The sequence below is a fragment of the Pandoraea sp. ISTKB genome (genome assembly GCF_001721285.1).
Classification (GTDB): Bacteria; Pseudomonadota; Gammaproteobacteria; order Burkholderiales; family Burkholderiaceae; genus Pandoraea; species Pandoraea capi.
Window position 1 is genome coordinate 115,343 of record NZ_MAOS01000002.1, and the last position, 56,941, is coordinate 172,283.

General features: G+C 64.1%; 47 protein-coding genes, 1 tRNA gene and 1 pseudogene (1 of these 49 only partly in view). 35 read left to right on the plus strand and 14 right to left on the minus strand.

Annotated elements, in window-relative coordinates; translation table 11 throughout:
* Positions 1–130: the end of a Fe2+-dependent dioxygenase gene (locus tag A9762_RS02925; protein ID WP_069340551.1), read on the plus strand. The gene continues 557 nt to the left of window position 1, outside the view; the window shows 130 of its 687 coding nt (coding positions 558–687); the start codon falls outside the window, past its left edge; its stop codon occupies positions 128–130.
* 84 nt (positions 131–214) lie between these two features.
* Here the strand turns inward: A9762_RS02925 and A9762_RS02930 are convergent, their stop codons facing one another.
* Complete coding sequence (locus tag A9762_RS02930) at positions 215–784, minus strand: periplasmic heavy metal sensor (RefSeq protein WP_069340552.1); 570 nt, start codon at positions 782–784, stop codon at positions 215–217.
* A gap of 268 nt (positions 785–1,052) precedes the next feature.
* Positions 1,053–1,460, minus strand: coding sequence for a DoxX family protein (locus A9762_RS02935; RefSeq protein WP_069340553.1), 408 nt, complete (start codon positions 1,458–1,460; stop codon positions 1,053–1,055).
* Between the two features lie 366 nt (positions 1,461–1,826).
* Between A9762_RS02935 and A9762_RS02940 the strand changes: the two genes are divergently transcribed.
* From A9762_RS02940 to A9762_RS02950, 3 genes are all read left to right on the plus strand, one after another.
* Complete coding sequence (locus tag A9762_RS02940; RefSeq protein ID WP_069340554.1) at positions 1,827–2,414, plus strand: hypothetical protein; 588 nt, start codon at positions 1,827–1,829, stop codon at positions 2,412–2,414.
* 198 nt (positions 2,415–2,612) lie between these two features.
* Positions 2,613–3,014 carry a PaaI family thioesterase gene (locus A9762_RS02945; RefSeq protein ID WP_069340555.1) on the plus strand — a complete coding sequence of 134 codons (402 nt, stop codon included), beginning with the start codon at positions 2,613–2,615 and terminating at the stop codon, positions 3,012–3,014.
* Between the two features lie 56 nt (positions 3,015–3,070).
* The gene (locus tag A9762_RS02950; protein WP_069340556.1) at positions 3,071–3,919 is read left to right on the plus strand and encodes a patatin-like phospholipase family protein; all 849 of its coding nucleotides are present in this window, start codon (positions 3,071–3,073) and stop codon (positions 3,917–3,919) included.
* Between the two features lie 154 nt (positions 3,920–4,073).
* Here the strand turns inward: A9762_RS02950 and A9762_RS02955 are convergent, their stop codons facing one another.
* Complete coding sequence (locus A9762_RS02955; protein WP_069340557.1) at positions 4,074–5,084, minus strand: D-2-hydroxyacid dehydrogenase family protein; 1,011 nt, start codon at positions 5,082–5,084, stop codon at positions 4,074–4,076.
* Between the two features lie 625 nt (positions 5,085–5,709).
* Between A9762_RS02955 and A9762_RS02960 the strand changes: the two genes are divergently transcribed.
* The 3 genes from A9762_RS02960 to A9762_RS02970 all read left to right on the plus strand — a co-directional run bounded on the left by A9762_RS02960 (position 5,710) and on the right by A9762_RS02970 (position 8,481).
* Positions 5,710–7,596: a phosphoenolpyruvate carboxykinase (GTP) gene (locus tag A9762_RS02960; RefSeq protein WP_240493427.1), complete on the plus strand. Its 1,887-nt coding sequence runs from the start codon at positions 5,710–5,712 to the stop codon at positions 7,594–7,596.
* A gap of 234 nt (positions 7,597–7,830) precedes the next feature.
* Positions 7,831–8,037, plus strand: coding sequence for a hypothetical protein (locus tag A9762_RS02965; RefSeq protein WP_069340558.1), 207 nt, complete (start codon positions 7,831–7,833; stop codon positions 8,035–8,037).
* A 24-nt stretch (positions 8,038–8,061) separates the two neighbouring features.
* Positions 8,062–8,481, plus strand: a complete 420-nt coding sequence (locus A9762_RS02970) for a type II toxin-antitoxin system VapC family toxin (protein ID WP_069340559.1) — start codon at positions 8,062–8,064, stop codon at positions 8,479–8,481.
* A gap of 17 nt (positions 8,482–8,498) precedes the next feature.
* Here the strand turns inward: A9762_RS02970 and A9762_RS02975 are convergent, their stop codons facing one another.
* Both A9762_RS02975 and A9762_RS02980 read right to left on the minus strand, forming a co-directional pair.
* Entirely contained in the window at positions 8,499–9,131 is a 633-nt protein-coding gene (locus A9762_RS02975; protein ID WP_069340560.1) for a response regulator transcription factor, read from the minus strand.
* Positions 9,128–10,513, minus strand: coding sequence for a cache domain-containing protein (locus A9762_RS02980; protein ID WP_069340561.1), 1,386 nt, complete (start codon positions 10,511–10,513; stop codon positions 9,128–9,130). Before A9762_RS02980 ends, A9762_RS02975 begins: the two co-directional genes overlap by 4 nt.
* 342 nt (positions 10,514–10,855) lie before the next feature.
* Between A9762_RS02980 and A9762_RS02985 the strand changes: the two genes are divergently transcribed.
* Together A9762_RS02985 and A9762_RS02990 are read left to right on the plus strand one after the other, a co-directional pair.
* Positions 10,856–12,922 (plus strand): carbon starvation CstA family protein, encoded by a 2,067-nt coding sequence (locus tag A9762_RS02985; RefSeq protein WP_069340562.1) that lies wholly within the window; start codon positions 10,856–10,858, stop codon positions 12,920–12,922.
* Between the two features lie 27 nt (positions 12,923–12,949).
* Complete coding sequence (locus tag A9762_RS02990) at positions 12,950–13,147, plus strand: YbdD/YjiX family protein (RefSeq protein ID WP_069340563.1); 198 nt, start codon at positions 12,950–12,952, stop codon at positions 13,145–13,147.
* A 225-nt stretch (positions 13,148–13,372) separates the two neighbouring features.
* On the opposite strand, the gene hemN is transcribed toward A9762_RS02990, so the two are convergent.
* Complete coding sequence (gene hemN / locus A9762_RS02995; protein WP_083253579.1) at positions 13,373–14,899, minus strand: oxygen-independent coproporphyrinogen III oxidase; 1,527 nt, start codon at positions 14,897–14,899, stop codon at positions 13,373–13,375.
* A 445-nt stretch (positions 14,900–15,344) separates the two neighbouring features.
* Between hemN and A9762_RS03000 the strand changes: the two genes are divergently transcribed.
* Complete coding sequence (locus A9762_RS03000) at positions 15,345–16,319, plus strand: LysR family transcriptional regulator (RefSeq protein WP_069340564.1); 975 nt, start codon at positions 15,345–15,347, stop codon at positions 16,317–16,319.
* Between the two features lie 126 nt (positions 16,320–16,445).
* Here the strand turns inward: A9762_RS03000 and A9762_RS03005 are convergent, their stop codons facing one another.
* The 3 genes from A9762_RS03005 to dprA all read right to left on the minus strand — a co-directional run bounded on the left by A9762_RS03005 (position 16,446) and on the right by dprA (position 21,194).
* Entirely contained in the window at positions 16,446–19,151 is a 2,706-nt protein-coding gene (locus tag A9762_RS03005) for a DNA topoisomerase III (protein ID WP_069340565.1), read from the minus strand.
* 282 nt (positions 19,152–19,433) lie between these two features.
* A complete protein-coding gene (locus A9762_RS03010) occupies positions 19,434–19,823 on the minus strand; it encodes a thioredoxin family protein (protein ID WP_069340566.1) in 390 nt (129 codons plus the stop codon).
* 45 nt (positions 19,824–19,868) lie between these two features.
* Positions 19,869–21,194 (minus strand): DNA-processing protein DprA, encoded by a 1,326-nt coding sequence (gene dprA / locus A9762_RS03015; protein ID WP_083253590.1) that lies wholly within the window; start codon positions 21,192–21,194, stop codon positions 19,869–19,871.
* Positions 21,195–21,326: 132 nt separating this feature from the next.
* On the opposite strand from dprA, the gene def reads away from it, so the two are divergent.
* The 15 genes and pseudogenes from def to A9762_RS03090 all read left to right on the plus strand — a co-directional run bounded on the left by def (position 21,327) and on the right by A9762_RS03090 (position 37,167).
* Complete coding sequence (def, locus tag A9762_RS03020; RefSeq protein ID WP_069340613.1) at positions 21,327–21,830, plus strand: peptide deformylase; 504 nt, start codon at positions 21,327–21,329, stop codon at positions 21,828–21,830.
* Positions 21,831–21,995: 165 nt separating this feature from the next.
* The gene (locus A9762_RS03025) at positions 21,996–23,744 is read left to right on the plus strand and encodes a glycosyltransferase family 39 protein (protein WP_083253580.1); all 1,749 of its coding nucleotides are present in this window, start codon (positions 21,996–21,998) and stop codon (positions 23,742–23,744) included.
* 65 nt (positions 23,745–23,809) lie between these two features.
* Positions 23,810–24,787, plus strand: coding sequence for a methionyl-tRNA formyltransferase (fmt, locus tag A9762_RS03030; protein ID WP_069340567.1), 978 nt, complete (start codon positions 23,810–23,812; stop codon positions 24,785–24,787).
* Between the two features lie 214 nt (positions 24,788–25,001).
* Positions 25,002–25,862, plus strand: coding sequence for a zinc metalloprotease HtpX (gene htpX, locus A9762_RS03035; RefSeq protein WP_069340568.1), 861 nt, complete (start codon positions 25,002–25,004; stop codon positions 25,860–25,862).
* Positions 25,863–25,937: 75 nt separating this feature from the next.
* Positions 25,938–27,251 carry a 16S rRNA (cytosine(967)-C(5))-methyltransferase RsmB gene (gene rsmB / locus A9762_RS03040; protein WP_069340615.1) on the plus strand — a complete coding sequence of 438 codons (1,314 nt, stop codon included), beginning with the start codon at positions 25,938–25,940 and terminating at the stop codon, positions 27,249–27,251.
* Positions 27,248–27,850: pseudogene (locus A9762_RS29135) on the plus strand (DUF4390 domain-containing protein); the annotation flags it as partial. The gene rsmB and the pseudogene A9762_RS29135, both read left to right, overlap by 4 nt.
* Positions 27,851–28,043: 193 nt before the next feature.
* A complete protein-coding gene (locus A9762_RS03050) occupies positions 28,044–30,422 on the plus strand; it encodes a PAS domain-containing sensor histidine kinase (RefSeq protein ID WP_305778314.1) in 2,379 nt (792 codons plus the stop codon).
* A complete protein-coding gene (locus tag A9762_RS03055) occupies positions 30,423–31,163 on the plus strand; it encodes a response regulator (RefSeq protein ID WP_069340571.1) in 741 nt (246 codons plus the stop codon). It begins immediately after the preceding gene.
* Between the two features lie 121 nt (positions 31,164–31,284).
* A tRNA-Phe gene (locus A9762_RS03060) sits at positions 31,285–31,360 on the plus strand.
* A gap of 283 nt (positions 31,361–31,643) precedes the next feature.
* Positions 31,644–32,366: a 7-cyano-7-deazaguanine synthase QueC gene (gene queC, locus A9762_RS03065; protein ID WP_069340572.1), complete on the plus strand. Its 723-nt coding sequence runs from the start codon at positions 31,644–31,646 to the stop codon at positions 32,364–32,366.
* A gap of 51 nt (positions 32,367–32,417) precedes the next feature.
* Positions 32,418–33,053 carry a 7-carboxy-7-deazaguanine synthase gene (gene queE, locus A9762_RS03070; protein ID WP_069340573.1) on the plus strand — a complete coding sequence of 212 codons (636 nt, stop codon included), beginning with the start codon at positions 32,418–32,420 and terminating at the stop codon, positions 33,051–33,053.
* Positions 33,054–33,062: 9 nt separating this feature from the next.
* On the plus strand, positions 33,063–33,506 hold the full coding sequence (gene queD / locus A9762_RS03075; RefSeq protein ID WP_039394613.1) for a 6-carboxytetrahydropterin synthase QueD: 444 nt from the start codon (positions 33,063–33,065) through the stop codon (positions 33,504–33,506).
* 533 nt (positions 33,507–34,039) lie between these two features.
* The gene (locus A9762_RS03080) at positions 34,040–34,873 is read left to right on the plus strand and encodes an HlyD family efflux transporter periplasmic adaptor subunit (protein WP_371442387.1); all 834 of its coding nucleotides are present in this window, start codon (positions 34,040–34,042) and stop codon (positions 34,871–34,873) included.
* Complete coding sequence (locus A9762_RS03085) at positions 34,870–36,399, plus strand: DHA2 family efflux MFS transporter permease subunit (RefSeq protein ID WP_069340575.1); 1,530 nt, start codon at positions 34,870–34,872, stop codon at positions 36,397–36,399. Before A9762_RS03080 ends, A9762_RS03085 begins: the two co-directional genes overlap by 4 nt.
* Before the next feature lie 21 nt (positions 36,400–36,420).
* Entirely contained in the window at positions 36,421–37,167 is a 747-nt protein-coding gene (locus A9762_RS03090; protein WP_069340576.1) for a siderophore-interacting protein, read from the plus strand.
* A 68-nt stretch (positions 37,168–37,235) separates the two neighbouring features.
* Here the strand turns inward: A9762_RS03090 and A9762_RS03095 are convergent, their stop codons facing one another.
* On the minus strand, positions 37,236–37,493 hold the full coding sequence (locus tag A9762_RS03095; protein WP_069340577.1) for a hypothetical protein: 258 nt from the start codon (positions 37,491–37,493) through the stop codon (positions 37,236–37,238).
* A gap of 413 nt (positions 37,494–37,906) precedes the next feature.
* Here A9762_RS03095 and A9762_RS03100 point away from each other — a divergent pair, with 413 nt between their 5' ends.
* Both A9762_RS03100 and A9762_RS03105 read left to right on the plus strand, forming a co-directional pair.
* Complete coding sequence (locus A9762_RS03100; protein WP_069340578.1) at positions 37,907–39,061, plus strand: mandelate racemase/muconate lactonizing enzyme family protein; 1,155 nt, start codon at positions 37,907–37,909, stop codon at positions 39,059–39,061.
* A gap of 96 nt (positions 39,062–39,157) precedes the next feature.
* A complete protein-coding gene (locus tag A9762_RS03105) occupies positions 39,158–40,453 on the plus strand; it encodes an MFS transporter (protein WP_069340579.1) in 1,296 nt (431 codons plus the stop codon).
* 122 nt (positions 40,454–40,575) lie between these two features.
* Here the strand turns inward: A9762_RS03105 and A9762_RS03110 are convergent, their stop codons facing one another.
* Together A9762_RS03110 and A9762_RS03115 are read right to left on the minus strand one after the other, a co-directional pair.
* On the minus strand, positions 40,576–41,520 hold the full coding sequence (locus tag A9762_RS03110; protein ID WP_069340580.1) for a LysR family transcriptional regulator: 945 nt from the start codon (positions 41,518–41,520) through the stop codon (positions 40,576–40,578).
* 45 nt (positions 41,521–41,565) lie between these two features.
* Positions 41,566–42,633 (minus strand): LacI family DNA-binding transcriptional regulator, encoded by a 1,068-nt coding sequence (locus A9762_RS03115; RefSeq protein ID WP_069340581.1) that lies wholly within the window; start codon positions 42,631–42,633, stop codon positions 41,566–41,568.
* A 198-nt stretch (positions 42,634–42,831) separates the two neighbouring features.
* On the opposite strand from A9762_RS03115, the gene A9762_RS03120 reads away from it, so the two are divergent.
* On the plus strand, positions 42,832–44,205 hold the full coding sequence (locus A9762_RS03120) for an MFS transporter (protein ID WP_206093544.1): 1,374 nt from the start codon (positions 42,832–42,834) through the stop codon (positions 44,203–44,205).
* A gap of 79 nt (positions 44,206–44,284) precedes the next feature.
* Entirely contained in the window at positions 44,285–45,448 is a 1,164-nt protein-coding gene (locus tag A9762_RS03125; protein WP_069340583.1) for a mandelate racemase/muconate lactonizing enzyme family protein, read from the plus strand.
* A 34-nt stretch (positions 45,449–45,482) separates the two neighbouring features.
* Here the strand turns inward: A9762_RS03125 and A9762_RS03130 are convergent, their stop codons facing one another.
* Positions 45,483–46,385: a LysR substrate-binding domain-containing protein gene (locus A9762_RS03130; protein WP_069340584.1), complete on the minus strand. Its 903-nt coding sequence runs from the start codon at positions 46,383–46,385 to the stop codon at positions 45,483–45,485.
* A 238-nt stretch (positions 46,386–46,623) separates the two neighbouring features.
* Between A9762_RS03130 and A9762_RS03135 the strand changes: the two genes are divergently transcribed.
* From A9762_RS03135 to A9762_RS03160, 6 genes are all read left to right on the plus strand, one after another.
* Positions 46,624–47,496: a transporter substrate-binding domain-containing protein gene (locus A9762_RS03135; RefSeq protein WP_083253584.1), complete on the plus strand. Its 873-nt coding sequence runs from the start codon at positions 46,624–46,626 to the stop codon at positions 47,494–47,496.
* Positions 47,497–47,508: 12 nt separating this feature from the next.
* Complete coding sequence (locus A9762_RS03140) at positions 47,509–48,174, plus strand: amino acid ABC transporter permease (RefSeq protein WP_069340585.1); 666 nt, start codon at positions 47,509–47,511, stop codon at positions 48,172–48,174.
* A 14-nt stretch (positions 48,175–48,188) separates the two neighbouring features.
* Positions 48,189–48,875 carry an amino acid ABC transporter permease gene (locus A9762_RS03145; RefSeq protein ID WP_069340586.1) on the plus strand — a complete coding sequence of 229 codons (687 nt, stop codon included), beginning with the start codon at positions 48,189–48,191 and terminating at the stop codon, positions 48,873–48,875.
* A 2-nt stretch (positions 48,876–48,877) separates the two neighbouring features.
* Entirely contained in the window at positions 48,878–50,383 is a 1,506-nt protein-coding gene (gene argH, locus A9762_RS03150; protein ID WP_069340587.1) for an argininosuccinate lyase, read from the plus strand.
* Positions 50,380–51,117, plus strand: coding sequence for an amino acid ABC transporter ATP-binding protein (locus A9762_RS03155; RefSeq protein ID WP_069340588.1), 738 nt, complete (start codon positions 50,380–50,382; stop codon positions 51,115–51,117). Before argH ends, A9762_RS03155 begins: the two co-directional genes overlap by 4 nt.
* Before the next feature lie 187 nt (positions 51,118–51,304).
* Positions 51,305–52,330 carry a serine hydrolase gene (locus tag A9762_RS03160; protein WP_069340589.1) on the plus strand — a complete coding sequence of 342 codons (1,026 nt, stop codon included), beginning with the start codon at positions 51,305–51,307 and terminating at the stop codon, positions 52,328–52,330.
* Positions 52,331–52,396: 66 nt separating this feature from the next.
* On the opposite strand, the gene A9762_RS03165 is transcribed toward A9762_RS03160, so the two are convergent.
* Positions 52,397–56,905: an autotransporter outer membrane beta-barrel domain-containing protein gene (locus A9762_RS03165; protein WP_069340590.1), complete on the minus strand. Its 4,509-nt coding sequence runs from the start codon at positions 56,903–56,905 to the stop codon at positions 52,397–52,399.
* Positions 56,906–56,941: the final 36 nt, after the last annotated feature.

Below are 56,941 nucleotides of genomic sequence, written 5' to 3' on the forward strand. Positions count from 1 at the left end.
GCAGCGCACGCTGCTCTTCGACATGGACAATGCGATCCAGCGGTTGAATTCGACCGGTGCGGACGAGATGGCGCGTCGCACGCTCGTTGGCTGTTATCACAACCTGCTGCGGGTCTGGAGCGAGACCTGAACGAAAAAACGCCCGCCCCCGGTGAAGGGGACGGGCGTTCCACAACATGCCGGGCAGGCGTGCCCGGCGGCGCTGGCCTCGCGCTTATTGTGCCTGGCCGGCAGGGGCCGGTGCCGGGGTCGGCGCCGGTGCACCCTTGTGCATCTGGCCACGATGCTGCATTGCCTTGTCGTGCCACGCCTTCATCTTGGCCCAGCGCGCTTTGATGGCATTGCTGACGATCGTCTTCTGATCGTTGTTCAGGCCGTTATAGACATTCAGCCATGCATCTTCGGTCTGGCTGCGAAGCTGGCGGTTCTGATCGAATACCTTCTCGCGCGCGGCACGCATGCCGGCCAGATCCAGCACCTGCTGATCCTTCGTCTGCGCGATCATCTGACGGAATTGCTCGCCGTTCTTACGCATGGCGTCGCGATTCTGCTTCGAGGTCGCAACGGCCTGTTGCCACGCCTGTTCCTGCTGGGCGTTGAGCTTCAGTTGATCGTGCAGTTTGCTGATGTTACCCAGCCCCCAGGGGCCGTGGTCGCCGCGCATGTGGTGCATGGCAGCGTGCGGTCCGGTGGCCGGCGCAGGGGCGTCTGCGGCATGGGCGACGCCGAACATCGCGGTGGCGGCAACGATGGCCGACGCGGCGGCGATCTTCAGTTTGCGCATGGTGTTCACTCCTTTTGATACTGCCGGAATTGGCAGTTTCAGAGTAAGTCATCAGCCAGCCTAACAAGTTGCAAAGTGCAACGGCTGTATTACCCCACGTTACCAGCGCCCGCGTTCGCAACATTCGGAAACGACTCGGCCCGCCTTGCGTCCATTTCCGACGCGTAGCGGGCCGCATGACAATCGCACGACACGGCGTACGACGATCAGTTCCCCCGGTTCCTCTCAGTGCCTTTCAGGGCAGAGAAGGCGGGCAGGGCGGGGTGGATCAGTCCCACGCGCCGCGTCCGCCCGACACGCTGTAGCGACCCGCGCCGAACAGGATCACGCACAGGCCCATGAACAGATAGAAGCCCTGCAATTCCAGCGCCCAGCCGCCGGTCTTCGACAGATCGCCCAGTTGGCTCAGGTGAACCAGCGAGAAGGCGACGAGCATGTTGCCCACGACGAGCAGGCCGCCCAGACGGGTGAGCACGCCGAGAATCAGCAGAACCGGTGCGAGCACTTCACCCAGATAGGCACCGTAGGCGAGAAACGACGGCAGACCGTGCGACGTGATCATGCCCTCGATAAAGCCCACACCGTTGATGACTTTGCTGACGCCGTGAAACAGCAGCAGGATACCGAGGGTAAGACGCAGGATCAGTTTGCCGAGATCGTCTCTGGTGCTCTGCATGGTGAAGGCTCCTTCTTGACTCGCGTGTTCGCGTAAGGGGGCTGACAGGTTCTAAAGTGGCGCGCTTATCCGTCCAGACGGACAGGGCGTGCCGGCCAAATGGGCACCACTGTATCAAATCGTTACGGCGCTGTCTGCGGGTGCCCCAATGATTTCATGGACATAGCGCCGGAGGCCCATCCCGGCCCGATTACAAGCCGTTACTTTTCGGACTGCCGCGTTACACGACGGCTGTCGGCGGACGGCTCGCCGGCTTCGTTAATCCGCATAAGGACGCAGCAAATTCGCCGGCAATCCCGCCAGCAGGCCCAGTCCCCGTCGAATTTCCGACACCGCTTAAACGCCAAAAGATATAAGGATTCCATCATGAACGTCCGTAAAACTCTGATCCTGAGCGCTGTGACCCTGGCCTTCGGTGGTGTGTTCGCTTCGCAGGCGTTCGCACAGAGCACTGCGACCGAAACGTCGCGCGACATCAATCAGCAGCAGCGCATCGAGAACGGTCTGAAGAGCGGTCAGTTGACTACCAAGGAAGCGTCGAGCCTGGAGAAGGGCGAAGCGAAGATTGACAAGATGCAGGCGCACGCCGACAAGACCGGCGACACCGCGGCGCAGAAGGCCCGCATCGCCAACGCGCAGAACAAGGAAAGCGCGAAGATCGAACAGCTCAAGCACAACGATCGCGTGGCGAACCCGACGTCGAAGTCGTCCGAGCGTTTGCAGTCCGATGTACAGCGCAACGTGAATCAGGAAAAGCGTATCGCGCAAGGTCAGGCCGCCGGCACGTTGAACAACAAGCAGGTCGGCAGTCTCGAGAAAGGGCAAGCCCATGTCGACGCAGCCGAGGCTAACGCAGCGAAGAACGGACACGTGGGCGCGGGCGAGCAGGCCGGGGTTCAGCATCGTGAGAACAAGCAGAGCCAGCGCATTCATCAGGACAAGACCAACGGCTAAGCGTTCGGTATTGACCATCCCTTCGTAGTCCCCAGCGCCACCCGCCGAGCGGGTGGCGCTGTTGTTTTGCGGCTATCATCGGCGTCACGACGCGGCGCGTTCGAAGTACCGCAGACATGTCCCGCAAAACATGTGCGGGTGTTCGGCGCTTGCTGCAACGGGCAACGATAACGTCAGGACGATGGAGGATGGATCAGGATGGAGCTGGTGCAAGCACAGAAGATGCTCGAAGAACTCGTCTCGCCATGGGTGCGGCAGTTGAATTTGCAGATCGAGGCGGTCGGGCCGGAGGAAAGTGAGTTGCGGCTGCCGTTCGACGCGGCATTCAAGCACGGTGGCGGGGTGATCTGCGGGCAGACGTTCATGGCCGTGGCCGACACCGCGATGGTGGTGGCGTTGTCCGCCGCGCTCGGCGGCTTCCAGCCGATGACGACCGTCACGCTCAACACGCAGTTCATGCGACCCGTGACGGACGGCGATCTGCGCGTGATCGCGCGAATTCTGCGTCGCGGCAAGAATCTGGTGTTCGGCGAGATCGAGATTTTCGATGCGCAGGGCAAGATGGCCGTGCACGCGACCACGACCTACGCGTTGCTCTGAGCACGCATTAGCCATCCATCGCCGGGTGACGCGGCTAGCCAGCATCGGGGGACCAGGTGTTCGATCAGATCGTATTTGCCGGCGGCGGGAATCGCTGCTGGTGGCAGGCAGGATTCTGGGAGCGGGTGGCGCGCGACGTGCCACTGCGTCCCCGTGTCATCACGGGCATTTCAGCCGGCGCGGCCACGGCCTGCATGCTGCACATGCGGGCCTCGGACTGGGTGATGGATTACTACCGTCAGGCGCTCGCGAACAACCGGAAGAATGCTTACTGGGGCAATCTGCTGCGCCGTGAGCGGGTGTTTCCGCATTACCGTATCTACCGGCAGGCGCTGCTCGACATCTACGACGGTCAACTGGACAAACTTGCCGCGGGTCCCGAGATTCGGGTGGGCGTGTCGCACATCCCGCGCTGGCTCGGACCTCGCACGGCGACGGCGGCCGGACTGGTCGCTTACAACATCGATAAACATTGGCGTCGCACGCTGCATCCGACGCTCGCACGCAGTCTCGGGTTTCGTCCCGAATTCGTGCGGGCGCAGGACTGCCGGACGACGGCGGAGCTTGCCGATCTGATGCTGCAATCGTCCTGCACCCCGCCGTTCACCCCGATCTTGCGACGCGAGGGACGCGCGGTGCTCGACGGCGGCATGGTCGACAACGTGCCCGTCGATGCCCTGGATGCGACGCCGGGGCAAGTGTTGGTGCTAGTCACGCGACGCTATCCGCGTCCGCAGATTTTCACGCAGCACCACGGCGGGCAGGACCGGCTGTATGTGCAGCCGTCCGAGCCCGTGCCGATTTCCAGTTGGGATTACACGCGGCCCGAGATGATGGGGCCGGCGTTCGCGTTGGGACGCAAGGATGGCGAGACGTTCCTGCGGCATCTGGAGACGATGCGATAACGTTGTCGCGTCACCGCGTCACCGCGTCATCGTCGGTCGCGTGCCGGGCATTGCACGCAGAGCGCCGGGACGCGGTGGCTGGATCCGGCAGGCCAGACTCGATGAGTCTGACTTAGTGAGCCAAATTCAGTGAGCCAGACTCAGTGCGCCAAACTCAGCGCCCGAAGCCGAGCAGTGCGGCGGGGTTCGCCACGTGTGAGCGGTCGCCGTTCAGGAAGTTGACGATGTTCTCGAACGCCACGCGGAAGTACAGTTCGTAGCTTTCGCGCTCCACATACCCGATGTGCGGCGTGCAGACACAGTTCTCCAGACGCAGCAGCGGGTTGCCTTGCAGAATGGGTTCGCTTTCGAAGACGTCGATGGCCGCCATGCCCGGACGCGCCCGGTTCAGCGCGGTAATCAGCGCGTTTTCCTCCACCAGTTCCGCTCGGCTCGTGTTCACGAACAGCGCGGTCGGTTTCATCTGCAACAAGTCTTCGAGTTTGACGAGATGACGCGTCTCGTCATTCAGACGCAGGTGAAGCGAGAGCACGTCGCTTTGCGTGAAGAGTTCTTCCTTGCTGTTCGCCACGCGCAGGCCGTCGGCGGCAGCGGCCTCGCGCGAGCCTTCACGACCCCACACCATTACTTCCATGCCGAACGCCTTGCCATAACCGGCGACGAGTCGGCCGATCTTGCCGTAGCCCCAGAGGCCGAGCGTTTGACCGCGCAGCACCTGACCGAGCCCGAAGTTCGGCGGCATGCTCGACGACTTCAGTCCCGACTGCTGCCATGCGCCGTGCTTGAGGCTGGAGACGTACTGCGGAATGCGACGCTGGGCGGCCATGATGAGCGCCCAGGTGAGTTCTGCCGGTGCGATAGGGGAGCCGACACCTTCGAGCACGGCCACGCCGCGTGCGGTGCAGGCGTCGATGTCGATGTGATTGCCCGCACGCCCGGTCTGGCTGATGACACGCAGGCGGGGCAGCTTGTCGATGAGTTGTGCCGTGATGGCGGTGCGTTCACGGATCAAAACGAGCACTTCGGCTTCGCCGACCCGGGCGGCGAGCTGCCCGACGCCCTTCACCGTGTTGTTGAAGACCTTGACGTCATGACCGGCCAATAGAGAGAAGCAATCGAGCTTGCGAACGGCATCCTGATAGTCGTCGAGAATGGCAATTTTCATGGCAAAACGTAATCGATTCTGCGCAGAACGACGGCGTTCTGCGCAGACGGAACAATCGTCGGAGCCTGTCCCGATGGACAGGCCTACTTGTTCTTGACGTGGGCGGCTCCAGCCGGGACGAGCCCTGCGCCAGCCTTGTTGCGACGCAGCACCGGCGCAATTTATGCGGTGGTATGCTGACGCCTCGTTTTGCATAGTATGGCAGGTGTCCTGGCAACCATGGCGAAACCGCCTAAACACAATGGCGAAAAATCGAACCCACCCCGCAAAAGCAAGTCGGAACCGGTGAGCGAGACGCCTGATGCGCACGTATCGTTGCGCGTGTTGCCCCCTGCCTCCTCGTATGTTTCGTGCGTGTCGCCGTGCGCGTCTTCCGATGTTCCGGACGTGTATGGCTTGCACCACGTTCCGTATCTCTGGCGGCCCGAGTCGGCGTGCGCGCAAGCGCGATATGCCGACGATGTGTGCCGGGGCAGTGAAGCCCGTCCGGTATCCCCAACCGGATCGGCTGCCCGGCAACGCGCGGTGCCCGCATGGTGCTCTCAAAAAAGGACGGCCGGTGTTCGCACCCACCGGCGCCTGAACGTCCACTTCGATTTCCCGACTCTGCATGGAGACAACCCCCATGACGCAAGCCAGTGTGAGCGCTAATGCGCTCAACGCCTCCTCCTCGTCCAATGTTGCTACGCGTGATCTGCCCGCCTGGGTGCGTCATCGCAAGCTGATCGACTGGGTCTCGCATATCGCGGCGATCACGCAGCCCGAGCGCGTGGTCTGGTGCGATGGTTCACAGGAGGAATACGACCGTCTGTGTGAGCAGATGGTGGCCGCCGGCACCATGAAGCGGCTCAACCCCGCCAAGCGCCCCAATTCGTTCCTCGCGTTGTCCGACCCGTCGGACGTGGCGCGCGTGGAAGACCGTACGTTCATTTGCAGCGAGAAGCGTGAAGACGCCGGCCCGACCAATCACTGGATCGATCCGCGCGAAATGCGTACCACGCTCGACGGTCTTTTCCAGGGCTGCATGCAGGGCCGCACGATGTACGTCGTGCCGTTCTCGATGGGTCCGCTCGGCTCGCCGATCGCGCACATCGGCGTGGAGCTGTCCGACACGCCTTACGTCGCGGTGAACATGCGCATCATGACGCGCATGGGCCGCGCCGTGTACGACGTGCTGGGCGACGACGGCGAGTTCGTGCCGTGCGTGCATACCGTCGGCAAGCCGCTCGCCGCGGGTGAGAAGGATGTGGCCTGGCCGTGCAACAACACGAAGTACATCGTCCACTTCCCCGAGACGCGCGAGATCTGGAGTTACGGGTCGGGTTACGGCGGTAACGCGCTGCTGGGCAAGAAGTGCTTCGCGCTGCGTATCGCATCGAAGATGGGCCGCGATGAAGGCTGGCTCGCTGAGCATATGCTGATCCTTGGCGTGACCTCGCCCGAAGGCAAGAAGTATCACGTAGCGGCGGCGTTCCCGTCGGCGTGCGGCAAGACCAATTTCGCGATGCTGATCCCGCCGAAGGGCTTCGAAGGCTGGAAGGTCGAGACCATCGGCGACGACATCGCGTGGATCAAGCCGGGCAAGGACGGGCGTCTGTACGCGATCAATCCGGAGGCCGGCTTCTTCGGCGTGGCCCCGGGCACGAGCCAGAAGACGAATCCGAACGCGCTGGCGACGCTTGGCGAGAACGTCATCTTCACGAACGTCGCGCTGACGGACGACGGCGACGTCTGGTGGGAAGGCCTGACGGACACGCCGCCGGCGCACCTGATCGACTGGCAGGGCAAGGACTGGACGCCGGAGAGTGCGAAGGAGACCGGTCGCAAGGCGGCGCATCCGAACTCGCGTTTCACGGCGCCGGCATCGCAGTGTCCGTCGATCGATGCCGACTGGGAAAACCCGGCTGGCGTGGCGATCGATGCCTTCATCTTCGGTGGTCGCCGCTCGACGACGGTGCCGCTGGTGACTGAAGCGCGTGACTGGACCGAAGGCGTGTACATGGCGGCGACGATGGGCTCGGAGACGACGGCCGCTGCTGCCGGTCAGCAGGGCGTGGTGCGTCGCGATCCGTTCGCGATGTTGCCGTTCTGCGGCTACAACATGGCCGACTACTTCCAGCACTGGCTCGACACGGGCGCGCATCTCGACAAGACGGGCGCGACGTTGCCGAAGATCTACTGCGTGAACTGGTTCCGAAAGGGCGCGGACGGCAAGTTCGTCTGGCCGGGCTTCGGCGAGAACATGCGCGTGCTCGCGTGGATGCTGGGCCGTATCGACGGCACGGCGCAGGGTGTCGAGAACGCGTTCGGCATCACGCCGCGTTATGAAGATCTGAACTGGAACGGGTTGTCGTTCACCGCAGCACAGTTCGACGACGTGACGTCGATGGACGATGCGGCGTGGCACGAGGAGCTGAAGCTTCACGCTGAGCTGTTCGATACGCTCAAGCATCATTTGCCGCAAGCGCTGCTCGATACGAAGGCTGACATCGAGCGTCGACTGAAGTCGTGAGTCGTGAGATGTTGCGTTGATGGCGCGCCACTCGCACGCCATTGACGGCTCGCAAGACGATCCCGCCGGGGGCAACACCGGCGGGATTTTTTATTGCCTTGTGAACCTTCCGAAAGGCGCACCGACAGTGGCGCCGACCGGTTTTCGATAGTCCTCCGGTGCTAGCATTTCTCTCGTCGTTTGAGTGTGTGTTTCGGACGACGATTTTCGGTTATGCGCAAAGGGAGGTGATGAATGCACACGATGTTGATCGAAGGGATTGACGAGCCATTGATGCGCTCGATCCGGTCGCGGGCGGCGATGTACGGTCGAACGCCCGAGGAAGAAGTGCTGGCGATTCTGGGTAACGTGGCCCGAAAGCCGGGATACCGGTCGTTTGAAGACGCGTTGCTGGCGATACCGAACGTGGGACTCGATAGCGATTTCGAGCGGGTCAATTGACATTGGACGAGACTGAGGTGGGTGATGTATCTGCTCGACACCAATATCGTGAGCGAGTATCGCAAGTCCGCCGGCGCTGACGTTGGTGTTCAACGGTTCATGCGACAGACCGGCGCTAGTGGATCGCAGCGATATCTCTCGGTACTGACGCTGGGCGAGTTGAGGCGCGGGGCATGCAAGTTGCGGTACCGAAACGACGTTCATCAGGCTGCGCTGATGGAGAACTGGATTGAATCGGTAAAGCATAATTTTGACGGCCGAATTCTCGATATCGATAAGATCGTCGCCAATGTATGGGGGCGTATGCGAGTACCGCATCAGGAACACCCTGTCGACAAACTGATCGCTGCCACCGCCTTGGTTTATCAACTCATCGTCGTCACCCGCAACGTGAAAGATTTTTCCGGCACTGGCGTCGAGGTGTACAACCCCTTCCAGCAGTAGCTTCACGCACGAGACGTTTACAGCCGGTTCTCCACTGCGAACTTGATCAATTCCGCTTGCCCTTCGATACCGAGTTTGCGCTTGATGTTGAGTCGATGGGTTTCGACCGTGCGCACGGACAAATCCATCTCCAGTGCGATTTGCTTGTTCGCGAGACCGTGCGCGATGCGCGTGAGGATCTCTCGCTCGCGCGGGGTGAGCGAATCGATGGGCGCGTGTGACGTCGATGCCTGCACGACGCGCGCAGCGATCGCCGCGCTGTAGTACGCCTCGCCACGGGCGACACGCTCGATGGCCGTCACGATTTCGTGAGCGGGGGCGTCCTTGAGCACGTAACCACGTGCCCCGGCGCGTACGGCCTGGCGCACATATTCCGCGTTGTCGTGCATCGACAGAATCAGCACCGCGATGTGCGGAAACTGATCGCGAAACTGCGCCGTCAACTCGATGCCGTTCGTGCCGCGCATGCTGATGTCCATCAGCGCGAGATCGGGGGACGACGTCTTGGCGCGCGTGAGGGCTTCCTGCGCGTTGCCCGCTTCGCCGACGACCTGCAAATTGGGCGAGGCGTCGAATCGGGCACGCAGCCCGTCGCGCACGAGCGGATGGTCGTCGATCAGCAGGAGGCGGATGGGATGGGTTGGCGTCATTTGCGGGAGGTTGCGCGAAGTGCCGCTTTCATAGCGGCGGGCGTGAGTGGAACCCACGCACTGATGGTTGTGAGGCCGGGCCACGACTGGATGCCGAGTGCACCGCCCACGGCGTCGAGACGTTCGCGCATATTGCGCAAGCCGATGCCGTGACGCGGGTCGTGATGTACGTCGGTGACGTCGAAGCCGCGTCCGTCGTCGGCGATCGATAAATGAATGCCGTCGGGCTTGAAGATGAGCAGAATCGAGACTCGTGAAGCGTGCGCGTGGCGCTCGATATTGGTCAACGCTTCCTGCGCGATGCGATAGAGCATCGTCTTGATGTTGTCGTCGAGCGCAAGCGCTTCACCCTCGACGTTCATCTCGACGGGCAGCCCCGCGTGTGAGCCGAACTCACGCGCGAGTTGATCGATGGCGGCGGCGAGACCCAGGTCGTCGAGCATTGCCGGACGCAGCGCCTGCGAGATGCGACGGACCTCACCGAGCGTGCCGTTCAGCCGTTCGATGGCGACACCGAGCGTGGTGCTCGCCGCCGCGGGAGAGCCGGGCAGACGCATCGACGCGGATTCGAGCAGCAGCTTGACCGAGACGAGCAACTGGCTGATGCCGTCGTGCAGTTCTCGCGAGATGCGTGCGCGTTCGAGTTCCTGCGATTCGACCACCTGGCGCGCAAGCTGACGCAGCTTCGCGTCGGCCGTCTTGAGTTCGGTGATGTTCACGACGAGTCCGCACAGGCCGACGATGGCGAGACACGACGATGCGATGAGCGTGATCCAGATCAGCGTGCGGTCGATGTTCGCTTGCGCGCGGTCGTCCGATTCGCGCAGCGTGGCCTCCACGTCGTCAAGGTAAATCCCTGTGCCGATCATCCAGTTCCAGCGCGGCAGGGCGATGACGTAGCCGAGCTTGGGCGTCATTTGCTGACGGGAAGGCTTCTCCCATGCGTACTGCACGTAGCCGCCCCCGGCGCGCGCGGCGGCGATCAGACGCTGAATCGTGGGGGCACCCGACTCGTCCTTGAGCGACCAGAGATTGTGGCCGACCAGTTCCGGCTGACGCGGATGCATGAGGCTGCGGCCTTCGAGGTCGTAGACGAAGAAGTAGCCGTCCTTGCCGAACTCCATGCGCGCGAGCGTGGCGAGCGCAGCTTCGCGCGCCGCGGGCGTGTCGGGGCCGTCGTAGAGCGGCTCGATGGCGTTGCGCGCGAGGCCGACGTAATGCAGCAGCTCGGCCCGCTTGTTGGCCAGCGATGTGGTCTGCACGGCGTCGTGCTGCGCGCGTGAGAGCTCGTTACCCTGGTGTCGCACGGCCAGCGCGATGGCGACCATGGCCAGCGCGACGGGTAGGAGCGACAGGACGAAAAATTTCTGTCGGAGATTCATGGCATTCGTTGAGCTTGCAATGCCGCATTACGCAGGTTTCAGCGGGCTGACGCGACATGATGTTACGTAATAGCACGTAGCGTTCCTGCGTAGTTTCGCGCTTGTGGCACGACGGGCAAACGCCAATACTACACGCCGAATCGTGGCCGGGGCTGGCTGCCATCACACCCCGAAGAGGGAGATGCACAGCGAGCCGATGTAGCGCGTCGCGTTTCGGCATGGACTCACAACGGGTCCACGACGCCCACACGGCGTCACACCAAGAGGCGGAATCGTGCCAAAACGGCGCGGTCCCGGGATTGCTGCCCTGCACACCAATGCGGGCAGTTCCGAGGAGAGACAATGAATCGCATCTGGCAACAACTGCCCTGGGCAGCGGTGGCCGTCGTCGGCGCGTGCGCGCTCGGCACGGTGGCTCTATCGCGCGGCGAAACCGTCAGCGCACTCTGGATCGTGATCGCAGCCATCTGCGTGTATCTGATCGCGTATCGCTTCTACAGCAAGTTCATCGCCACCCGTGTGGCACAACTCGACGGCACGCGCATGACGCCGGCATGGCGTCACAACGACGGTCTGGACTACGTGCCGACTAACCGCTACGTGCTGTTCGGTCACCACTTCGCCGCGATTGCCGGCGCAGGGCCGCTCGTGGGGCCGGTACTGGCCGCACAGATGGGGTATCTGCCCGGCATGCTGTGGATTCTCGCGGGCGTGGTGTTTGCCGGCGCCGTGCAGGACTTCATGGTGCTGTTCATCTCCACGCGTCGCGACGGCCGCTCGCTGGGCGACCTCGTGAAGGCCGAACTCGGCATGATCCCCGGCGTGATCGCGCTGTTCGGCGCGTTCCTCATCATGATCATCATTCTTGCCGTGCTGGCGCTGATCGTGGTCAAGGCGCTGACCGGCTCGCCGTGGGGCACGTTCACCGTCGGGCTGACGATCCCCATCGCGCTGTTCATGGGTGTCTATACGCGCTTCATTCGTCCGGGCCGCATCGGCGAAGTGTCCATCATCGGCTTCGTGATGCTCATGGCCGCGATCTACTTCGGTCAGAGCGTGCACGACAGCGCCGCGCTCGCCCCGCTGTTCACGTTCGACGGCAAGCAACTCACGTGGATGCTGATCGGCTACGGCTTCGTGGCGTCGGTGCTGCCGGTGTGGCTGCTGCTCGCCCCGCGCGACTATCTGTCGACGTTCCTGAAGATCGGCACGATTCTGGCGCTCGCGATCGGCATTCTGGTCGTCGCCCCTGAACTGAAGATGCCTGCGCTCACGCAGTTCGTCGACGGCAGCGGTCCGGTCTGGTCAGGCAAGCTGTTCCCCTTCCTCTTCATCACGATCGCGTGCGGCGCCGTGTCCGGCTTCCATGCGCTGATCTCGTCGGGCACCACGCCCAAGCTGCTCGATAACGAAGTCAACGCGCGCTTCATCGGTTACGGCGGCATGTTGATGGAATCGTTCGTGGCGATCATGGCGCTGGTGGCGGCATCGGTGATCGATCCGGGTGTCTACTTCGCGATGAACAGTCCGGCGGCCGTGATCGGCACAACGCCGGAAGCGGTGGCGCAAGTCGTCTCGGGCTGGGGATTCTCGATCACGCCGGACGTGCTGACCGCAACCGCGCAAGCCGTCGGCGAGAACACGATCATTTCGCGTGCCGGTGGGGCACCGACGCTGGCCGTCGGCATGGCGCACATCCTCCATCAGGTGGTGGGCGGTGAAGCGATGATGGCCTTCTGGTATCACTTCGCGATTCTGTTCGAAGCACTGTTCATTCTGACGGCAGTCGACGCAGGCACACGCGCCGGCCGCTTCATGCTGCAAGACCTGCTCGGTACGTTTGTGCCGTCGCTCAAGCGCACGGAGTCGCTGCCCGCCAACCTGATCGCCACCGCGCTGTGCGTGGCGGCGTGGGGCTACTTCCTGTATCAGGGCGTGGTCGACCCGCTGGGCGGCATCAACACGTTGTGGCCGCTGTTCGGTATCTCCAACCAGATGCTGGCAGCCATCGCGCTGATTCTGGCGACGTGCGTGCTGTTCAAGCTCAAGCGCGAACGCTTCGCCTGGGTCACGGTCCTGCCGACGCTCTGGCTGCTCGCCTGTACGCTCACGGCGGGATGGCAAAAGATGTTCGACCCGGATCCGAAGGTCGGCTTCCTCGCCCACGCAGCGAAGTACCAGACGGCGCTGGCCGACGGCAAGCTGCTCGCACCGGCCAAGTCGGTGGCGCAGATGAAGCAGATCGTGTTCAACGACTATGTCGACGCTACGCTCGCAGGTGTGTTCATGTTTGTCGTGGTGGCCGTGGCGGTGTTCGGTTTGCGCACGATTCTGCTCGCACGCCGTGCCAACAATCCGACGGCCAAGGAAACACCGTTCGAGCCGATGCCGGCAGGCCGTCAGGTCTGACGTCGACGTTCTTGTACAGGAGAGGTCATGCTCGAAGAAGTCGGCAAAGTCGGACGGTATCTGGGGCAGGCCATGCGATTGATGGTCGGTCTGCCCGACTACGAGACGTACGTGGCGCACATGGAGGCCACGCATCCGGATCAGCCGGTCATGAGCTATGAAGCGTTCTTTCGTGAACGGCAGGAAGCGCGCTACGGTGGCAAGAACGGTGGCCGCTGCTGTTGATCGCGAGCGTGGGCCCGGCGGTGCCGGGTTCGCGCGGTTCGTCCGAATCATCTGGATCGGCCAAATCGTCTGATCTGTCCGATGTACCCGATTCGGCGGCATGATCGATCACCCTTCGATCACGTCGCCGATAAAAAAACGCCTGATGGAGATCCCATCGGGCGTTTTGCTTTTGCGACGTCATTTCAACGCGGTGGATGTCGCATCACGAGCCGTCCGCTGGCATCACATCACTTTCGCGCATCGTGCGTTGGCGGCACTGCGACGGTAGCGGTCGAACACTTGCGCCACCACGCGTACCAGCAGGCGACCGGCCGGCAGCACGCGCAGCCCTTGCGGGTCGACGGCGACAAGACCATCGTCTGCCAGATCCACCAGCTCGCCGAGTTCGTCTGCAAAGTACGACACGAAATCGATGCCATGCGCTTGCTCGACGGCGCTGAAGTCGAGCGACATGTGACACATGAGGCGCGAGATGACATCGCGACGGATGTGATCGTCTTCGTCGAGCTGCACGCCGCGTGCGATGGCAAGCGCGCCCGCGTCGATCGCTTCGTAATACGCCTTCAAGGTCTTTGCGTTCTGCGCGTAGCTGTCGCCGATGCGGCCGATGGCCGACATGCCGACGCCGACGAGATCGCAATCGGCCCGCGTGCTGTACCCCTGGAAGTTGCGATGCAACGTGCCGGCCGCCTGGGCGAGCGCAAGTTCGTCGTCGGGGCGGGCGAAGTGATCCATGCCGATGTAGACATAACCCGCATCGGTCAGCCGGGCGATGATCGTTTGCAGCAGCGCGAGTTTTTGCGGCCCGTCGGGCAACGAATCGGGCAGGCATCGCTGCATCTTGAATTGCTGGGGCAGGTGGGCGTAACTGAACACCGACAGCCGCTCCGGCGCCATCTCGATCACCGCGTCTAGCGTGTTCGAGAACGATGCCGTCGTCTGATGCGGTAATCCGTAAATCAGATCGAAGTTGACGGATTTGAAGCCGCACTCACGTGCGGCCTCCAGTGTGGCCTCGACCAGTGCACGAGGCTGCACACGGTGAATGGCTTCCTGAACGTGGGGATCGAAGTCCTGCACGCCGATGGACAACCGGTTGAACCCGAGCGCACGCAGCGCACGGATCGACGCGGGACCCGCGCTACGCGGATCGATCTCGATCGAGTACTCGGCGCTGTCGTCATGCACCATCACGAACTGACGGTCGATGGCGTCGACGAGCGACGCGATTTGTTCCAGCGAGAGGAAAGTGGGGGTGCCGCCGCCCCAATGCATCTGTGCCAGCGTGCGGCCGGCACCGAGCAACGATGCCTGTCTGGCGATCTCCGTGTGCAGACGCGCCACGTAGGCATCGGCATGGGCGCGATTGCTCGTGACGATCTTGGTGCACGCGCAGTAGAAGCACACCGTGTCGCAGAACGGCACATGCAGGTAGAGCGAAATCGGTTTGCCGGTGCGTTTGGACTGGGCGGCGGCGCGGGCGTAATCGCTGGCGCCGAAGTCGTCGCGGAACTGGAGAGCGGTGGGGTAGGACGTGTAGCGGGGGCCGTTGACGTCGTAACGGCCAAGCAGACGGGCATCGAACTGAATCGGCGCGGGCGAGGCGCCACGCGACTGACAGGTCGACGTGCCATGCGCGTGTTTCGTCTTGCCGGACCCGTGGGAGGTACAGCCGGGACAGGGTTTGCCGGCCTGCGGATCGTCGGGCGCGTTGGCGCAAGGCGTCGACAAAATGGGGATGGAATGCATGACGAGGCCTGTAACAGTCGGTGATATTCGACTCTATCTGTGCACCGAACGGCGCGCCGTGACCTGCGTCAAACACCCGGCTGGCGGCTTGGCTTGCGCGCGAGCGAAGTGCAATTCGATGCAACGGTGCGTAAAACGATGCATCGGAAGGGCGTTTGCGCGTCGTCGTGCGCGTGCGGCATGACTGTCATGCGTCGAAATCATTGCCGCGGCAGGCAATTTTTCGTCGCCTACGGTAAGCTACGCCCTAATTACACTTAGCCTACCGCTTCATCGAAGTCCCCCGCCGTGCCGATCGCTTTGGCGGCATGCGCGAGGCTCGCTCCGGACCGTCCGGGGCGGCGGTCCGACCGGTGCCCGCGGGTATGCGCAGCACCGGTATGTCGCCGGTCCGCCCCTACTCGTTGTTGCCGGAACGGCGCGGCAAATCACGACTGGAAACAACATGGACCGTCTGCAATCGATGCGCGTTTTCGTCAAAGTGGCCGATAACGGGAGTTTTGCCCGTACGGCCGCCCAGATGGATCTGTCTGCCGCTGTGGTCACGCGGCACGTCGCGGAACTCGAATCGCATCTCGGCGTTCGCCTGCTCAACCGCACCACCCGCAGCCTGTCGTTGACCGGCGCCGGTCAGGTGTACCTCGAACGCTGCCGGCAGATCATCGACGAAGTCGACGAAGCCGATGCCCTCATCTCCAGCGCCTCACGCGATCCGAAGGGGACGCTGAAGGTCGTCGCCCCTGTCTCTTTCGGGGTACGCAACCTGGCGCCGCTGGTTAAGAAATATCAGGAATTGCACCCAAAAGTCGTGGTGGATCTCACGCTGACCGACCGCGCCGTCGATCTGGTCGAGGAGGGCTACGATTGCGGGATCCTGCTCACGCGCATGATCAACAGCGAAAGCCTGATCTCGCGGGTACTGGCGGAAACGCGCGTGATGCTGTGCGCCTCGCCCGCCTACATCGCCGAACATGGCGAGCCGGTCACGCCGCAGGAACTGGGTGAGCACGGCGTGCTGGGCCTGCCGAGCGAATTCTGGAGCGACGATCGTGTGTTCGCCGGGCCGGATGGTGAAGTCCGGGTACGCGTGCAGAACAAGCTCATCTGCAACAACACGGCGCTTCTGCGTCAGTCGGTGTTGCTGGGGCACGGGATTGCGTTCCTGCCGTCGTATCTCGTGGGGAACGACGTGCGCGACGGCGATCTCGTCGCCCTCATGCGTAACTATTCCCAAACGCCCATCGACGTCTCGCTCGTCTATCCGAGCCGCAAGTACCTGTCGGCGAAGACGCGCGGCTTCATCGATCTCACGGTCGAGTATTTCCGTCAGAACGAAGGCATTTCGGCCGCGGAGCGCTGGGTGCCGCCGAAGCTGTCGTCCGGCGCACCGGCCGCACCCACGAGCGAAATGCCGGTGTGAGGGCTGCGTGAGGTATTAATCGCGCCAGATAGCAAAACGGCCACTCCCGTGAGGTAGTGGCCGTTTTTCATTGCCCCGGTGATCCGGGGCGCCATCGCAATGACGCTAGCGATGGCGGGGTGAGGCTCAGAACGGTGCGTCGTCCTCGTCGAAGGACGCATCGTCGCCCTTGCCGGCAGTGGCCGACTTGGTCGCGGGCTTGGCCTTCGCGGTCGTCTTCTTGGCAGCCGCTTTCTTGGCCGGTGCCTTGGTCGCAGCCGTCTTGGCGGCAGTCTTGCGAGCCGGCGTGGCCTTCTCTGCCGCTTCTCCGTCCTGCTGACCTTCGTCCGCACCTGCCTTCGCAGCCGTCTTCTTCGGCGCCTTCGCCTCGAATTCGAAGCCGATCTTGCCGTCCTTCTGCTTGGCCAGATACGCCTTGAACGTGCGACCGGTGCGCGACGACTTGAAGTTCGTCAGCAGGTCCGTCTTGCCCTCGGTGAGCAGCTTGTGAATCTGCTCGCGCGAGATTTCCTGCTGGAGAATCACCTTGCCCGACGTGAAATCGCAAGTCTTCGGGTTGGCCACGGCGTTCTCGCACACGTAGCGCATGCCGTGCTCGAACACACGTCCGTTGCACTTCGGGCAATGACCGACCGGCTCCTGGCCCGTGAAGTCCGGCGCTTCGCCGTCTTCGTCGCCGTTGTCCTGACCGAAGTCGAATTCGAGCTTGTAGCCCATTTCATCGTCGGGCGAGAGCTTGATGATGGCCGAGAACGGACGTCCCATCTTGCTGCGGAAACCCGACAGCGGACCGATGGTCTTGTTGCGCAGCAGTTCTTCGACTTCCGGAATTTCGAACTGACGTCCGCCCGGGATCTTCGAAATCGAGAAGTTGCAGTTCGTGCAGGCGAAGCGTCGGTAGTTCTCCTTGACCACGCCGCCGCAATGCGGACACGGCGTGCTGAGCGTCGCGTAGTCGCCGGGGATGGTGTCGGAGTCGTATTCCTTCGCGCGCTTGACGATGGTCTGCGTCATTTGGGCGATCTCATGCATGAACTCGTCACGCTTGAGGCCGCCGCGCTCGATCTGCGAGAGCTTGGCTTCCCATTCGCCCGTCAGTTCGGGCAGCGTGAGTTCGTCCACGCCGAGGCCGCGCAGCAGCGTCATCAGCTGGAACGCCTTGGCCGTCGGATGCAACTCACGGCCTTCGCGCACGAGGTACTTTTCCGTGAGCAGACCTTCGATGATCGCCGCGCGTGTGGCTGGCGTGCCGAGACCCTTGCCGGCCATCGCTTCGCGCAATTCGCCGTCTTCGACGAGCTTGCCCGCGCCTTCCATGGCGGAGAGCAGCGTGGCTTCGCTATAGCGTGCAGGCGGTTTGGTTTGCAAACCGACCGCCGCGACCTTGTCGACGCCGACCCTCTCATCCTTGGCGACCGGCACGAGGTTCGGTTGCTCTTCCTTGGCGGTCTTGCCGTCGTCGGCGCCTTCCTTGCCGTAGATGGCCAGCCAGCCGGCCTGCACGAGCACCTTGCCTTCGGTCTTGAAGTGATGACCGACCACTTCCGTGATGCGGGTCGTCACCTGATACTCGGCCGCCGGGAAGAACACCGCCAGGAAGCGTTTGACCACGAGGTCGTACAGCTTCTGCTCCGGCTCGGAGAGGTTCTTCGGCGCCTGGAGCGTCGGGATGATGGCAAAGTGATCGCTGATCTTGCTGTTGTCGAAGATCCGCTTGTTCGGCTTGACCCAGTCCTTGTTCAGGACCTGGTTGGCGAACTGGTGATAGTTGTTGCTCTCCTTGAGCACAGCCATCGTCTCTTTGACGGTCTCCAGATAGTCTTCCGGCAGCGCACGGGCGTCGGTACGCGGGTACGTCAGCACCTTGTGCTTTTCGTACAGCGCCTGCGCCAGACCGAGCGTGTTCTTGGCCGAGAAACCGAAGCGGCTGTTGGCCTCGCGTTGCAGGCTCGTCAGGTCGAACAGCAGCGGCGAGAGCTGGCTCGACGGCTTCGATTCTTCGGTGACGGTGCCGTGCTTGCCACGTACGGCGGCGACGACCGATTCGGCCGCAGCCAGACTCCACAGACGCGAATCGCGCTGCTCGGGGTCGAATTCGTTGCGCTTGAAATTCGGGTCGAACCAGCGGCCTTCATAGAAGCCGGCGGCGGCGACGAACTCGGCCTTCACTTCCCAATAGTCGCGCGACACGAACTTGCGAATCTTCTCTTCGCGCTCGACCACGATCGACAGCGTGGGCGTTTGCACGCGGCCCACGGTCGTCAGGAAGAAGCCGCCGCCCTTGCTGTTGAAGGCGGTCATGGCACGCGTGCCGTTGATACCGACCAGCCAGTCGGCTTCGGCGCGGCTGCGGGCAGCGTCGGCCAGCGGCAGCATGTCGCCGTCGGTGCGCAGGCGCGTGAAGCCGTCGCGGATCGATTGCGGCGTCATCGACTGGAGCCACAGACGCTTGACTGGCTGCTTCGCCTTCGCGTGTTGCGCGATCAGACGGAAAATCAGTTCCCCTTCGCGCCCCGCGTCACAGGCGTTGATCAGGACATCCACGTCCTTGCGCTTGATGAGACGGGTGAGCACCTTCAGACGCGACTCGCTCTTGGCGATCGGCTTGAGGTCGAAGTGCGGGGGAATCACGGGAAGGTTGGCGAAGCTCCACTTGCCGCGTTTGACTTCATAGTCTTCCGGCGCGCCGATTTCGACGAGGTGGCCAACCGCCGACGAGACGACGTAGTCGTCGTTCTCGAAGTACTCGTCATGCTTGGTAAAGCCGCCCAGCGCCCGCGCGATGTCATTCGCGACAGACGGTTTCTCGGCAATGATCAGAGCTTTTGACATGACGTTAAGTAATGTTGAGGGGGTGTCGCCAGGCGACATTCGTTGGCTTTATAACATATAGCCAATCCGGCGTTGCCGTCGGATCGGGCACAAGGCGTGCCTGAAAGCGGCACATCATAAGCGCGTCGCAAGCCGGCGGCAAGGGTGGGGGCGGCCCGGCCGCCGTGGCGCTGTGGCACGGCGTCGCAGCGTTTCCCAATGGGGCGCTGCCTCGTTCCGGCAGGTGCTATCGGGCACCGGGACCGGTCGCCAGGACGCCTGCCGCCATCCATCGCACCGCCGTCAATCGGCAAGCAGATGCTCGCGCAACGCCGGTGCGACCACTGTGGCGTCGCCCAGTACGCCGGCGTCGAGCATTCGCTCCAGAATGCCGATAGCCGGCAGCACGGGGCCAAAGAAGCGGGCCTGGCCGGCGGACTGCGGGGCGTCCTGAATCAGCAGCGTCGGAAAGTTCTCGATATCGTGGTCGTCCAGCCAGTCGGCGTGCGTTTCGATATCCACCCAGACGAAACACCAGTCGGGATGCTTCGCCGCCAGTTGCTCGAACGTCTGCGCGTATTCACGGCACGTGCCGCACCACGCCGCGCACAGGCACGCCACCAGCCGCGGGTTGCCATCGGCCAGCGCAGCGGCAAGTGCGGGACGGTCGGCGACGGGATCGAAAACGGGCATGGTGTCGGGGTATCGGTTCCGGGATTGGGGGGACGGGCAGGGCGCTCATGCAGCCTCTCGCCGGACAAAGCGGCCACCGGGCAGACGACCGATGCGGCCATCCAGCTCAAGCACGCCGAGCTGCGACAGCACGGCCGCGACGCTCAGTCCGGTGCGCTCACACAGGGTGTCGGCGCTGACGGGATCATACCCCAGCGCTTTCAGGACTGCTGTCGTGGCCGGCGCCGTCGGCTCGGGGGACATGATGGGGTGGACTGGCGGCATGCCCTGCGGCCCAATGCCCATGGCTTCCAGGACATCGTCGGGGGAGGCGGCAAGCGTCGCGCCGTCCCGGATAAGCACATGGCAGCCCCGGCTCTGCGGCGCGTGGATGGAGCCCGGGACGGCGAGCACGTCGCGTCCCAGTTCGCCCGCCAGACGCGCCGTGATAAGCGATCCCGACTGCGTCGTGGCCTCGATGACCACCGTGCATCGCGCGAGTGCGGCGATGAGCCGGTTGCGACGCGGGAAGTGTTCGGGCCGGGGCGGGGTGCCGATGGGAAACGCCGAGAGCACCAGCCCACGCGCTGCGATTTGCTCGGTCAGCGCACGGTGCCGCGCCGGATAGACGACATCCGCGCCGGTGCCGATGACCGCACATGTGCCGCCTGCGGTGTCGAGCGCACCTTCGTGCGCTGCCGCGTCGATCCCGGCTGCGAGTCCCGATACGACCGTTACGCCGGCGTCGCCCAGCACGCGGGCGAAATGCCGGGCGTTGTCGCGGCCCTGCGGGGTGGCGCGGCGGCTGCCGACCAGCGCTGCCGCGCGCGCTCCGGCGGGGCCGGCGCGATTCGCGAGTCCGGCGTCGCCCCGACAGTACAACATCGGCGGTGGGTCGCCGAGCGTCAGTAGCGCACGGGGATACGCCGCCTCGGACAACGTGACGACGGCACATCCCGGACGATCGGCCCATTCGAGCGTAAGGGCGATCTGCGCGTGCAGTTCTGGCGATGTTCGCGCCAGCAGGCGTGCCGCGACGTCCACCGGAACGACATCCGTCAATGCGGCGCGTGAGGCACCGAAGATCGCGGCGGGCGGGCCGAATGCCGTGAGCAAACGACGCACCGCAGCGGGCGGCACGCCGGGCGTATGACACAGCCGCAGCCAGTCCTTGATTTCCTCGCGATCGGCACCGATCTGCGAGTGGATGCGTGGATCAGCCCCTGAATCAGCCGCCGCGCGTGCCCGTATGGACGTCGAATCGAAGGGCGTGACGCTGGCGTCGATTCCGACGCAGGGAAGGCCGGTAACGTCGACGGGACGGGCATTGCCGACGGCCGGGGCCGTTTCGACCGCCAGCACCGGCGGGAGCGCTATGCTAAAATTTTTCATCATCCGGTAAGCATTGACCGGGGGGCCAGAGCAGGCGGAGCGCGCGACAGCGTTTCGCCGCGCACCCAGCCATCACACGATTGTGCGTTGGCGGCGGCCCGTGAGGCAATGCGGCGAATTCCCGTTTTCATCATGGCATTACTACCCATTCTTCAGTATCCCGATCCGCGTCTGCACAAGGTGGCCAAGCCGGTCGCCGAGGTCGACGACCGGATCCGTCAGCTCGTCAAGGACATGGCCGAGACCATGTACGACGCTCCCGGCATCGGCCTCGCCGCCACGCAGGTCGACGTCCACGAACAAGTCATCGTGATGGACCTCTCGGAAACGCGCGACGAATTGCGCGTGTTCATCAACCCGAAGATCGTCTGGCGCAGCGACGAACAGAAGGTCTACGAAGAGGGTTGCCTCTCCGTGCCGGGCATCTACGACGAAGTCGAACGTGCCGATCGCGTGCGCGTGGAAGCACTCGACGAGAAGGGCGAGAAGTTCGTCATCGACGCCGACGACCTGCTCGCCGTGTGCATCCAGCATGAGATGGATCACCTCAAGGGGCGCGTGTTCGTCGAGTACCTCTCGCCGCTCAAGCGCAACCGCATCAAGTCAAAGATGAAGAAGCAGGCCGAGCGCGCCTGAGCGTCTTCCGACCTCCTTCCTGCCTGAAAGGGCCGCCCGCCGTGGGCGCGCCCGGTAAAGTCCTCTATACTTGCAGCGCTCGCGGGCCATGCGCCCGCCTTCTGCTGCTGCGACGGGGCGTCTCGAACGTCTGCCGTCGGGCCAAACTCCCGACTGTCTGCCGAGATGTCCATCGCTACCCATACGCCACCTGCGTCAGCTTCATCCGCCTCGTCGTCTGCGTCCCGTACCCGCACGATCTTCTGGCTGAGCGCAGCGCTCCTGTTTGCCTTTCTGCTTGCCGGTCTGTTCGACCGCGATCCATGGAAAGCCGACGAGCCGTATTCGGTCGGCATGGTGCTGAACTTCTTCCGCGGGCACGACCTGATCGTGCCGCGCGTGGGGGCCGATCCCTTCGTGGAGAAGCCGCCGGTCATGTACTGGACGGGCGCGCTGTTCGCCCGGCTGACGTCCGGCGTGCTGCCGGTCTTCCAGGGCGCGCAGATCGCCGTGCTCGTGTGGCTCGTCATCGCTGTGCTCTGTGTGGGACGTCTGGCACAGCGATTGCACGGCACCGACCGGTTCAACTGGCTCGCGCCGATGCTCATGGTCGGCAGCTTCGGCGCCATCGAAAACATCCACAAACTGACGGCAGACGTGCCCCAACTGGCCGGGGCCGCACTCGCACTGGCCGCGCTGGCGCGTCTGGCGAGAGCCGAGAACTCCGCGCGCCTGTGGGGCCTGCTGTTCGGCACGGGCGCGGGTATCGCATTCCTCAGCAAGGGGCTGCTGGTGCCGGGCGTACTTGGGCTGACCGCACTGGCCGTGCTCGTTCTGCCGGCCTATCGCACGCGCCGCTATGCGGCGGCGCTTGGCTGGGCGGTGCTCGCGTCGCTGCCGTGGCTGATCATCTGGCCGGTGCTGTTCTGGCATGCGTCCGAGCCGCTGTTCATCGAGTGGTTCTGGGATAACAACTTCGGGCGTTTCTTCGGGTTCGTTCATCTCGGTGGTGAGCGCAAGTCGTACTGGAACGACGTGACGAGTCTGCTCGGGCTGACCTTCCCCGCAGGCTGGCTCGCGCTTGGCGCGCTGGTGGCGCAGTTGCGCCTGGGCGGTGTGCGACGTTTCGTCGCCGAGCGCCCCGAACTCGCCATGCTGTGGCTGTACGTCGTGCTGTTCGTCCTGACGCTGGTGGTGTCGTCGGCCATCCGCGATATCTATATGTTGTCGCTGTTCCCCGCGATTGCGGTACTGGGTGCGGGCGTGCGTCTGCCGTCGTGGCTGGAGAAGACGTGGTCCGGCGTGGCGCTTGTCCTCATGAGTGTGCTGGGCCTTTTCCTCTGGGCGCGCTGGGGATTGCAACTGACCGGCAACGGCCACGTCGCGGCCGGTCCGATCGGCAAATGGCTGCCGCTCGACTACGCGTTGCCGTTCTCGCCCGGGCTGGTGCTTGCGGCACTCGTCATCGCCGGATTGTGGGTGGCGGCCATCGTACGTCGCCGTCAGCTCGGCGCGCTGGTCTTCGGATTCGCCGGCCTGTTGTTTGTGTGGGGCACGCTCTCGACGTTGCTGCTGCCCTGGGTCAACGAGGCACGTAGCTATCGCACGCCGTTCGCGGCCCTCGGTGAGGTGCTGGCGAAGGCGCCGAAGACGGGCGCTTCCGAAGCGAGTGCTTGCGTCGGGTCGTTCAACGTGGGTGAATCGGAGCGCGGCATGCTCGACTATTTCATCGACGTGCGGCCGGTGCAGTTGACGAGTCTGGCGGAGGCGCCGCGCTGCGGCAGGTTGCTTGTGCTCGACAAGGCCAACGCCCGCATTTCGGTGCCCAGTGGCTGGCAGGAAATCTGGCAAGGCGGCCGCGCCGGCGATACGAACGAGCGTTTCCGGGCCTTTGTCCGGTCCGCTGCGCCGGGTGCCGTGGCGGCTGCCCAATAAGCCGACGCTGGCCGTTCGTTCGCGCCTATCCAAGTATTCAAGCTGTCCGCAGGAGGAAGTCCATCATGACGCTTCGCATCGTTTTCGCCGGTACGCCGGAATTTGCACAAACCGCGCTCGCCGCCATCGATGCTGCTGGCTTCTCCGTGGAGTTGGTGCTCACTCAGCCGGACCGTCCTGCTGGACGGGGCATGAAGCTGCAAGCCAGCCCGGTGAAACGCTACGCGCAGGAACACGGCATGCCGGTGGCGCAGCCGCCGTCACTGCGCCGCAACGGGAAGTATCCGGAAGACGCGTCGGCGGCCATCGAGCAGCTGCGCGCGCTCGCGCCGGACGTCATGGTCGTGGCAGCCTACGGCCTGATCCTGCCGCAGGAAGTCCTCGACCTGCCACGCTACGGCTGCCTGAACATCCATGGGTCCTTGCTGCCGCGCTGGCGCGGCGCGGCACCGATCCATCGCGCCATCGAGGCGGGCGACGCCGAGACCGGCATCACCATCATGCAGATGGACGCCGGCCTCGACACGGGCGCGATGATTCTGCGCGAAGCCGAGCCCATCGGGCCGGAAGACACGACGGCCACGCTGCACGACCGCATGGCGGCGCTCGGCGGCAAGCTGATCGTCGAGGCCCTGCAACAACTCGCGCGCGACGGCCACTTGCCGTCCGAAGCGCAGCCCGAGGCGGGGGTGACCTACGCCGAGAAGATCGCCAAGCAGGAAGCGGCGCTCGACTGGCACAAGCCGGCCGAGGTGCTGGCCCGTCAGGTGCGGGCGTTCGACCCGTTCCCCGGCGCGTTGGGCACGGTGCACGACACACCGGTGAAGCTGTGGCGCGCCAGCCCGGTTGCAGGCAAGCCGGGGGTGACGCCGGGCACGGTGCTGGAAGTGAGCGCTGACGCCATCGTGATCGCCTGCGGTGAAGGTGCGCTGCGCGTGACCGAATGCCAGAAGCCGGGCGGCAAGCGCCTGCCGGTGCGCGAGTTCCTCGCCGGGTTTGCGTTGGCAGCGGGTGACGTCTTTACGTCGGGCGCATCAAGTTGAATTTATTGGGATGACGGCGTTCTGGACATCAAAACAGTACGAAAATGGCGTAAAACGTCGTTGAAGTCGCGTTGAATCGCATGGAACGTCTGAAAAAATGCCCGACTGGGCACGTCAGGCGTTGAATTTTCGGGATGCGCCGCCATCTAACGCCCGAGGACACGCAAAGTGCGTGACTTCCTGAGGTCATCAAGAATTTGCAGAGGAGAACACCATGTTCAATTGGATGAAGACCACCCTGCTGATGGCGGCCATCACCGCGTTGTTCATGGTGGTGGGCGGCATGATCGGCGGCAAGCAGGGCATGATGCTCGCGCTGGCGTTTGCGCTCGCGATGAATTTCTTTTCGTACTGGTTCTCGGACAAGATGGTGCTGCGCATGTACAACGCGCAGCAAGTCGACGAGACCAGCGCACCGCAGTTCTACAACATGGTGCGCGAGCTGGCGCAGCGTGCCGGACTGCCGATGCCGAAGGTGTACCTGATCAACGAGGACGCCCCGAACGCATTCGCCACTGGCCGCAATCCGGAGAACGCTGCCGTGGCGGCGACGACCGGGATTCTGCGCGTGCTCTCCGAGCGTGAGCTGCGCGGGGTGATGGCGCACGAGCTGGCGCACGTGAAGCATCGCGACATTCTCATCTCGACGATTTCCGCGACGATGGCCGGTGCGATTTCCGCGCTTGCGAACTTCGCCATGTTCTTCGGCGGGCGCGACGAGAATGGTCGTCCGGCCAATCCGATCGCCAGCATTGCGGTGGCGATTCTCGCGCCGCTGGCCGCGTCGCTGATCCAGATGGCGATCTCGCGTGCCCGTGAGTTCGAGGCGGACCGGGGCGGTGCCGAGATCTCCGGCGACCCGCAGTCGCTGGCGATGGCGCTCGACAAGATTCATCGTTATGCGCAGGGCATTCCGTTCGATACGGCCGAGCAACATCCGGCCACGGCGCAGATGATGATCATGAATCCGCTGTCCGGCGGCCGTCTCGCCAATTTGTTCTCGACGCACCCGGCGACGGAAGAACGCGTTGCGCGTCTGATGGAGATGGCCCGCACCGGGCAATACCCCGTCTGATATCCTGTCGCCCGACAGCCGTCCGATAGTCCTCATGCCCGCCGTCGCGCGGGCATGTTCGTTTTCAGAATGCCCATGCCGCAACCGAGTCTGCCCACCGAATCCCTGGCCTACGCGCTGCAACGCGCCGCTCAGGCTGTCGAATCCGTCCAGAAGGGCACCGCTTTGCCGCAGGCGCTTGCACAGGCGACCGTCCAGTGCGCACCGACCGTGCGCGCCGCCACGCAGGATCTCGCTTACCGCGCCGTACGGCGTCTGGGTAGCAGCCGGGCGCTGCTCGCGTTGCTCGTCAAACCGACGCTTCAGGCCCGCGTGCGCGACATCCTGCTGTGCGCCCTCGCGTTGCTGCAAGACGAGCCGGACGGCGCGGCATACACCGAATTTACCGTCGTCGATCAGGCCGTCGAGGCCATTGCCGCACAACGTCGCACCGTGGCGGCCAAGGGGCTCGCCAATGCGGTACTGCGGCGCTTTCTGCGCGAACGTCGCGAACTGATGGCGGCCATCGCCACGCAGCCCGAAGCCCGCTGGAATTACCCGGCGTGGTGGATCGATACCGTGCGCGCAGCCTACCCGGACCAATGGGAGACGTTGCTGAGCGCGGGCGACAGCCGTGGTCCGATGACGCTGCGTGTGAATACACGGCGCGTCAGCGTCGAGGCGATGCGCGCGAATCTGGCCGCCGCGGGCATGGACGCGGAGGTCATCGGTCCGGTCGCGCTGCGTCTGGCGCAGGCCGTGCCGGTGGATCGTCTGCCGGGCTTCGCCGACGGCTGGGTGTCGGTGCAGGACGCGGGCGCGCAACTGGCGGCGCCCCTCGTGCTCGGCGAGCAGCCGCGCGCCGGCATGCGTGTGCTGGACGCCTGTGCGGCACCGGGCGGCAAGACCGGTCACCTGCTGGAAATGGCGGACGTTCACGTCACGGCGCTCGAATCCGATCGCACACGCGTACCGCGCATCTACGAGAATCTCGAACGTCTGGGGCTGGAAGCCGACGTGCGTATCGGCGACGCGGGCACCCCGTCGAAGTGGTCGGGCGGCGGTTGGGACGGCGTGCCGTTCGACCGGATTCTGGCGGACGTGCCGTGCTCGGCCGCCGGTATCGTGCGTCGTCATCCGGACATTCGCTGGCTGCGTCGCGAGGCCGACATCGCCGCGCTGGTCGAGGAGCAACGTCGCATTCTGCTGGCCCTCTGGGAGACGCTGGCCGTAGGCGGCGAACTGATCTACGCGACGTGCTCCGTCTTTCCATCGGAAAACGAACAACAAGCGCAATGGTTTGAACGGGTTCGCGCAGATGCGGTACGATTGGACGCTCCCGGGCAACTGCTGATGACGCCCGGCGGTGCCCACGACGGCTTCTACTACGCTCGTTTCCAGAAACGGTGACATTCTCCCAACGGCTACTGGCCTGCCTGCTGCCGCTGCTGCTGAGCGTCTTCGCGCTCGGCTACGCGGCGCCCGCGCGCGCCGAAAACGATATCCAGGTGCGCGAGGCCCGGCTAGAACCGTCCGACGGTGGCTGGACGCTCGACGCACGCTTTGCCTTCGAGCTCAACAACAGTCTCGAAGACGCCGTCAATCGTGGCGTCTCTCTGTACTTCACGACCGACTTCGAACTCACCCGCTCGCGCTGGTACTGGTTCGACGAGAAGGTCGTGAATACGTCGCAAAGCGTACGGCTGTGGTTCCAGCCGCTCACGCGTCAGTACCGTGTCTCCAGCAATAACGGCAACAGCAACAGCGGCGGTCTGCAACTCGGCTTCGGCTCGTTGCGCGAAGCCCTCGCGCTGGTGCGCAACGTCAGCGGCTGGCGTGTGATCGACAAGGGCGTGGTCAAGCCGGGCACGCAGTATCAGGCGTCCGTGCGCATGCGTCTGGACAATGCCCTCATGCCCAAGCCGTTCCAGATCGACGCCGTGAACAACCGCGACTGGAACCTCAGTTCGGACTGGGCCCGCTTCCTGTTCTCTCCGGCACAACCGGCGGCGGCGAGCCTCTCGTCACCGACGCCACCATTGGCTGCCACGGTGTCGATGCCCGCGTTGCCCTCCTCGCGTCTGTCGCTCGCGCCGCCCGGCACGTTGTCCGGCGGCGGGTTGTCGGGACTGACGGCGACGCCCATGTCCGAGACGCCGAATGCCGCTTCCGGGCCGACGGGCAAGTTGCCGCTCGCCTTCAATGCGGCGGTGCCGCCCGGAGCGACCCGTGTCAAATAACGGCGGCGGCCTGCTCAAGCACATCGTCATTCGCACGCTGATCGTCACGATGGCGCTGGTCGCCATCGGTCTGTTCGGCCTGCTGGCGCTCGCGTCGGCCAATACCGAATTCTTCGACCGCTATTACTCGCTGCTCTACACGGCGAACATTGCGGTCGCGATCATCTTCGTCTTCATCGTCGGCGCGCTCGTCTGGATCATTCTGGTGCGCTTGCGTCAGCGGCGCTTCGGCACGCGACTGCTCGCCAAGCTGGCGATCTTTTTCGCGCTGGTCGGTGTGCTGCCCGGCGGCATCATTTATCTGGTGTCGTTGCAGTTCGTCTCGCGCAGTATCGAATCGTGGTTCGACGTCCGCGTGGAGACCGCGCTCGATTCCGGCCTCGAACTCGGCCGCGCGATTCTGAACAACGGGCTGTCGGATCTTGGTGCGAAGGCGCAACTGGTCGCGGACAATCTGGCGTCGAGCGGCGACAAGGGCGGCACGCTTACGCTGCTTCGCATGCGCGACCAGTTCGGTTTGCAGGACGCGACCATCGTCGACGGTAACGGACGTGTGCTGGCGTCCGCCTCGGGTAACTTCAATGCGCTGGTGCCGGATCTGCCGACACCGCTCATGCTGCGTCAGGCGCGCACACAATCGCGCGGTTACACGGCGATCGAGGGCGGCAGCGAAGGGTATGACAGACACGAAGGGCACGATCAGCTTCGCTGGCGCGTGGTGATACGGGTACCGTCGAGCTACACCTCCTCGTTGCAGGACGACGAGCGGTTCCTGCAAGTCACGCAACTGGTGCCCACCAATCTCGCGCAGAACGCCGAGGCGGTACAGAACGCCTACCGTGAATATCAGGAGAAGGCGCTCGGCCGCACCGGTCTGCGCAAGATGTACATCGGCACGCTCACGTTGTCGCTGTTCCTGGCTACGTTCGTCGCGATGATGCTCGCGCTGGCGCTGGGCAGTCAGCTGGCGCGTCCGCTGTTCCTGCTCGCGCGCGGCACGCAGGAAGTGGCGGCGGGCGACTTGTCGCCCAAGGGCGAAGTGCGCACCAACGACGAACTCGGCTTTCTCACGCAGGCGTTCAACGCGATGACGCGTCAGTTGTCCGATGCGCGCGCCACGGTCGAGCGTAACCGGCTCGCGCTCGAAAGCTCGAAGGCCCACCTGGAAAGTATTCTGTCGAGCCTGACGGCCGGCGTGTTCGTGTTCGATCGCGACTTTCGTCTGACGACGGCCAACGCCGGCGCCGAGCGCATCTTCAAGCAAAGTTTTCAGGGCGAACTGAACCGCTCGCCGGCGCATATCCCGGCACTGGTAGAGTTCGGTGAAACGCTGCGGCGCGCGTTCGCCGATCGCGATGCCAACGCCGACCTCGGTCCGGGCGGGCACTGGCAGCAGCAAATCGGCCTGACGTTGCCGGGCGAGACCGATGGGGTGACGCTGCTGGTGCGCGGCTCGCATCTGCCGGAGCCGATGGTGGCCGTGGCCGGGGTGCCCACGCGCGCGGGCGGCGGGTATGTGGTGGTGTTCGACGACATCAGCGACGTGATCTCGGCACAGCGCTCGGTGGCGTGGGCCGAAGTGGCGCGACGTCTGGCGCACGAGATCAAGAATCCGCTCACGCCGATCCAGTTGTCGGCCGAGCGCTTGCAGATGAAATTGTCGGACAAGCTGCCGCCGGCCGACGCCGAGGTGCTGCGCAAGGGCGCGACGACCATCGTCAATCAGGTGGCGGCGATGAAGCGCATGGTCGACGATTTCCGCGACTACGCGCGGCTGCCGCCGGCGATCATGCATCCGTTGCAGATCAACGAGCTGATCGGCGAAGTACTGACGTTATATGGCGTGGACGAAGGGCGCGGCACGATTCGGCCGTACCTTGATGCGGGGCTGCCTGAGATTCGCGGAGACTCGACGCAATTGCGGCAGGTTATCCATAATCTGCTGCAGAATGCTCAAGATGCCGTCGGCGGAACCGAAAACCCTCTTATCACGGTGGAAACGAAGACAGTAGAATACGCAGGAACGGATGTGCACCCAGGTGAACCGAAGCGCACGGCAGTGCGTCTGACGATCACGGACAACGGGCCGGGTTTCCCGGCGCGCATTCTGACCCGCGCCTTCGAACCCTACGTGACGACCAAGGCGAAGGGCACCGGCCTCGGGCTGGCGATGGTCAAGAAGATCATCGATGAGCATCAGGCGCGCATCGATATCCGTAACCGACCGTTGCCCGAGGGCGAAGGCAGTGCAGGTGCACAGATTTCGATCTTGTTTACTCAATTGGCTGACGACCAGGAACTGCCGCGCAACAAGCCGGCAGAACACACGAAGGTAGCGTAAATGGCAACCATTTTGGTGGTGGATGACGAAATGGGGATCCGGGAGCTGCTCTCGGAGATTCTGAGCGACGAGGGGCATGTCGTGGAGGTGGCGGAGAACGCGCATGAAGCGCGCGTGTTCCGTGCCGCGCACACGCCCGACCTCGTGCTGCTCGATATCTGGATGCCCGATACCGACGGCGTGACCTTGCTCAAGGAATGGGCGGCACAGCAGTTGCTGACCATGCCCGTGATCATGATGTCGGGACACGCGACGATCGATACCGCCGTCGAGGCGACCAAAATCGGTGCGCTCAATTTCCTGGAGAAGCCCATCGCGCTGCAAAAGCTGTTGCAGGCGGTGGAGCAGGGACTGGCGCGCGGCAAGCGTGAAGCTTCCGGCGGCACGGCCGGCGCCTTCGACGCCGATGACGATACGCTCGACACCGGCGTGTTCGGCGAGAGCGAGACGCGTCACGCGAGCACGGGACTGAACGGCACGGCGTCGCATCATGTGCCGCTCGGCGCGAACGATGTCGATGGCGTGAGCGGCGTTGCCGGTGTGGGCATGTCCGCCGACATCTCCTTCGACGTGCCGCTGCGCGAAGCCCGCGACGCCTTCGAGCGCGCCTACTTTGCTTACCATCTGGCCAAGGAACACGGCAGCATGACGCGCGTGGCCGAGAAAACCGGGCTGGAACGCACGCATTTGTATCGCAAGCTCAAGCAACTGGGCGTCGAACTCTCCAAGAGCAAGACCTGATGAATACGGCGACACGACGCGCTACGGCGCGCCGTCATGCCGCTTTCGCGCAGATTTTTCAGTGAAATGAAGATAAGGGCTTGCACAAAGCGGATTCAGTCTCTATAATCGCTTTTCTCTTGGCCCGGTAGCTCAGTTGGTAGAGCAGCGGATTGAAAATCCGCGTGTCGTTGGTTCGATTCCGACCCAGGCCACCAAATTCGAAGGGCTTGCGCATATCGCAAGCCCTTTTTGCGTTTGAATCAAAACGCTGCCCGATGATGGGTATAACGGCCCGGCGATAGCGACGCGGGGCAACGCGGTTCAAAATCGCGTGACATATCCCGCACGCGGGTTGCCCCGGAGGGTCCGGCAGGGCCGTATCGCTTGGTATCCGATGGCAGCCGCAAGCGCGTGCCCCGGCCCTAATCGCCTACTGTCCCGACGTCACGAAATTCCGGCGTCCCGACGACCCGGCGGCGAGGGCGCTACTGCTAGCGCATGATCATGACGACAAGCACCGATTCCGCTCTGGTTCTGTTCTCCGGTGGACAGGATTCGACCACCTGCCTCGCGTGGGCGCTCTCGCGCTATGCGCGCGTCGAGACCCTGGGCTTCGATTACGGACAGCGCCACAGCGTGGAGCTGGAGTGCCGCACCGACGTGCTGGCCAAGCTGCGTGAGCGTTTTCCGCAGTGGGCGCCGCGTATGGGTGACGATCACATGGTCGATCTGTCGATTCTCGGCCAGATCAGCGAGACGTCGCTCACGCGCGAGACCACGATTGCGATGGCGGCCAACAACCTGCCCAACACCTTCGTGCCGGGCCGGAATCTGCTGTTTCTGACGATTGGTGCGACCATAGCGTATCGACGCGGCCTGCGCGTGCTGGTCGGCGGCATGTGCGAGACGGACTTCTCGGGCTATCCCGATTGCCGCGACGACACCATGAAGGCGCTCCAGGTCGCGCTCAATCTGGGCATGGACCAGCGCTTCGTGGTCGAGACACCGCTCATGTGGATCGACAAGGCCGACACGTGGCAGATGGCGCAGGATCTGGGCGGCGACGTACTCGTCGAGACTGTGCGCGAAGACACGCACACCTGCTATCTGGGCGAGCGCAGTGTGCTGCACGCCTGGGGCTACGGGTGCGGCGAATGCCCGGCATGCCAGTTGCGCCAGCGTGGCTATGAGCAATGGCGCGCGCGCAGTCACGCACAATAGTCGAATAAACGAATAGTCACCCCCCATCGAGACAGTCGAATCGAGAGCATCATGACGTACGCGGTAAAGGAAATCTTCTACACATTGCAGGGCGAGGGCGCGAATGCCGGACGCCCGGCGGTGTTCTGCCGGTTTGCGGGTTGCAACCTGTGGACGGGACGCGAAGAAGACCGTGCCGAGGCCGTCTGCCAGTTCTGCGACACCGATTTCGTCGGTACCGATGGTGAGAACGGCGGCAAGTACCGCACGCCGGCCGAACTGGTCGCACAGATCGTGGCGTTGTGGCCGCAAGACGATCGTGCGCATCGATTCGTGGTGTGCACGGGGGGTGAGCCGCTGCTTCAGCTCGATGCCCCGCTGATCGACGCGCTGCACGCCGAAGGTTTTCGTATCGCGGTGGAAACCAATGGCACGCAGGTCGTGCCCGAAGGCATCGACTGGGTTTGCGTGAGCCCGAAGGCGGATGCCGAAATGGTCGTCACACGTGGCGACGAACTGAAAGTCGTGGTGCCGCAGGATCGTCAGCGTCTGGCCGATTACGAAGCCCTCGACTTCACGCATTTCTATCTTCAGCCGATGGACGGCCCGCTGCGCGACACCAACACGAAGCTGGCGATCGACTACTGCAAATCGCATCCGCGCTGGTCGCTGTCGATGCAGACGCACAAATACCTGAATATTCCCTGAGCCGTTGCTGTGATTACGATTACCCGGAAACTCGAATTCGATGCGGGCCACCGCATTCCCGATCACCGAAGCCAGTGCCGCAACCTGCACGGGCATCGCTATGTGCTCGAAATCACGCTGGCGGGCGAAGTGAGCCGCGAGAGCGGTGCGTCCGACAACGGCATGGTGATGGACTTCGCCGACGTGAAGGCGCTCGCCAACGAGCACCTCGTCTCCGTGTGGGACCACGCGTTCCTCGTCTATGAAGGCGATACCGCTGTGCGCACCTTCCTCGAGACGATGCCCGATCACAAGACCGTCGTGTTCGATCGCGTGCCGACCGTCGAGAATCTGGCCGCTGCCGCATTCGACAAGCTGAGTCACGTGTTCGACGCTCACTATGGTCGCGACCTGCGTCTCGTGCGCCTGCGTCTGTATGAGACGCCGAACTGCTGGTCGGAAGTGACGGCCTGAGTTCGCCGGGGCCTCTCGCCTGATCTCGCCGGCGCCATCGTCGATGGCCCTGTCCGACTTGGGACGACGCCCGACCTGAGACGGATCCGAAACTTCGTCCGCGAAAGCGACGGCCGCCAGTGAATGCATGACCGAAAGTGCCAACCCGCCAGATCACGAGTCTGGCGGGTTTTTCTTTTTCGGAGAGGTCATGACAAGAGTTTCAATGTCCGCCGTGATGGCACGGGAGGAGCGCACGAACATTCGATTGTTCGCCGTGCGTCGTATCGATTCGCAGGAGAACCTGCGCTCGCTGGAGGGCGTCGCCAATCGGCCGGAAGTGCGCGGTGCCGAGACGCAGGCGCCACGTCGGGTGCGCCGACAGCATGACGCGTTGCGCGCAGATATCGTGAGCGTGCGTGCCCTGCGAGCGCCGGGGGGTGTGGGCGGCTCGGGCGGCGTGGGCGTGGCCGCCGTCGCGCCGACGGCGCCCGAAGCGGTTGCCGACACGTGCGCGAGCAGAGCTGGGCCAAACGGTGCGACGTGTACGCGCCTTGTTCGCCGCCGATGCACGGGCGGCAGCCACGGTCGCACTCAGGCAGGTGGAACTCGATCGCGCCAGATCGGATCTGTCGGCCCGCCAGCAGATCGTGGCGCAAGGCGCTGTCACGCAGGAAGAAGCGCGCCATGCGGGCGATGCCGTGCGCATGGCGGAAGCCGCATTGCAAGCGGCGGTGCAGGCGCGCGCGGAAGCGCAGGCGCACACGCAAGGGACCACGGTCGACACGCACCCCGACGTGCTCGCCGCGACCGAGCGCGTTCGTGCCGCGGCCCTGGCGCTGGAGCGCACCACGATCCGCTCGCCGGTCGCGGGCATGATCGCGCAACGTACAGTCCAGCTCGGCAAGCGTGTCGGTGTCGGCGACCGGCTCATGGCCGTCGTGCCGCTCGATCAGGTCTGGGTCGACGCGAACTTCAAGGAGGTCCAGCTCGACGGCGTATGTTCGGGTCAGCCGGCGCAGGTCAAAGCCGACTTGTACGGCAGCCGCGTCACGTATCGCGGCACCGTGGACGACATCGAAGCCGGCAGCGGCGCCGCATTCTCGCTGTTGCCCGCACAGAACGCGACGGGCAACTGGATCAAGGTCGTGCAACGCGTGCCGGTCCGTATCCGCCTCAATCCCGAAGACGTTGCGCGACATCCGCTACGCATCGGCATGTCGACTGAGGTCGAGATCGACACGCGTCAGTGTGCCACCAGCAAAGGAGCGTTGCGCGCCCGTGCGACCGAGAAGACTGAGGTTTACGCCGCGCAAAAGGTCGCTGCGGATCGCTCGGCCACTGCTGCCGCCACTGCCGCCCAAAACAGCCTCAGGACCTCGCAATGACACGTGCCGCCCTGGGTCCCATTACGCCGATGTCGGGGCCGGCGCTCGTGCTCGCGGCCATCGCGGTGAGCCTCGCGTCGTTCATGGCGGTCGTGGACATCACGATCGCCAACGTCTCCATCCCCACCATCTCCGGCAACCTCGGCGTGAGTTCCGAGATCGGGGAGTGGGCCATTACGTTCTTCGCCATCGCGAACTCGATCTGCATTCCGCTGACCGGCTGGCTATCGCGACGCTTCGGGCAAGTGCGCCTGTTCGTCGTCGCCGTCGCGCTCTTCACCGTGGCATCGGTGATGTGCGGACTTGCGCCGACGTTCGAATCCCTGCTCGTCGCGCGCGTGCTGCAAGGCATGGTGTCAGGCCCGATCGTCCCGCTCAGTCAGGCCCTGCTCGTCGCGATTTTCCCGCCGCACAAACGCACGTTCGCTGTGGCCATGTGGGCCATGACCAACATGGCCGGGCCCGTGGCCGGGCCGGTGCTCGGTGGATGGATCACCGACGACTTCAGTTGGCCCTGGATCTTCCTCGTCAATGCACCGGTCGGCATCTTCGTCGTGGTGTTCACGATGGCGATGTTCAAGGGCAAGGACACGCCGTCGACAAAGCTCCCCGTCGACATCGTGGGGTTGCTGCTGCTCGCCGTGGCGATCGGCTGCCTGCAAATCACGCTCGATCGCGGACGCATTCTCGACTGGTTCTCTTCGCCGGTCATTTGCGCCACGGCCATCTGCTCGCTGCTGGGTTTTATCGTCCTCATCGTCTGGGAGCTTGGCGAGAAGCATCCGATACTCGATCTCACCTTGTTCCGGCATCGCAACTTCACCATGGGCACGATCGCGGTTGCCGTCGGCTTCGGTCTGTACTTTGCGGCGCTGGTGCTCATCCCCCTGTGGTTGCAGACGGACATGGGCTACACGGCGACATGGGCCGGTTTCGTCACGGCGCCGATGGGGGTGTTCGGCATCTTGCTCGCGCCGTTACTGGGACGCTGGGTGCAGAAGCACGATGCCCGTATCTTCGCCAGCCTCGCGTTCGTTGCGTGGGCGCTGGTGGCCGGTTGGCGCGCAACCATGACGACCGACGTCGACGCCATGACGATTGCGCTGGCGTGTCTGGCGCAAGGCGTGGGTATCGGCCTGTTCCTGACGCCGCTCGTGGCGCTGTCGCTGGCCGGACTGGCACCGGAGCGACTCGCGGCGGCGTCGGGGCTTCAAACCGCGATCCGCATGATGTCCGGGAGTCTCGTGGCGTCGCTCGCGCAAACGTTCTGGGATCACCGTTCGCGGGTCTACCAGAATCGTCTGGTCGATCACCTGTCGCCGTTTCGCGACGTGGTGACGCATCACGTCGACACGCTTCGCGCCGCCGGTCTGACCGACACGCAAGCCTGGGCGGTGATCTGGCGTCAGACCGTCGTTCAGGCAGACATGCTGTCGCTCAACGACTTCTTCCTCATGTCCAGTCTGGGGTTCACCTTGTCGATCGGCATCGTGCTGATGGCGCGGTCGCCCAGGCGGGCTCACTAACCCATTTGCAGGGCATACCTCATGAATCTCGATTTTCTTCGTAGCGCGTCGCGCACACGCGTGAACGCCATCGTGCTTCGCGCAACGCTGCTCACCCCGAAAATGCGCCGGTTGGTCCTCGGTGGCCCCGAACTCGCCGCGTGGCTCGAATCCGTCGACGCGCACTCGGCCGCCGCGTGGATCAAGGTCTTCCCGCCCGGCAGGAGTGGCCGCGCCTACACCATCCGGCGTGTCGACGAACAGGCGCGAACGCTCGATATCGACTTCGTCCTGCATGGCGACGATCGTGACGACGGTTCGGTTTCCGCGTGGGCACGCACGGTGCAGTGCGGCGATCAGGTCGATATCGCCGGCCCGCGCGACGGTGGATTTACGTTGCAGCGCGACACGAAATGGGTCTGGCTGGCGGCCGATGCGAGCGCATTGCCTGCGGCGCAATCGATACTCGAACGGCTACCGCACGGCCTGCCGGTCACGGCGCTGCTCGTGGTGGACGACGAGCAGGAGCGGCAGTTGATCAGGTCACCCGCACGAATGCATGTGCAGTGGCGCTACCGGCGAACGCCGCCCCTCGCCATGACGGCGGACGACCCCATTCGCACGGAACACCCCCGCGCGGCCGACGGCCCCGGACAGGTGTGGATGGCTGGCGAAGCGGTCTGGGTCAAGCAATGGCGCAGCTACTGGCTGGAGCGGGAGCACGTCGACCCGCAACGCGTAGCCTGCAAAGGCTATTGGAAACCGGGCGCACAGGACCACCGGGATTGAGGTTCCGGATTTGCGGCTGCCAGCGCACTCGGTGCATTCGGTGCCATCGCCCCCTGCCGACGCCCCGTTCAGGCGCGATCCTTGCCGGGGCTGCCCAAGGCGGCCTTCTGGCCAAACTCCAGCAACCATTTTTCCGCGTAGCTTTGCCCGTGGGCGCGGGCATCGCTGCGCGTCGCAAACACCTGGCCGTAGAGCTCCTGGCGATGGCACGACTGCCGGGATCCGATGCGCCGTACCACCACATCGGCACGATAACGCCCGTCTCGAAGCGGGATCGAAAAGACAGTCACGTGGAAATCGCCCGTCACATACTCATGCTCTGGCATACGTTTTCCCCCTCGAACATCGCATCTAAGAACGACTTCCCCCTACTGCGCTGCCAGCATCGCGCTGACATCCGTCCGAGCGGCACCCCTCCCGCCCGTCAGTCCCTTGACGACCTTCGATTACTCCGGATTCTAGTCAATACCGCATACAGGTCAATATTGACCGACGATCGACAGTCCTGAGTGCGCCGTCCCATCCGGATCGCTTCGTCCCCAAACGTTTCCTGCCATCGCGCCATTGCGTGCCCATGATCCACAGATCGTGGACGATCGGTGTACACCCCGGCCGTTGTTCCTCCCCTCGCTGCGCCGTATCGTCCATCCACGGTGTTGCCCCGTCGTCTGCCCGGCAGGCACACGGCGCGCAACGGCGCTTTGGATTGACAAGGATTCGGAAGACACGAGGATTGAGCATGAAAATTGAATCGGTTGAGATCATCCCGCTCGACATGGCACTGGAGGAAGTGTTCAAGGGCGGCACGTATCAGGTGGCATCGCGCCCGACGATCGTCACACGCGTGCATCTGGAAAACGGCATCGTCGGGGAAAGCTATGGTGGCGACGAGTTCCACACGCAGACCGAGATCGTCAACGTCGTACGCGAACATCTGTCGCCCCTGCTCATCGGGCAGGACGTTCGCGACTTCCAGCGACTCTGGGAGGCGATGTTCCATGTGAACGTGGATCTGGGCAATCGCGGGCTGCACCAGTTGGACATGCACCCGCGCGGCATCCTTCTGCAGGCCGTGAGCTGTCTCGACAACGCCATGTGGGACGCCCGCGGCAAGCTCTACAACACGCCGGTCTACAAGCTGCTCGGCGGCGTACGGGACCGCGTGCCGGTCATCTCCATCGGTGGGTACTATCCGAAGGACGGCAAGGATTCGTGTGTTGCCATCGCCGAGGAAGTGGCGATGGTGCGCGAGACCGGTTGCATCGGCATCAAGATGAAAGTCGGCCGCGCGTCGCTGGAAGAGGATCTGGAGCGCGTGCGCGCGGCTCGCCGCGCCGGCGGCAAGGACTTCGTGGTGACGGTCGATGCCAATCAGGGCTGGGACCCGCTCGACGCCGTCAAATTCTGCGTCGCCATGGAGAAAGCGGACCTCGACGTGCGCTGGATGGAAGAACCCGTGAAGTGGTACGACCAGACCGACGGTCTGGCGCTTCTCGCCATGAAGACGTCGATTCCGGTCAACGTCGGTCAGGGTGAAATCACCGGCCGCGCATGCCGCGACCTCATCACCAAAGGCCACGTGTCCATCCTGAATCTCGACTGCACGCTGTGCGGCGGTGTGACCGAATGGCAACGCGTTGCCGACATGGCCAAGCTGATGAACGTGGAAATGGCGCACCACGAAGAGCCCCAGGTCGCCGTCCACCTGATCGCGGCCAATCCGCACGCGCTGTTCGTCGAGATATTCGCCAACAAGGTGCGCGACCCGCTGCTGTGGCAGTTGCCCGACGGTTTCCCGGAAATTCGCGACGGCTACATGACAGTGCCGCAAGGCCCGGGCTTCGGTATCCGTCTGAAGCCGGAGGTGATCGAGCAATATCGCATCGATCGCTGATCTGCGCGACAGATCGACGGCCCCCCTCGACAATACGAACAAAACAATAGGGGCGCGCGCGGTTCAGGCGCGCCTCGTCAGCAGGAGACACGCAGTATGAATTCGTCTGTTCCCAATGGGGAGGGAATCGCGCGGGAGCGCTGGTTCATCATCCTTCCGGCCACCTTCATCATGTACACGATCTCGTTCTTCGATCGTGCCAACATGGGCATGGCGCTGCCCCACATCACGCAGGAACTTGGCCTCTCGCCGATTCAGGCGGGCTGGATCGGCGCAGCGTTCGCGTGGGGCTATGCGGTCACCCAACTCGGCGGCGGCATCATCGCGCTGCTGTTCAATCCCCGGCGACTGATCGGCGTTGCGCTGCTGCTGTTCGGGCTGGCGGCCGTCGCCACCGGGTTTGCGCGGACCTACCATGAGCTGGTCGCCTTGCGCGTGCTGCTCGGGCTGGCCGAGGGGCCCATCTACGCGGCCGTTTCGCTGTTCCTCGCGCAATGGTTCGTGAAGGCCGAGCGAGGCCGGGCGTTCGGCATCTGGAATCTCGCCATTCCTGCGGGCGGCTTTCTCGCAGGCCCGATTTCCGGCGCGATTCTCGCCCATTACGACTGGCGCGTCATGATGATCGCCGAGGGCCTGCCCGCCTGGATCTTCTGCGCGATCTGGTTCCTTGCCATCCCGCGTAGCCTTGAAAGCGCGCGCTGGCTGTCGCAAACCGATCGTCAATGGCTGCAACGTGAGCTGAACGCCGAACAGGCGTCGCACAAAAAGCCCGAGGTCGATCCGTGGTGGAGCGTGCTGACGGAACCGACGGTCTGGTTGCTGACGGCCGGCTTCGCACTGAACGGCATTCTGATGTACGGTGCGACGCTCTGGCTGCCCACGATCATGCGCACATACGGCACGCTCGGCGACTTCTACATCGGCGTGTTTTCGGGCCTGCCGTTCATCGCCTCGATGTTCGGGATCTTCTACATCAGCCGACGCTCGGACAAACATGGGCAGGAACGTCGCTGGCATGCCGCGCTGCCGACCGCGTTCACCGGTTTCGTGATGATCGGCGCAGCGCTGGTCCCCGCCAATCTCTACTACCTGCAAATCATCCTGTTCGTGGTGCTGGGCTTCACGCTGAAGATGCTGAACCCGCTCGTGTTCGCCTGGCTCACGGAAATTCTGCCGACGCGCAAAGCGATTCCGGCAGTCGCCATCGTCAGCGGGGTGGGCAATCTCATCGGGCAGTCCGCCGGGCCGCTGCTGGTGGGTTACGTGAAGTCGGTGTCGAACAGCTTCGTGCCGTCGCTGCTGGTATTGGCCGCGTGTGCCATTCTCGGTGGTGTCGCCATCGCCATGTCGGGACGCAAGGCGCCGCGAGAACCCGCCGTCGTCACGGCTTGAGCGACACAGCCCTGCTTGATCGAGATATCGACGGGGCTATCGACGGGGCTATCGACGGGGCTATCGACGAGGGCATCAACAGAGGGCCAACGGTGACGTTGGCCCTTGCCACATTCAGGCATTCAAGGCGACAGCGGCGCCGTGGCCTCGAATTCGCTGGCAAACCAGTTTTGCAGAAACTCCACACACACGCGCACTTTGGCGGATGCGGAAAGACGCGCCGTCGTCACCGCATAGATATCGGCAGGCCAGTCATACTCCGGCAGCACACGAATCAACTGCCCCTGCTGAAGGCTCTGCGCACAATCCCACGCTGATGCACGCATGATGCCGTGCCCGCCCAACGCCCACGTCCAGATGATGTCGTTATTGTTGGACGACAGCGAGCCGCCGACCTTGATCGTTGCGACGTCCGCCTCTGCGTCTTTCCCTGCGGTTCTGTTTCGCAGCCGCCACGTGCCGAACGGCTGGTCTCGCTCGCGGAACACGAGGCACGAATGCGTCAGCAGGTCGTCAGGCGTCTGCGGCATGCCACGGCGCGCCAGATAGTCGGCCGACGCGCACAGCACGCGCGTGCTGGCCGCCAGTTTGTGCGCAATCAGATGTGGCTCCGACACCTTGCCGATGCGGATATCCAGGTCGATCGACTCCGCGATGAGATCCACCGGCCGGTCCATCACGATCAGCGAGATGTCCAGACGCGGATATCGGCTCGATAGCTGCGAGAGCGCAGGCGCCAGCAGATTGCGTCCCAACCGGAAGCTTGAACTGATGCGCAGATCGCCGCGCGGCTCGGTCTTGATGTCCGACACCGCGTCATGCATTTCCGTCGCCGCGTCGAGCATGTAGACGGACCACTTCAGAATCGCCTCGCCGTCCTCGGTCGGCGTCACCCGTCGCGACGTGCGATGCAACAGCGTCGCGCCCATCTCGCGCTCCAGCATGTGAATGCGCTTGCTGATATACGACGTCGACGCGCCAAGCTCGGTCGCCGTTTTGGCGAAGCTGCGCAGCCGGCAGACCACGCTGAAGATCTGCAAGTCGCGAAGATCGGGGAAATTCTGCATGTTTGTCCGGGAGTGCGTCGCTTAACGAACTTTTTAGCGAACCTTCTAACGAACCTTGTCGGCGCGGCGCTGCACCGACGTGCCCGACGGCGCACCGCAACTCGCACGAGACTCGAACCACGTCGGCAGGCTCACCGATTCGGGCGTGCCCGGTGTTTCGATGTGCGTCAGCACCAGTTGCGCCGCGCGCGCGCCAAGTTGCTCGGCGTCACGCATGACCGTGGCAATCGGCGGTTGATGAAAACGGCACAAGGGCACGTCGTCGCAACTCACGAGCGACAGGTCCCTGCCGATCTGAAGCCCCCGCCGGTGGATGGCCTGCAACGCGCCTTCGAGCAACTGATTGCCGCCCAGCACGATCGCGGTCGGGGGATCGTCGTCGGCGAGCATTTCCTCGATGGCCACCTCGCCGTGATCCGACGACAGCGTGCCGCGATGCACGATGAGATTGCGCGGCAAACCGAGCCGGTCGTAGGCGTCTTCCATCGCCCGCACGCGCTCGCGCGTCGGGCGCACGTCACGCCCCACGACCAGGCCGATGCGGCGATGTCCTTTGTCGAGCAACGCACGCGCGGCATCGCCCATGCCCTGATAGTGATCCGACAGGACATAGTGCGCGGGAATATCGGCGGGAAAGGCGCGGTCGATCAGGACCACGGGGCACTTCGTATTGCGAAGCGCGAGCAGCGTGGCCGGGTCGTCTTCGAGCGTGGGCAACACGATGAGACCGTCGACTTGCCGGTGCATCAGCACCTCGATGCGCTCGGCATCCACGCTCGGCACACCGCCCGAATTCGTCAGCAGCACGGAAAACCCGGCGACCGTGAGCACGCTTTCCGCGCCGCGCACGATGGACGCGATCAGCGGGTTGGTGATGTCCGATCCCACGAAACCAATGGAGCGCGTCGCGCGCCGGCGCAGCCCCTGCGCGAGCGCATTCGGCGCATAACCGAGCGTGCGCGCGGCTTCCAGCACCCGTTGCGTGAGTTGCGGGCTCGATCCGGGTTGCCCGGACAGCACGCGCGACACGGATGCGATTCCCACGCCAGCCAAGGCGGCCACCGCCTTGATTCCCGGCCGTCCCTTGGGATCGCCCGGCAAGTTGTCACTCATCGATCTCATCTCCTCTTGACGCGCCAGTTTACAACGATTATCTTTTGGAAACGTTTCCGGAAACGTTTCCAAAAGTGAAATGCCGGCAAACGGAATCACAGGAGGACCGCGACGACGGCTAATGCGTCGCGGCGACCGTCATGGAGAGAGACAAGTGCGCCGGCTCGCGAGCGAGCGGCTCACATGAAGGGGTCATACGTGAATACCGAAGGACAAATGACGCCGGAAGTTCGGCAGGCAATACGCAATGCGATCCTGAGCGCGATCGTGGGCACGGCGATGGAGTGGTACGACTACTACCTCTACGCCACAGCCGCCGCCACGCTCTTCAACCATCTGTTTTTCCCGTCCTACGACCATCTGACCGGCACGTTGCTCGCCTATGCGAGCTTCGCGATCGGCTTTTTCGTGCGTCCGGCCGGGAGTGTGATCTTTGGACGACTGGGTGACCGGATCGGCCGCAAGTCGGTGCTCATCATCACCTTGCTGCTCATGGGCGGGTCGACGACGTTGATGGGCTTACTCCCGACCTATGCGTCCATCGGTGTCTGGGCGCCGATTCTGCTATGCGTCCTGCGCGCGGCGCAGGGGCTCGGGTCGGGCGCGGAATACGCCGGCGCCGTGCTCATGGTGATCGAATACGCCCCGGCGAAGCGCCGTGGGCTCTATGGTTCCCTGCCCTACATCGGCGTCGCGCTCGGGTTGTTGATGTCGCTTGCCACCTTTCATCTGTCGTCATCGATGTCCAAAGAGGGCTTCGAAGCGTGGGGCTGGCGCATTCCGTTTTTGCTGAGCGCCGTGGTCGTTGCGCTCGGCGTGCTGCTGCGTAGCCAACTTAAGGAGACACCGGTCTTCGAAGCGTTGCGCCGCAAGAACGCCGTGGTGCGCGCCCCGCTCACCGAAGTCTTCCGCCACTCGCTGCGTCCGATGCTCTGCGCCTGGGGTGCCCGCCTGGGCGACAACTCGCTCGCGTACATCTACGAATCGTTCGTCATCGTCTATGTGACGCAGCAACTGCACATGTCGCGCGACGTCATCGTCACGGCGCTGATGTGGAGCACTGCGCTTCAGTTCATTACCGTGCCGCTGTTCGGCTGGGTCTCGGACAAGGTCGGACGCAAGCCGGTGTACATGGGCGGCGCCCTGCTCTCCGGCATTGCGGTGTTCCCGTTCTTCCGGATGTTGCAGACGGGCGAGGTCGTATGGATTTACGTGGGCCTGTTCCTGGTGTCGTCGATCGCGAAAACCATGATGACGTCGGCGCAAAGTCCGTGGCTTGCCGAGATGTTCCCGTCACGCGTGCGCTACACCGGCTTCTCGCTCGCACGGGAAGTCACGTCGCCGATCTCGGGCGGGATTGCGCCGATGATCGCCGTGGCCCTGCTCTCGGCCGGTGAGGGTTCGCCACACCTCGTGGCGTGGTACGTGGTCGCGCTCGGTGTCATCACCGCGATCTCGGTGGCGCTCGGCCCGGAAACGCGCGGCCGCTCGCTCAATGACGACATGCACGACGGCAGTCAGGACGAAGCGCACACCGCCCCGGCACGTCCCATCGCTCATCAGTCCCGTTAGTCCCATTAATCCCCTTAATCCCGGGAATGCATTGAACGCATTCCCGACATTTACACAGTCTTTCCACGAAGGAGTCACGATGAAAATCACGAAGGTCGAGCCGCTTCACGTCGGCCAGTTCATGTTCGTTCGCATTGACACGGACGAAGGCATCACCGGCTATGGCGAAGCCGGCATCTGGGGCCATATCGAAGCCGCAGGAACGGCCATCAAGCGCTTTGCCGAATATCTGGTGGGCAAGCGCGCGTTCGATATCGAGCACCATTGGAACGTGATGCATCGCTTCAGCTACTTTCAGGGGCTGGCCATCAACGCGGCGATTTCCGCTATCGACATCGCGCTGTGGGACATCAAGGGCCGCGCACTGAACGTGCCGATCTATGAGCTGCTCGGCGGGCCGGCGCGCAAGAAGGCGCGTATCTACGGCCACATCTACGAGAGCAACATCGAAAAGGTGCTGGAGGAATGCCAGCGCAAGATGGAAGCGGGTTTCAATGCTTTCGGGCACATCAATCCGTTCCTCGACGAAGGCAACGACAAGGTCTACTTCAAGACCCACATTCGCAAGATGCACGATGCGATCGACAACGTTCACCGGATGCGCGAAGTCGTGGGCGACCGCGTCGATCTGCTCATCGAACTGCACCGTCGTCTGACGCCGGCGGAAGCCGTGACATTTACGAACGGCATCGAGCAGGACACGCCGATGTTCGTCGAAGATCCGATCCGCCCGGAGAATGCCGACGCCATGGCACGCGTCGCCGATCGCATCCGCGTGCCGATCGCCACGGGTGAGCGCTTCTGCACCATCTACGAATTCCAGGCGCTGCTCGCACGTAACGCCGTGGAGTACGCGCGTATCGACGTGGCTGTCTGCGGCGGGATCACGGGTGCGAAGAAGGTCGCGGCAATGGCCGAGGCGCATCACGTTCAGGTCGTGCCGCATAACCCGCTCTCCCCGATCGGGCTGGCCGCGTGCCTGCAAGTGGCCGCAGCGATTCCGAACTTCGCTGTGCAGGAATATGCGACGGGGTTCGAAGCCGGCGTGTTCGAATCGACGGGCACCCATCTGGGCAGCGATATCGTCGACAAGGTCCCGCTGCCGGATCAGGGCTTCGTCGACATTCCGGACGGCCCGGGCCTCGGCATGGCATTGCTGCCCGATGCGCAGAAGATTCGCCCGCCGCTGGTGAAGCCGATTTCGATGCGCCCGCACTACGACGGCTTCGTGGTCGATCAGTAAACCCTTTGGCGCTCGAGCCCTCGAGCGTCGAACGTCAGGGGGCGGACGCCACGCCCCCGACGACTTCGAGCAACGTGGCCGCAAAGCGCTGCGCCAGCAGACTTTGCGGCACGTGTTGCGGTCGCAGCAGATGGGTGGCGAACAGCACATCCGGCGCGAACGGCCGATAGTCCAGCCCACGCCCGACGTATGCCTGCGCCACCGCGCGGCTCACGATGCTCACACCGAGCCCGCTGGCGACCATCGCACACACCGTCGCTTCGTAAGGCGTTTCCAGTTCCTTGTGACGCAACTCGATGCCCGCCTCGCGAAAGCGCTGATCGATCTTCATGCGCGTACCGTCGACCAGCGACAACGCGATGAAGGGCTCGTATTCCAGGTCGGCCGGCGTCACGACATCGAGCATTCCCAGCCGATGCCCCGTGGGGAACGCGCACACGCCCGCGATCTCGCAGATCTTTGTCGCCTCGATACCCGACACGTCCCGACTGACGTAGGACGTCACCCCCAGATCGCAAAACTGCGACGCGACCCAGTAGGCCACGCGCGGCGAATCGTTCGTCAGCAATGAGACGGCGACACCCGGGTGCGTTTGCCGGAATCGCCGGATCGCTTCGGGCATCTGGGTCAGCGCCATCGACGGTACGGCGCCTACGCGCAGGCGGCCCGTGCCGGAGCGGCGAATCTGCTGCGCCGAATCCTCCAGACTTTTCAGACTGACGAACGCGCGCTCGACATCGCGAAACAGTTCGGCGCCTTCGTCGGTCAGTTGCAGCCGTCCGTTGATGCGCTCGAACAGCCGGAAGCCGGCGCTGTCCTCCAACTGGCCGATCAATCGGCTGATGTTGGGCTGCGACGTGTGAAGCGCTTCCGCCGCCGCCGTCATTGATCCCGTCTGGATCACCGCCCGGAATGCCTCCACCTGTTTGAATTTCATCGACGCTGTCTCCTGTGGACGGGCCATCCCCGTTGCGCCCTGCCAGGCACATCGTCTAGCAGCAGGGGCCATATCAAAAATGTATGGACCCGTATTGTATTGTGATTTTTAAGAATGCCCCTGCCCGGCTACAGTCGTTCGTATCCCGTCTGCGCGCCATGAGGCAAGGCACTTGCCGCCTACCGACGCGTGGCCGCCCGAGTCCTCCATGTGCCGTTTCTCGCTTCAGGAGCCTTCGATGTCACGCCCGTCCCGTTCGTTCGTCGCCGTTCTGGCGACTACCTCCACCGCCGCCACCGTCATTGCGCTCGCCACCCTGACGGCCCGCCCGGCCATCGCCGCGCCGGGCGAGTTGCCACCGGTGCCCGCCGAAATCAAGGCGCAAAGCCAACTGCGTGTCGGCGTGCGCTGCGACCAGCCGCCTTACGGCTATCAGGACAGCAGCGGTGCGTTCGCCGGTGTAGAAGTCGAGATGGGACGCCAGATCGCCGAATGGGCGTTGGGCAGCAAGGACAAGGCCGTCTTCACCTGCGTGACCGCAGAGAACCGTGTGCCGCAATTGCTCGGCCGCAAAGTCGATCTGCTCATCGCGACCCTGGGGGTATCGCCCGAGCGCGCTCGCGTCATCGACTTCACGCAACCGTATCGTTGGGGGGCGAGCGACGTGGTGGTCCGTCGCGATAGCGGCATCAACTCAATCGCCGACCTCAAGGGCAAGACACTCGTCGCGTTGAAGGGCTCCGTGCAGGCCAAGTGGTTCGAAGACCACATGCCGGACGTGAAGATGCTCCGACTGAACACCGCCGCCGACGCCATGCAAACCTTCCGCCAAGGCCGCGCGGACGCCTACACGCACGACGCCGCCACGCTCGTGGTCGCCGCAGCACAGGACCCCTCGGCGAAACTGCTGGGCCAGTACTTCCAGATATCGGACGCGGCCATCGGCGTGCGCAAGAACGAAGCGGCATGGCGCGATTACCTTTCCGCCACGATTGCCCGCATGCGCTACGAAGGCCGCTTCGTGCAGTGGGTCAAACTCAACGTTCCCGAGTCGATTCGCAGCTATTACCTGTCGGTGTTCCAGCAGGGACGTCCGAAGGAAACGCTGTAAGCGGCGGCCGCTATGGATTTCGACGTCGCTTACCTTCTCGCGCAATGGCCGGCACTCTGGCGCGGCGCGCTGATGACGCTGGAAGTGTCGGTCATCGCCATCGTCTGCTCGGCGCTGATCGGCATTGCCGGTTGTGCCATTCGCCTCTTCCGCGTGCCCGTGCTCTCACCACTCGTCACGGGTTATGTGGAGCTCATGCGCAACACGCCGATTCTCGTGCAGTTGTTCTTCATCTTCTACGGATTGCCGGCGGTCGGACTCAGTCTGTCGCTGTTCACCTCTGGCGTGCTGTGCCTGTCGCTGTGGGCCGGTGCGTATCAGATCGAGAACCTGCGAGGCGGCATGGCAAGTGTGGGACGCCGCATGTATGAATCGTGTCACGCGTTGTCGCTGCGCCCGTGGCATTACTTCACGCTCATCGCCTTGCCCATTGCGTTGCGTCACGCGCTGCCCGGCATGCTCAATACCGCAATTTCACTGCTCAAGAACTCGTCGTACCTGCAGGCAATCGGGTTGATGGAGCTGACGTTCGTCGCCGTCGACCGCATTGCGACGGACTTCCGTCCGCTGGAGATGTTCGGCGCGATCCTCGTGCTCTATCTGGGCATGGTGGCGGTCCTCTCCTTACTCGCGCACCGGCTCTCGGCCTGGATGCAACGTCCGTTCCGAACGCATTGAGGCCATCGCTCACCATGCACATCATTCTCGAAAACTGGCGGCTCATCGCCCAAGGGCTGAGCATGACGCTGGCCCTGGCGGGCGCCGTGCTGCTGTGCACGACCGTGATCTCGTTGGCGCTGGGGGTGCTCGCCACCCTCCCCAACCGATGGGTCAGGGCGGCCATTCACGGCTACGTCGAACTGTTCCGGTCGATTCCCCTGATCGTCAACGTGTTCTGTGTGTTCTTCGTCGCGCCGATGTTCGGTCTCGATCTGAGCCCGTTCGTCGCCGCCACGGTCGGTTTGTCGCTGTGGGGCGGCGCCAACGGCGCCGTGGTCGTGTCGGGCGGCATTCTGTCCGTGCCGCCGCATCAATGGAAGAGCGCCGCAGCGCTCGGCTTGCGTCGCTGGCAGATCTATCGCTACGTTATCGGGCCGCAATCGGTCGGCGCGATCCTGCCCGCCTACACAGGCCTGCTGACGCTGCTGGTCCAGTCCACGTCGCTTGGCGCACTCATCGGCGTGAGCGAGTTCCTCAAGGTCAATCAGAACATCATCGAGCGCGTCACCGTCATGCAAGGCCGCAATCCCGCCTTCGAGATCTACGGCCTCGTGCTTATCGTGTATTTCATCGTCTGCTCGGCGCTCAGCGCACTGTCCCGTCATCTCGAACGCCGCCTGCAACGCGAGCCCGTTCGGTCCCTTCCCCAACAAGGTTGAACATGTCCACATCGAAAGTCAGTCGCCGGCTCACCGAAGCCGCCGCGCCGGAAGTCAACGACATCATCTTCAAGCCGCGCCTCGACGGTTTCGACGAGACCTTCCTGCCGCTCGGCGACATCAACAAGGCGCACGTCGTCATGCTGGCCGAACGCGGACTCATTCGCCGCGAACATGCGGCAGCGCTCGCGCGCGGCATTCTGGCGATGGAAGATGCCGGCCCCGCCGCCGTGCCGCTCGATCCGAGCCGGGAAGATGGCTACTTCAACTACGAAGCGCATCTGATGAATCAGGTCGGCGCGGACATTGGCGGACGCATGCATACCGGGCGCAGCCGCAACGACATTCTCGCCACGCTCGACCGTCTGCGCGGACGCGCCGTGCTGCTCGATCTGATCGAGGCCTTGCTGCGCGTGCGGGATACCGCATTGACGCAAGCCGCCAACCACGCCGACGTCGTCATGCCCGGCTACACGCACTTGCAGCCGGCGCAGCCGATGACTTATGGGTTCTATCTGGCGGGCGTCGCGCAGGCGCTCGAACGTGACACGCGTCGCCTGATGGACACGCTCACGAACATGAACGTCTCGCCGCTCGGCGCTGCGGCGTTCGCGGGTACCCCGTTTGCGATCGATCGTCAGCGTACGGCCGATCTGCTGGGCTTCGACACGTTCGTCGACAACGCGCTCGATGCCGTGGGCTCGCGCGACTTCGTGCTCGAGAGCATTGCCGATCTGAGTCTGCTGGCCGTGCTCTGGAGCCGCGTGGCGCAGGATTACTTCGTGTGGACCACGCACGAGTTCGGACTGATCGAGTTCCCGGACAGCGTGGCGACGACCTCAAGCATCATGCCGCAGAAGAAAAACCCGGTCGTGCTGGAGTATCTGAAGGGACGCACGGGACAGATCGTCGCCGCCCTGATGGCGAGCGCCATGGCGATCAAGGGCACTAACTTCACCCACTCCGGCGACGCCAACCGCGAGGGCACGCAAGGCTTCTGGGAGACGGCGCGCGAGGCGATCCGCTGCCTGAATCTGCTGGAACTCGTGCTGCGTACGGCGCGTCCGGTGGCCGGCCGCGCCGGACGTCTGGCCGCCGAGGACTTCTCGACAGCGACGGCATTGGCGGACCACATGGTGCGCGAGCACGACCTCTCGTTCCGGGCCGCGCATCATGTCGTGGGGTCGGTCGTACGCAGCGCGATGGATCTCGGCGTGAGTGCCGACAGAATCGATGTCGCGATGGTCGAGGCCGCCGCGAGCGAGCAGCTCGGCGCGCCGCTCGGCATCGACGCCGAAGCCGTACGGGCGTGTCTGGACCCCGCGAGCAACGTTGCGGGACGCGCATCGGCCGGTAGCCCGAACCCCGGCACCCTGCGCGCGCACTTGCTGGAGGCAAACGTGAGGCTGGGCAACACGCGCACGAGCCTTGCCGACTGGCATACCCGTCTGGCGAACGCACGACAGTCGTTGCAAAGCGCCACGCGGGCACTGGCAGGCCTGCAATGAACGCGCTACTTTCGATTCGCGGATTGCGAAAACATTTCGGTCCGCATCAGGTCGTCAATGGTGTGGATCTGGATGTTTTTCCGGGCGAAGTCGTGGTGGTCATCGGGCCGAGCGGGTCAGGCAAATCGACGCTGATCCGCTGCCTGAACAGTCTCGAGACGCCGACGGACGGCACCGTAACGCTGGGCGACGCCGCGACCGACGTCAAGGATCATCGGGCGATGGCCAAACTACGGGAAGACGTGGGGATGGTGTTTCAGGACTACACGTTGTTTCCGCACCTGAGCATCCTGCGCAACATCACGCTCGCCCCGGTGAAGTTGGGCCGCATGACGCAGGCCGAAGCCGAACGCACCGCACACGCGCTGCTGGAGCGTGTGGGACTGGCCCACAAGGCGAATGCGTTTCCGGTGTCCCTGTCAGGCGGCCAACAGCAGCGCGTGGCAATTGTGCGCGCGCTGGCGATGAAGCCGAAACTCATGCTGTTCGACGAGCCGACGTCTGCGCTCGACCCGGAAACGGTCGGTGAAGTGCTGGGCGTCATGAGGGATCTGGCGCGCGACGGCATGACGATGATTGTCGTGACGCACGAGATGGGCTTCGCGCGCGAGGTGGCAGATCGTGTGGTGTTCTTCGATCACGGACGCATCGTCGAAAGCGGTTCCCCCGCCGATATCTTCGGCGCGCCGAGGGAAGCGCGAACGCAGCAGTTCCTGGGGAGCGTGTTGCGCTGAGCGGCGTGGCGTCGGGTGCTCGCCCGGCGCTGCCGCAAGAAACGGCATCGCACCACTCGACTACCTAAAACAAGGGATCGCGAGCGCACCGGCTGCGTGCTAACGTTGCCCGGACCTCGCCGTACCAGCCAATGGCGCTCGGCGCTCGACACGTTGCTCACCGTCCCTTGTCAAGGAATCCCTTGCGATGACCGATTTTCGTCCCACCCGCCGAAACGCGCTGAAACTCACGGCCGCATCCCTTGCTGCACCGGCGTTGCTGTCGCCCGCCACGAGCGCCCTCGCGGCCGGGCGCGCCGATCTCGACGCCGCCATCAACCGCTTTGTCGCCCTCGCACCGAAAACGACCAGTTGTCTCGTCGCCTTCGCGCCACCCCAAGGGCAGGGCTGGCGTGCCGGCTTCGCGCCGGAGCAACGCCTGTTCGTCGGCAGTGCGGTCAAGACGTACATCCTCGGCCAGTTCCTGCTCGACATCGAGTCTGGCCGCAATCAGCTCTCCGGGACCCAACTTTGCACCGTTAGCGACGCCGTGCGCACACCGGGCAGCCCGGTGCTCATCGGTCTGAACGGACAGACGCAGTACCGAACCGCACTCGAGTCGATGATCTCGCACAGCGACAACATCGGCACCGACATCTCGCTGGCCGCTGTCGGTCCGGCGCGCGTACGCGAGCTGGTCAAACGCATGGGACTGAAAACGGTTAGCGTCCCCGACTCCACGCGCATCCTCTTTTCCTATCTGGCGGGTGCGCCGTCGGGTGTCGATCTCGGCTGGGACGGCATGCAAAAGCTGGCGCACAACGAGAAAGTCTATTACGACAATCGTCCGCTCTCCCCCCGCACCGATGTCATCAACGACAAACAATCGATGACCAGTTCGGCCGACGATCTCGTGAACTGGTATCAGCAGACACTCGCAGGAAAGGTCTTCGCGAAGCCGACCTCGCTCGTCGAGTTCAAGCGGATCTCCGCCATGGCCGACGCGGTGTGGATGGCCGTGCCCCAAGGGCTGCTCGCCTATGGCAAGGGCGGTAGTCTCGACTGGGAAAACTTCCACGCTCTGTGCTTCGCCGGACAGATGCTCGTGGGCAAAACCCCGGTGACGTTCAGCTTCACGTCGAACTGGCTCGAAGGCAAGACCAGCGGCGAGCGCACCGAGGAATTCATCTCGGCGGTCAGCGCCGTCCTGAAAGCCGCCGCCAACGCCGCTTGAGTCATCCGTGACATCGGTCCCGGACAGCCGTCCGGGACCGCGACGACGCTCCCCCCGCCCCCGAACTCAAAAGTGCTTCGCCAGTCGCAACGCGGCGCTTTGCACCGTCTGCGCCGATGCCGTGCGCAGGTTGTATTCCGCCCGTAGCTCAAGGCCCTTCGACGACAGCAGTTCGACCCCAAGCGCAAAATTGCCGTAGACACGCGGCTGCGACGACGTGACGCGAAACGCCGCACTCGGGAACTCGACGAACGACGCCTCGGTGCTCACATCCCCCTTCGACGCCAAGCTCATCCCCGCCGACAGATAGGGACGCACGGTCATGCCACGAAAGTCGAGACGTGCGCCCACCTCGACGGCAGGGCTCAACACTGCCGTGGTGCGTCCCTCGCTTTGCATCGCGAGATCGAACACGCCTGCGCCACTTTCACGGTAGGCCGAATTCCTGTCGTAGACGACGTCCAGATCGGTGTAGGGCTTCACGTACCAACCGGCATAGTTCAACTGATAGGACAGCCGGGATCGTGCGCCGACGAAAAAGGCGTCCGGCTGACTCGTCGCTCGCGCGGACGCCCCCGGATAATCGATGATCCGGTTCTGCGTGCCGCTCTCGTAACCGCCCAGCACGGCGAGCGCGACTTGCCACGGCCCCATCTGACGCTTTAACGTCAGCCCGCCCCGAAAGCCATCGCTCGACAGGTCCAGCGAGCGATCCGACGAACGGGCATGCGTCACGACGTAACTCGCCGATCCGCCGACAAACCAGTCAGGCGCAAACTCCTTCTGCGCCCCGAACTGATATGTCACCTGCTGACTGCGAAAACCCACGTCGTCCGCCGTGTCGAATCGATCGGCGCGGGTGCCGATCACACGCGCCCAGACGCAACTACCTTCACCCATGCGCGTGCCGTCGGTAACGAACTGCGGGCAGCTCATCAGGCGATTCAGGAAGTCGTAGTTCTCATGTCCTCGCGAACCTGCGCGCATGAGTGACGCCGCGCTGGAGAGCACGTCCAGCGTCTTGCGGTAAGACGCGGCATCCCCCGCACTCACGAACGGCTGGAACAAGGGGCCTGCCGCGACCATGCCCGCGTCCCAATGCGTCTGAAGCAGGTCGGCGAACGACGCCTGATTCGCATTCAGCGACACGCCCGGCGGCCGGAAGTTGGCGTCCACCGAGATCAGCGGATCCTGCGAGCCGCCGTAGTGATCCTTCATCTGATAGTTGAAGACGAGCGCCGTACTCTTTGCGACAGCCGTCTCGCCGGTCGGTGCCTGGTCGAAGTGCCCGATGCCCAGCCAGATGTTCTTGACCGGATTGCGAAGAATCGGCACGACGCTGCCGCCGAACGTCAATGCGCCCGTCACCGTCAGGAAGTCGCTGTTGTGATTCGTGAAATCGAGGTCAGGCGCATAGACGCCGGTCCCCGTCTGCGAGAAGCTGCCGGTGATCTTCGACGCCTGGAACACGCCCGGCCCACCGGGGCTGATCGTGCCGTAGTTTTGCGTCAGTCCGGCCGAGAGCGACTGCGCGGTGCGTAGCTCGCCGCCCGCCCGGTTCACGACCGTGCTGTCGGTCGTCAGCGCCACATTGCCCTGCAACAGGCCGCTGTTGACCACGCTCGCACGACTCAGCGACGCGATGGCCGTTGCCGCCGATACCGTCCCGGCATTCTCGACGGTGACACCGTCGGTATTGATGGCGAGAATGCCGATCCCCGAGCTGGCATTGGCGATCACGCTCGCGCCGCTGCCGATCGTCACGCTGATCGGCTTGCCCTGCATCGAGCCGCTCCCTGCGTTGCCCATGCTGATCGCCGCAATCGCAGGGGAGCCCGCCCCCATGGCGGCGACCACACTGCCGGGTTGAAGCGTCACGCCAATGGTGCCGCCCGCATTGCCGTTCGCGCTGCCGGGCTGTTTCAGCCATACGCCGCCGTCGCTGAACACGGCCCCGCCGCCAAGACTCATCGCCAGAATGGCCGGAGCATTCACGCCGTAAGTGACGACACTGCCGCTCGTGTTCACCTGCACCGCCCCACCCGCCCCCACAGCGCCGGAAACGTTGGCCTGCCGCACCATGTCGAGACTGTAAGTCACGGCAGCGGCATCGCCTGTGATACCGCCGCCGCCACCGACAGACTGCGCCAGCACGCCTGCCGCGCCGTCGCCATGCGTTCGAACGCCGCCATCGACGACCACATCGACCGTGCCGCCATCGTTGGCGCCAGCGCGCGTAACGGCATTGTTGACTGACGCGAGCGTGACGCGTCCCGGCGCAGTGCTCACCCCGGCAATGCCCCCGCCCCCGCCGACGCTTTGGGCAACGATGCCGTGCGCGTCCTGCCCCAGTGTTTGCACCGCGACGTTGCGCGCAACGCTCACGTCGACGTCGGCGCCGCTACCAAACGCGTCGCCTTGCGCGCCGAGCGTCAGGCTGGTGACCGGCAGCGCCGACGGATTGCCGCCCTGAACCAGCGCGACATACCCGCCACCCGCGCCGATGCTCTGCGCGAGCACGCCGAAAGACAGCGCCCCTTGCGTCGACACGACGACCTGCTCGGAGGCAGCGTTCGTCAGATCGACGCTGACGCTACCGGCATTGGCTTGCAGACTGCTGCCGCCCGCAGGCGAAGCACCGAGCTTGATGACCGCGCCGCCAAGCAACGATGCGACCGACGCGTCGACGGTCATGCCGGCAGCGCCGCCGCCTCCGGCAACCGACTGCGCGAGAATGCCATGCGAGAGTACGCCGCTCGTGTAGAGACTTCCGGAGCCGACGACCGAAACGGGTGCGCCGTTCATGCTCGACGGCGACAGCCCGCCGCTCAGGGTGCTGCCCAACGTGATGACGGGAGCGGCGACCTGCTGTCCCGCTGCCAGATGTGTGCTCGCACTCCCCGTCAGACCCACCGCTGCGGCACCGCCGCCCCCCGTGATGCTTTGCGCGACGACACCGCTCGCATCGTCCCCCTGAGTGGAGATGACGCCGCCGCTCTTGACGTTCACGCGGGCAAACTGTCCTGCGTTGCCCGCGAAACCGTCGGTGTACGCGCCCCCAAGCGTGAGCGACACCGCCGGCGACGTCGACCCGGCCGCCGACCCAAGGCTGCTTGCGCCGAACGTGTAATCCGTCGCGGCCGCCTGTCCGCCGCCGCCGGAGATGCTTTGCGCGAGAATGCCCGGCGAACTGTCGCCGGTGGTTTGAATGCGACTGGCGGCATCGCTGGCGTCGACACTGACGATTCCGCCGCTTCCCCCGCTCCCCCCCTTCCCGCCAACGCTGACATTGACGCTGTGTTGCGCGCTGGCGAGATTCGAGCCAAGCAGGTCGATGATGCGGGAGATCTCATTGATGATGCCCGGCGCGTCTTTCGGTGCCCAATTCGAGAGGAAAAGTTCGAGGTTCTGCGATGTCGCCGCGCCCGCACCGCCGCCGCCGCCCACGCTCTGCGCAACGATGCCCGGCGCACCGAAGCCCTTCGTGGACAGCGTTCCGGTGTTGAGTACATTCGCTTGCCAGCCGTCGCCGCCTGAGCCCCCCGATCCGCCAACGGCCACATTCGTCCCGACATTGGGCGAGACGTTGAAGTAGGTGCCGATCTTGCCGGCCATCACGCCGAGCAAACTATCGAGGCTGGACAGCAGGCTCGATACACTGGTCGATGCCGCCGTGCCGCCCTGACCGCCGCCACCGCCGATACTCTGCGCAACAAGCGCCGCCGCGCCGGCGCCCGACGTCGTCACCTGACCGTAGTTGTTGATGGTGGCCGCGCTGCCGGCCCCGCCCTGACCGCCCGAGCCACCGACGCGAACGTCCACGCCGACCGTGAGCGAACCGAACGCCACGTTCATCGAATTGCCGGAGGTCGTCAGCCAGTTGCCGATCGACTGCAACAGCCCCTGAACCGATCCGGGTGCGCCGAGCGTGGCGCCGAATGAATTCGCCGTTTCCTGTTGCACCATACCGCCCACGCCACCGCCGCCACCGATACTTTGCGCGACGATGCCATAGGAGTGGTCGCCGGTCGTGAGCACGCTGCCATCGAAGTTGTTGTTCACCAGGGCGACGGCGCCATCGCCTCCGCTGCCACCGGCACCACCGATCGTGGCGCCGACGCTGATGTTGAAGCGGCTGTTCGGTGCGGCAATCGATTGCGCTCGCAACGCGGCGGCAGCACTTCCCCCGGCACCGCCACCCCCGCCGATGCTCTGGGCCAGGATGCCGATGCTCTTGTCACCCTGCGTCCAGATACCGCCGCTGTTGTCGACCTGCGCCAACCCGCCGCCCCCGCCGTCGCCGCCACTCCCCCCGATGGAGACGTGCGGACTGAGCGTGGCGGAAGGCACCTCGGGGCCGAGATCCGGCGCAATGGTGAGCGTGGCCGAACTGGCAAGACCGCCATAGCCCCCGCCACCGCCGATGCTTTGCACGACGACGCCATCGCTTGCGGCACCCTGCGTCGTCACGGTGCTTCCGTCGTCCAGCGTGACACGCGCCACGCCACCCGCGCCGCCGCCCCCGGCGCTGCCGCCATGACTCACTGCCACGCCCAGACCGACACCGACAGTCATGGCGCTGGACGACCCGCCAGCGCCGCCACCGCCCCC

What these genes read in the sequence shown, in the direction of transcription:
- A9762_RS02930 (WP_069340552.1), bottom strand. Translation starts at nt 784, where the DNA reads ATGCGCAAACTGAAGATCGCCGCCGCGTCGGCCATCGTTGCCGCCACC.
- A9762_RS02935 (WP_069340553.1), bottom strand. Translation starts at nt 1,460, where the DNA reads ATGCAGAGCACCAGAGACGATCTCGGCAAACTGATCCTGCGTCTTACC.
- A9762_RS02940 (WP_069340554.1), top strand. Translation starts at nt 1,827, where the DNA reads ATGAACGTCCGTAAAACTCTGATCCTGAGCGCTGTGACCCTGGCCTTC.
- A9762_RS02945 (WP_069340555.1), top strand. Translation starts at nt 2,613, where the DNA reads ATGGAGCTGGTGCAAGCACAGAAGATGCTCGAAGAACTCGTCTCGCCA.
- A9762_RS02955 (WP_069340557.1), bottom strand. Translation starts at nt 5,084, where the DNA reads ATGAAAATTGCCATTCTCGACGACTATCAGGATGCCGTTCGCAAGCTC.
- A9762_RS02960 (WP_240493427.1), top strand. Translation starts at nt 5,710, where the DNA reads ATGACGCAAGCCAGTGTGAGCGCTAATGCGCTCAACGCCTCCTCCTCG.
- A9762_RS02965 (WP_069340558.1), top strand. Translation starts at nt 7,831, where the DNA reads ATGCACACGATGTTGATCGAAGGGATTGACGAGCCATTGATGCGCTCG.
- A9762_RS02970 (WP_069340559.1), top strand. Translation starts at nt 8,062, where the DNA reads ATGTATCTGCTCGACACCAATATCGTGAGCGAGTATCGCAAGTCCGCC.
- A9762_RS02975 (WP_069340560.1), bottom strand. Translation starts at nt 9,131, where the DNA reads ATGACGCCAACCCATCCCATCCGCCTCCTGCTGATCGACGACCATCCG.
- A9762_RS02980 (WP_069340561.1), bottom strand. Translation starts at nt 10,513, where the DNA reads ATGAATCTCCGACAGAAATTTTTCGTCCTGTCGCTCCTACCCGTCGCG.
- A9762_RS02985 (WP_069340562.1), top strand. Translation starts at nt 10,856, where the DNA reads ATGAATCGCATCTGGCAACAACTGCCCTGGGCAGCGGTGGCCGTCGTC.
- A9762_RS02990 (WP_069340563.1), top strand. Translation starts at nt 12,950, where the DNA reads ATGCTCGAAGAAGTCGGCAAAGTCGGACGGTATCTGGGGCAGGCCATG.
- hemN (WP_083253579.1), bottom strand. Translation starts at nt 14,899, where the DNA reads ATGCATTCCATCCCCATTTTGTCGACGCCTTGCGCCAACGCGCCCGAC.
- A9762_RS03000 (WP_069340564.1), top strand. Translation starts at nt 15,345, where the DNA reads ATGGACCGTCTGCAATCGATGCGCGTTTTCGTCAAAGTGGCCGATAAC.
- A9762_RS03005 (WP_069340565.1), bottom strand. Translation starts at nt 19,151, where the DNA reads ATGTCAAAAGCTCTGATCATTGCCGAGAAACCGTCTGTCGCGAATGAC.
- A9762_RS03010 (WP_069340566.1), bottom strand. Translation starts at nt 19,823, where the DNA reads ATGCCCGTTTTCGATCCCGTCGCCGACCGTCCCGCACTTGCCGCTGCG.
- dprA (WP_083253590.1), bottom strand. Translation starts at nt 21,194, where the DNA reads ATGAAAAATTTTAGCATAGCGCTCCCGCCGGTGCTGGCGGTCGAAACG.
- def (WP_069340613.1), top strand. Translation starts at nt 21,327, where the DNA reads ATGGCATTACTACCCATTCTTCAGTATCCCGATCCGCGTCTGCACAAG.
- A9762_RS03025 (WP_083253580.1), top strand. Translation starts at nt 21,996, where the DNA reads ATGTCCATCGCTACCCATACGCCACCTGCGTCAGCTTCATCCGCCTCG.
- fmt (WP_069340567.1), top strand. Translation starts at nt 23,810, where the DNA reads ATGACGCTTCGCATCGTTTTCGCCGGTACGCCGGAATTTGCACAAACC.
- htpX (WP_069340568.1), top strand. Translation starts at nt 25,002, where the DNA reads ATGTTCAATTGGATGAAGACCACCCTGCTGATGGCGGCCATCACCGCG.
- rsmB (WP_069340615.1), top strand. Translation starts at nt 25,938, where the DNA reads ATGCCGCAACCGAGTCTGCCCACCGAATCCCTGGCCTACGCGCTGCAA.
- A9762_RS03050 (WP_305778314.1), top strand. Translation starts at nt 28,044, where the DNA reads ATGCGGCGGTGCCGCCCGGAGCGACCCGTGTCAAATAACGGCGGCGGC.
- A9762_RS03055 (WP_069340571.1), top strand. Translation starts at nt 30,423, where the DNA reads ATGGCAACCATTTTGGTGGTGGATGACGAAATGGGGATCCGGGAGCTG.
- queC (WP_069340572.1), top strand. Translation starts at nt 31,644, where the DNA reads ATGATCATGACGACAAGCACCGATTCCGCTCTGGTTCTGTTCTCCGGT.
- queE (WP_069340573.1), top strand. Translation starts at nt 32,418, where the DNA reads ATGACGTACGCGGTAAAGGAAATCTTCTACACATTGCAGGGCGAGGGC.
- A9762_RS03085 (WP_069340575.1), top strand. Translation starts at nt 34,870, where the DNA reads ATGACACGTGCCGCCCTGGGTCCCATTACGCCGATGTCGGGGCCGGCG.
- A9762_RS03090 (WP_069340576.1), top strand. Translation starts at nt 36,421, where the DNA reads ATGAATCTCGATTTTCTTCGTAGCGCGTCGCGCACACGCGTGAACGCC.
- A9762_RS03095 (WP_069340577.1), bottom strand. Translation starts at nt 37,493, where the DNA reads ATGCCAGAGCATGAGTATGTGACGGGCGATTTCCACGTGACTGTCTTT.
- A9762_RS03100 (WP_069340578.1), top strand. Translation starts at nt 37,907, where the DNA reads ATGAAAATTGAATCGGTTGAGATCATCCCGCTCGACATGGCACTGGAG.
- A9762_RS03105 (WP_069340579.1), top strand. Translation starts at nt 39,158, where the DNA reads ATGAATTCGTCTGTTCCCAATGGGGAGGGAATCGCGCGGGAGCGCTGG.
- A9762_RS03110 (WP_069340580.1), bottom strand. Translation starts at nt 41,520, where the DNA reads ATGCAGAATTTCCCCGATCTTCGCGACTTGCAGATCTTCAGCGTGGTC.
- A9762_RS03115 (WP_069340581.1), bottom strand. Translation starts at nt 42,633, where the DNA reads ATGAGTGACAACTTGCCGGGCGATCCCAAGGGACGGCCGGGAATCAAG.
- A9762_RS03125 (WP_069340583.1), top strand. Translation starts at nt 44,285, where the DNA reads ATGAAAATCACGAAGGTCGAGCCGCTTCACGTCGGCCAGTTCATGTTC.
- A9762_RS03130 (WP_069340584.1), bottom strand. Translation starts at nt 46,385, where the DNA reads ATGAAATTCAAACAGGTGGAGGCATTCCGGGCGGTGATCCAGACGGGA.
- A9762_RS03135 (WP_083253584.1), top strand. Translation starts at nt 46,624, where the DNA reads ATGTCACGCCCGTCCCGTTCGTTCGTCGCCGTTCTGGCGACTACCTCC.
- A9762_RS03140 (WP_069340585.1), top strand. Translation starts at nt 47,509, where the DNA reads ATGGATTTCGACGTCGCTTACCTTCTCGCGCAATGGCCGGCACTCTGG.
- A9762_RS03145 (WP_069340586.1), top strand. Translation starts at nt 48,189, where the DNA reads ATGCACATCATTCTCGAAAACTGGCGGCTCATCGCCCAAGGGCTGAGC.
- argH (WP_069340587.1), top strand. Translation starts at nt 48,878, where the DNA reads ATGTCCACATCGAAAGTCAGTCGCCGGCTCACCGAAGCCGCCGCGCCG.
- A9762_RS03155 (WP_069340588.1), top strand. Translation starts at nt 50,380, where the DNA reads ATGAACGCGCTACTTTCGATTCGCGGATTGCGAAAACATTTCGGTCCG.
- A9762_RS03160 (WP_069340589.1), top strand. Translation starts at nt 51,305, where the DNA reads ATGACCGATTTTCGTCCCACCCGCCGAAACGCGCTGAAACTCACGGCC.
- A9762_RS03165 (WP_069340590.1), bottom strand. Translation starts at nt 56,905, where the DNA reads ATGACTGTCGGTGTCGGTCTGGGCGTGGCAGTGAGTCATGGCGGCAGC.